Source organism: Pseudomonas sp. 5.2 (assembly GCF_059025405.1).
Genome location: NZ_JBYBHH010000007.1, coordinates 170,491 through 225,912, shown reverse-complemented (window position 1 = coordinate 225,912; position 55,422 = coordinate 170,491). Strand labels below are relative to the sequence as shown.

Here is a 55,422-nt window from a genome sequence, read left to right as displayed (position 1 = left end):
AACAAACGTATTTTTTTGAGCGCTGACCTGCTTTCATCATGACTGATCCGATGCTGACTGCCGCTACCTTGAGGTAGTTTTATTGTTCTGTGTCAGACCGCGGGGCGTACCCCTGAAAAGCGTGTCTACTCCAAAAAAATCTGCTTGCTACGCCTCTGCCGTGTTGTTCTTGTTATGTCAGAGCCGTTACCTGTTGTTTTTATTGGGTGTCACATTTTTTTTGTTCTTGTACCAAAGATATAGCATGGCCCGTGCCAACTTTTTCAAATCCTTTAAAATCAAGCACTTAGGTGTTTTGGTGAAAAACGCTCGACCTGAAATTTTGTCGATTTGTTTCCCTGTTACCCGATTTTTTGCTGCGAAACGTGGGGGAGGTAACACTCCACCCACATTCATGTGACACCCGTGTGACTAGTGCGCGCTGCGTGCGCGTGCCACTCGCGACCCGTTGGCGCGGCCCAGCACCGTGCTGATGCGTTGCCCTGCGGCGATCAGGCGGCCCAGGTCGATGCCGGTCTCGATGCCCAGCCCCTGTAGCAGGTACACCACGTCTTCGGTTGCGATATTGCCGGTGGCACCCTTGGCATAGGGGCAGCCCCCCAGCCCGGCCACCGAGCTGTCGAACACATTGATACCTTCAAGCAGGCTGGCGTAGACGTTGGCCAAGGCCTGGCCATAGGTGTCGTGGAAGTGCCCGGCCAACTGCTGGCGGGGCACCTGGGCCGACACCACGTCGAACAGCCGGCGGGTATCGCCTGCAGTGCCGGTACCGATGGTGTCGCCCAGCGATACCTCGTAGCAGCCCATGTCATGCAGGGCGCGGGCGACCGGGGCGACCTGTTCGGCGCTGACCTTGCCTTCATAAGGGCAGCCCAAGACGCACGACACATAGCCACGCACGCGCACGCCGTGGCTGCGCGCGGCCTCCATGATCGGCTCGAAGCGCTTGAGGCTGTCGCTGATCGAGCAGTTGATGTTGCGCTGCGAGAACGCCTCGGATGCTGCGGCAAACACCGCCACCTCTTTCACCCCGGCAGCCAGGGCATCCTCGAAGCCGCGCAGGTTCGGCGCCAGGGCGGCATAGGTAACACCTGGCCGCTGCACGATGCCTGCGAACACCTCTGCGGAACCGGCCATCTGCGGTACCCACTTGGGCGAGACAAAGCTGCCGACTTCGATGTAGGCAAGGCCTGCTTCGGTGAGGTCGTCAACCAGGCGCACCTTGTCGGCGACGCTGATGGGCTGGGCTTCGTTCTGCAGACCGTCGCGGGGGCCTACTTCGACCAGACGGACTTCTTTAGGCAAGGGCATGGCGGGTTTCCTGTGGCGGGTCAACGGTTGTCTTTGTTGTTCAAGGTCGCGGCAAGGGCCTGCTCGCAGCGCTCCTGGGCGGTGTCGAGCTCCAGTTGCATCTGATGAATGTCGAGCATCTGCTGCTCCAACTGGGCACGTCGTTCGGCGATTTTCACCAGCATGCTGTTGAGCTGTTTCAGGTTGCCGCTGGTGGGGTCGTACAGCTCGATCAGTTCACGGCATTCGGCGAGGGAAAAACCAATGCGCTTGCCGCGCAGGATGAGCTTCAGGCTGACTTTGTCACGTGCCGAGTAGATGCGTTCCAGGCCACGTCGCTCGGGGCTCAGCAAGCCCTGTTCCTCGTAGAAGCGGATGGCACGGGTGGTGATGTCCAGCTCGCGGGACAGGTCGGAGATGCTGTAGGTCTGGAGGCTCATGCGGGGGCTCGGCGTGGGGTATGGGGCTATCCTGAATGCAGGTTGACGTTTACGTCAAGCAGGGGCGCTATTCAGGCACCCCCACCCGGCGATAGCCATTGGGCGTCTGCCCGCTCAGCCGCTTGAAAAACCGCGCGAAGTAGGTGGGGTCGGTAAACCCCAGGCTATCTGACAATTGCCCAATGCTCATGCGCGTATAAAGAAGGTTGCGCCGCGCCTCCAGCAGCAGCCGCTGATGCACCACCTGCAAAGCCGTTTGCCCGCTCAGTGCCCGGCACAGCTGGTTGAGCTGCAGGCTCGAGACGTTCAGGCGCGCGGCAAAGTCCTCCACGGACAAATGCTCGCGGTAATGCGCCTCGACCAGGCGCAGGTATTGCCCGAGCAACAGCCGGTCCCGTTCGTCACGGTTACGGGGCGCCTGGCCCAGTTGCTGCCGGCGGCTGATCCAGACCATCAATGCGGTCACCAGCGCCTGCAGCATCGTCGCCCGTGCCGGGGCATTGCCCTGGTATTCCTGCTGCAGCGTGTCGATCAGGCTGCGTAAACGCTGGCGGTCCTTGCCCAACGCATAGCACGCCGGCGTGGCCAGCATGCCCAGCGGCGCGCCCAGTTGCTGTTCCAGTTCGGCCACCAGCGCGGTGCCGAAGGTCAGTACATGCCCCTGGATGTCGGCACTGAAGCGAAAGCCGTGCACGGTCAGTGGCGGTACCACCTGGATGGCGGCCTGGCTGATCGAGCTGCGGACACCTTCGATCTCCACCTCGGCCTGGCCACGCTGCACATACAGCAACTGGAACAGCTCGGCATGCTGGTGCGGCTTGATCTCCCAGTGGTGCAAGCGGCTGCGTGCCGGGATCGACTCGCAGTGCAACAGGTCGGTGCCGGGCCACGCCTGGTTTTCGCCGTACAGCTGGAACAACGGAATACCGGGGAGGGTGGATTTCATGCGGTTTTGCCTGTCCGTTAATCGAACGTTTTTTGTAAAAGTGCAGGTTTTGCATGGAATAGCACACTTAACCGGCAGCCTTTGCCAGTAAAAATGCAGGTGTAAACCCTAACAGCAGATGCCATGCCACTGCCAGTCCAGGGCCGGCATCGCCCGACTAGAGACAACAACAATGAAAACTCAGGTTGCAATCATCGGTGCAGGTCCGTCCGGCCTGCTGCTCGGCCAGTTGCTGCACAAGGCCGGCATCGAGACCGTCATCGTCGAACGCCAGACCCCCGAATACGTGCTCGGCCGCATCCGTGCCGGCGTGCTGGAGCAGGGCACAGTCGACCTGTTGCGTGAGGCCGGCGTGGCTGCGCGCATGGACCGGGAAGGGCTGGTGCATGAAGGCGTCGAGCTGCTGGTCGGCGGGCGTCGCCAGCGCCTCGACCTCAAGGCCCTGACCGGTGGCAAGACGGTGATGGTCTACGGCCAGACCGAGGTCACCCGTGACTTGATGCAAGCGCGTGAAGCCAGTGGTGCACCGATCATCTACGCGGCGAGCAATGTGCAGCCGCATGAGCTCAAAGGCGAGCGTCCGTACCTCACGTTCGAGAAGGACGGGCAGGTTCATCGCCTGGACTGTGACTACATCGCCGGGTGCGATGGCTTCCATGGCGTTTCCCGGCAGAGCATCCCTGAGGGTGTGCTCAAGCAGTACGAGCGAGTGTATCCGTTTGGCTGGCTGGGCTTGTTGTCGGACACCCCACCGGTCAATCACGAGCTGATCTACGCCCATCACGAGCGGGGCTTCGCGCTGTGCAGCCAACGCTCGCAGACCCGCAGCCGCTACTACCTGCAAGTGCCGTTGGACGACCAGGTCGAAGCTTGGTCCGACGAGCGTTTCTGGGACGAGCTCAAGGCCCGCTTGCCCGAGGACGTGGCGGCCAACCTGGTGACCGGCCCTGCGCTGGAAAAAAGCATTGCCCCGCTGCGCAGCCTGGTGGTCGAACCGATGCAGTACGGGCATCTGTTCCTGGTCGGCGATGCCGCCCACATCGTCCCGCCTACCGGTGCCAAGGGCCTCAACCTGGCGGCATCGGACGTCAATTACCTGTACCGGATCCTGGTCAAGGTCTACCACGAAGGGCGTACCGACCTGTTGCAGCAGTACTCGCCGCTGGCCTTGCGCCGGGTCTGGAAAGGCGAGCGATTCAGCTGGTTCATGACCCAATTGCTGCATGACTTTGGCACGCACAAGGACGCTTGGGACCAGAAGATGCAGGAGGCTGACCGCGAGTACTTCCTGTCGTCGCCTGCGGGGTTGGTGAACATTGCCGAGAACTATGTGGGCTTGCCGTTTGAGGAGGTGGCGTAGGGGTAGGGCTGGAGAATTTCAGCGCCTGCAAAATCGAGCGCCGCCCGCGCGGCGCATCGCGAGCAACGCTCGCTCCTACGTGTGTTTCGGGCCAGTGAGTCCTATGGCACGGGCGCGCGCGCCTCTTGGTGCCCGCCTCGATATCGAGTTGGAAAAACAAGGCGGTCGCGCGCCGCCATCACAGGCATAATTGGCCCGAAACAAACGTAGGAGCGAGCGTTGCTCGCGATGCGCCGCGCGGGCGGCGCTCGATCTCAAAAGCGAAATCAATCCATCGCCATGCACTCAAGCCTCTCATCACTCCCCCGGCAACTGATTGCCGCCCTAAGCCTGGCCGCCACCGCTGGCCCAGCCTGGGCCGACCAGGTACTACCCCCACCCCCAGAATTGCAGTCCGGCTACCGCAGCGCCTTGCAACCCGTCCACGCCAGCCGGCACATGGCCGCAGCTGCCAACCCGCTGGCCAGCGAGGCGGGGCGTGCGATGCTGCGCGCCGGTGGCAGTGCCATCGATGCGGCGATCGCCATGCAGATGGTGCTCACCCTGGTCGAGCCACAATCCAGTGGCATTGGTGGTGGGGCCTTCATCCTCTATTGGGACGGCAAGCGTGTGCAGGCGTTCGACGGCCGTGAGGCGGCGCCTGCAACGGCCACGGAATCACTCTTCCTGCAAGCCGACGGATCGCCGATGCCATTCAGGGCGGCGCAAATCGGTGGGCGTGCGGTCGGCGTTCCTGGCGTGCTACGGGCGCTTAAACTGGCCCATGAACAGCATGGCAAGCTGCCGTGGCAGGATTTGTTCGCGCCTGCGATAGCGCTGGCGCAAAAGGGCTTTCCAGTCTCTGAGCGTCTACACACCTTGCTGGCAGCTGACCCTTATGTCGCCCGCTCACCCAGCATGGCCCGCTACTTCCTTGGCGAAAACGGCAAGCCACTTCCGGTCGGCACGATGCTGCGCAACCCCGAGCTTGCGCAGACCCTGGCGCGCATCGCCGCGCAGGGGCCTGATGCGTTCTACACCGGTGAGGTGGCCGAAGCGATCGTTGCCCAGGTGCGTGGGCATGCCAATGCGGGGCAACTGTCATTGCAGGACCTGAGCCAGTACCGGGCGCGCGAGCGGGAGCCGGTCTGTGGCCCGTACAAACTGTGGCGTATCTGTGGCATGCCGCCGCCTTCTTCGGGCGGCGTCGCTGTACTGCAGACACTGGGCATCCTTGAAGCGCTGCAGCGCGCGTCGCCGCACTATGACCTGGCGAAACGTGCGCCACGCGCCACGTCATCGCCCGCCGGCCTGGAGCCCACGCCGCTGGCGGTTCACGTGATCGCCGAAGCCGAACGCCTGGCCTATGCCGACCGCGCCCAATACCTGGCCGACAGCGACTACGTGCCGGTGCCGGTCAAAGCCCTCATCGACCCTGCCTACCTCGCTGGGCGTGCCGCCCAGATCGGCACCTACAGCATGAAGCGCGCCCGCCCCGGTACCCCGCAGGGCGCCGACCTGGCCATGGCCCCCGACCGTTCGCCGCTGCGTATTTCCACGTCGCACCTCTCTGCCGTGGACGACAGTGGCCAGGCCTTGGCCATGACCACGTCAGTGGAGGCGGCGTTCGGAGCGCATTTGATGGTCAAAGGTTTTTTGCTGAACAACCACCTGACCGATTTCTCGTTTTTGCCACAGGAGCAAGGTAAGCCCGTGGCGAACCGGGTCGAGCCGGGCAAGCGCCCCTTGTCGGCCATGGCGCCGACCTTGGTGTTTTCGCGGTCATCAGGTGAACTGGTGGCCAGCCTCGGTTCACCCGGCGGCTCGCAGATCATCGGCTATGTGAACAAAGCGCTGGTCGGCCTGCTGGACTGGCAACTAAACCCGCAACAAGCCAGCAACCTGCCCAATTTCGGCAGCCGTAATGCCGGCACCGAGGTGGAAGCGGGGCTGACCAGCCCGGCGCTGATCCGGCAACTGGCGGCCTGGGGGCACGAGGTCACGCCCATGACCATGACCAGCGGCATGCAGATTATCCAGCGCACTGGCGCTGGCTGGTCCGGGGGCGCCGACCCGCGACGCGAAGGCGCGGCACTCGGCGATTGAGCAAGCGCGTTGCGGGGTGTGAGGTGGCGTGATAGAACGCTACCTTGCCATTCAGAAGTTGAATACCCAGATGTCTATCAGCGTGAAATCGAATAGAGCACTGTTCGACCTCGACTTGCTGCGCGCGATCGTCGTGGTGGCCGATTGCGGCAGTTTCACCACCGCCGCCGCGCGCCTGCACTCGACCCAGTCCACCATCAGCCAGAAGGTGCGCCGACTCGAAGAAATGGTCGGCCACCGTTTGCTGGTGCGCGGCAACCGTGACGTGCTGCCCACCGATGCCGGGCAGACCTTGCTCGGCTATGCCCGCCATATGCTGGCCTTGAACGACCAGATGCTCGAAGCGCTGGCAGGGGCGATGGTCGGTGTCACCGTGCGCCTTGGCGTGCCCGAGGATTTCGTCGGTGGGCGCACCACCAACGCCCTGTCGGCGTTCAGCCGGCTGCACCCGCAGGTCAAACTGGAAGTGACCAGCGGGCTGTGCCGCGACCTCAGCCAAGCCTACGACAATGGCGAGCTCGACCTGGTGCTGCTGAAGCAGCGGCGCAACAGCCGCGAAGGGGTGGCCTGCTGGCCTGAGCGTCTGCAGTGGATCGACAGTGCGCGCACGCCGGCTTTTGAACTCGACCCGATCCCGTTGGTGACCTTTCCGCCACGCGGGCTGTACCGCGATGACATGATCACCGCCATCGAAGGCATGGGCCGGCGCTGGCGCATCAGTTTTACCAGTTCCAGCCTCAGCGGCATCCAGGCTGCAGTCGCCGATGGCATGGGCATCAGCCTGCTACCGCCGCGGGCGGCAACGCGCGAGCACCGGGTGCTGGGGGGCGAGCAGGGGTTGCCCGAGGTCGACAGTTACGAAATCGTCATCGTCCACCGGCCCACGGCAGACGTGATGGTCAAGGCACTGGCCGAGGTGATGACGCAATTGTTGGCTGGAGGTGGGATCTAAAAGCAATTAGAATCAGTCGCATTCATACCTTTAGCCCGCTAGCGTGCCCTTGAATGACCGACTCCACCCCGGCAGACGAAACCTCCTTCGGCACGCTTTACCGCGACCATCGCAGTTGGCTGGAAGGCTGGCTCTCGCGCCGCCTGGGCGATGCCTGGGAGGCCGCCGACCTGGCCCAGGACACCTTCTTGCGGGTGCTCGCCGCGCACCCCGGGCAGACTCTACCCGGTCTGCGTGAGCCCAGGGCCTATCTACTGACCGTGGGCAAGCGGCTGCTGATCAACCATTACAAGCGGCGCAGCCTGGAGCGCGCTTACCTGGAAGCCCTGGCCAACCTGCCCGAAGCGCTGGCGCCCTCGCCGGAGCAACGCTGGATACTGCTTGAAGCCTTGCAGGCCCTGGACGAACTGCTCGACGGCCTGCCACGCGCCGTGCGCCGGGCTTTTTTGTGGGCGCAGTTGGAAGGGGTCGACTACGCAACCATTGCCGAGCGTTTGCAGGTTTCTGAGCGTACGGTCAAACGCTATATGGTCAAGGCGTACGCGCATTGCCTGTTGGTGGCGTTGTGAGCGCGCCCGTCGACGCTCGCGCTCGTCAACTGGCCCGCGAGGCCGCGCAGTGGCTGGCCTTGCAGGACGCTGGCCCACTGGATGATGGCCAGGTCGACGCGCTACAGCGCTGGCGTGCACGCAGCGCGGCCCATGAAGCGCTGTGGCAAAAGGCCGAGGCCCTGCGCACGCAGTTTTCCGCCGTGCCATCGTCGCTTGCGGTGGCCTGCCTGGACCGCCCGAACCCCGACCGCCGCCGGTTGCTGGGCCAGGCCTTGGCGATCGGCACCCTGGCGCCGCTGGCCTGGTATGGCTACCGTCAGCTACCCGTGAACAGCTGGCGCGCCGACCTGCACACCGCCACCGGAGAACGGCGTGGCCACGTGCTGGCAGGGGGAGGGCGCGTGCATTTGAACACTGCCAGTGCGGTGAACCTGTCTGTACAGGGCGGCCAGCACGTTGTGCAACTGGTACGGGGTGAGATTGCCGTGGACTGCGTCGGCCCGTTGCAGGTGCAGACCGCCCAAGGCGCTGTCTTTGCTACCCAGGCGAGTTTTTGCGTGCGTCAGCAAGGGCAGCACTACCGCGTGTCGGTCAGCGATGGCGCCGTGCGCCTGCAAACGGCCCAGGGCGGCGCGCTGTCATTGCAGGCTGGGCAGAGGGTAACCCTTGCTGCAAGCGGGGCAGGGCCTATAGAGGCGTTCGACGCGCAGTTACCGGGTTGGCAGCAAGGCCTGTTGATGGTCGACAACCAGCCCTTGGGCGATGTATTGCGCGAACTCGACCGCTATCGCCCCGGGCTGCTGCGTTGGGACCCGGCCCTGGAGCGCCTGAGCGTGACCGGCACCTTCCAGCTCGACGACAACGACCGCATCCTTGCCTTGTTGGCTGCCAGCCTGCCGCTGCAGGTGCATTACCGGACCCGCTACTGGGTGTCGCTGACACCGCGCAAGCAACCTGCCTGAGGGTACACCGCACACGTGTAAGTGTTTCAGTCTGTGGCCAAATGGAATACCTGGCGGGCTGCGCAGTCCCAACTGTTATCTGGGTACGACACCCGTCATCCCACGCCATGGAGAACCAACATGAAAGCAGCGCTTTTCGTTGCATTGCTGGCCAGCACCGGCCTTGCGCAGGCCGCCCAGACGGTGGAACTCAAGCTGGCAGGCCCCGACGGCCCAGGCAAGTCGATCGGGACCATCAGCATCGAGCAAAACCAATACGGCACCCTTCTGACCCCTGATCTCAAGGACCTGTCACCCGGCGTGCATGGCTTCCACCTGCATCAGAATGCGTCGTGTGCTCCCACGGAGGAGAACGGCAAGCCGGTGCCTGCTGGCGGGGCGGGTGGCCACTGGGACCCGGATTCGACCCAGGCGCATAAAGGCCCCTACGATGACAGCGGCCACCGGGGTGACTTGCCGGCGCTGTACGTGGGTGCCGATGGCAAGGCCAGCTATCCGGTGCTCGCGCCACGCCTCAAGGCTGCGGACTTCAAAGGCCATGCGTTGATGGTGCATGCCGGTGGCGACAACCACAGTGACCACCCGGAAAAACTGGGCGGTGGTGGTGCGCGGATGGCATGCGGGGTTGTGCAGTAACGGCGGGTAGGAGCAGCCTTGCGCTGCGAAGAGGCCATTGCAGGCACATCATCTGCAACAGCTGTACCGGCCTCTTCGCAGCACAAGGCTGCTCCTACAGGTGGCTTTCAATCAATTGATCGAAAGCGGGCGTGAGCTTCTCGGTGACAAGTGAATCCCGGCGATCATGCAGCGCACCGAGCCCCCGGCCATCTCGATGGTCGGCACATCCAAAGGTACCAGCCGCGCCGAACGCTCGATGCGCTGACGCTGCTCCCCCGTAAGGCTGTCGAACGCTTTGCGCGAAAGCGCAAGGATTCGACCATCACGCCCAGAAAGCTCGATGGCGTTGCCGGCAAACTGGCTGATCTGCTGGTTGCTCAGGTCGATCACATCACGGCCTGACTCGATCAGGCGCATGCGCACCTCCTGCGCACGGCTCGGGTTGGTGAACGTGTCAAACCCCACCAGTGCAAACTCAGTCGCCACGCACATCAGGACGTTGGTGTGGTAAATCGGCGTGCCTTGTTCGTCGGCCGTGTCGAACACCATGGGCTCGAAGTTGAAGTGCGTGCTGAAACGCTCGAGGGCGATCGGGTCGGCGCGGTTGGAGCGGGCGGTATAGGCGACCCTGGACAAATGGTCGAACACCATTGCCCCGGTGCCTTCGAGAAACAGCTCGTCCTGTTCCAGCCCGGAATAGTCGATCACATCCTGCACCCGGTACTCATGCTTGAGCATCTCGATGACATCCGCCCGCCGTTCGCGGCGGCGGTTGCGCGAGTACATCGAGTAGATCGCGATGTGGCCGCCCGGGTGGGTGGAAAACCAGTTGTTCGGGAACACCGAGTCCGGCGTGTTCTGCTCGCCAAAGTCGTCGAACAGGTGCACGCGCACGCCCTCGGCTTCAAGCCGCCCCGCGGCCTGGGTGACTTCGTCGCGCGCCACATCGGCCACGGCGTGCGCGGCGACATCAGGGTGGGTGCTCTGAAACGAATTGTCTGCCGCTGTTTCCGGGTTGGGGGTGAAGGCGTGCGGCCTGACCATGACCACTGCCGCAGGTGCTTGAATCGAACGCGTTGGAAATGCCATCTGGATTACCGAAATTAAGAGCTGACCGTAGGGTTATGCAACGCGTCGGATGCGGCTTTTGGCAGCGCGGCCGCGGGTGTGGCTGAACAGGTCTTTCGGGTCTTCGTCCACCCAGGGCACCAGGTCGATTTTTGAACCCAGGCCGCGTTTTTCGGCTTCCTGTAGTACATACCGTAGTACGGTGTAGTCTTCGAGCGCGAAGCCCACCGAGTCGAATACGGTTACCTGGCTGTCGCTTTGGCGGCCTTCGGTTTCACCCCGCAGTACACGCCAGAGGTCGACCACCGGGAAGTCGCCTGGCAATTGCTGGATGTCACCTTCGATACGGGTCTGCGGTTCATACTCGACGAACACCCGGGCTTTACGCAGTACATCGGCATGCAGTTCGGTCTTGCCTGGGCAGTCGCCGCCCACTGCGTTCAAGTGCATGCCGGGTTCGAGCATATCGGGGGTGATGATGGTCGCGTAGGCCTTGTCGGCGGTCACCGTGGTGATGATGTCGACGCCTTTGACCGCCTCGGCAACAGAGCGGGCCTTGCGAATGGTAAGGCCGCTGTACTCCTTGAGGTTGGCGATCAGCTTGGCGGTGGCCAGCGGGTCGGTGTCGAAGGCGACGATTTCTTCGATACCCAGGTGTTTGTGGAAGGCCAGTGCCTGGAATTCGCTTTGCGCGCCGTTGCCGATCAGCGCCATTTTTTTCGCGTTCGGCCGGGCCAGTGCCTGGGCGGCCATCAACGATGTGGCGGCAGTGCGCAGGGCGGTGGCGATGGTCAGTTCAGACAACAGCACCGGGTAACCGGTCGCCACGTCGGCCAACACGCCAAAGGCCATGACGGTATGAAGGTCTTTTGCTGTATTGGCAGGGTGCCCGTTGACGTATTTGAACGCATAGCGATGCGTGTCGGCGACTGGCATCAATTCGATCACACCCACTTCCGAATGGCTGGCAACACGGGCGGACTTATCAAAGTCCTGCCAACGTTTAAAGTCTTCGCGCAGGGCCGCGGCCAGTTCGCCAATGAAGGGCGCTACGCCAATGTCATGGACCAAATCGGACATGGTTGGAACATCAATGAAATACGTCATGCTCTTGCACCTTTTATGCGCGCGCTCTCACCTCAAGGCCTGCAGGGTGAACGCTTAAGATTGTTGAGGGGTTGCCAGCACGAAGAGTTTGATGAAAGGTTGCGTCAAATTGAAGAGAGCAGGTTGCCAGTTTCGTCATCTTTCTAGACAATCTGCGACCCCCGAATAACAATCTGATTAATGGGCAGGCACCATGGACACTGTAGACCGGGAACTGATCGCGCTGTTGCGTGATAATGCACGCACGCCGATCCTCACCCTTGCCAAGAAACTCAAGGTTGCCAGGGCAACGGTGCAGAACCGCATCACCAAGCTTGAGGAACAAGGGGTGATCATGGGCTACACGATTCGCCTCAGGTCAGATGCCCTGGAGCAAGGCGTACGGGCAATTACCAGCATCGGCATCAGCGGCCACCATGCTGCGGAGGTCAAGCACGCGCTGCGCGGGCACCCCAACGTGGTGGCCATCCACACCACCAATGGCCGCTGGGACCTGATGGCCGAGCTGCGGGCGGACACCCTCGAGGCCTTCGACCGAGCGTTGAACACCATTCGCTCGATACAGCACATCGAGAACACCGAGACCAGCATTTTGCTCTCCACCTTCAAGATGTGATCACTGCGATAGCCGGAATGGGCAGGCGCCTGGCGCAAACTGTCACCCCGGCCTTTCACAGTGCAACAAATCCCATTTCGTGTGTGCAGTCTGTAGCGTTCCGATTGACCACAACGGCTGGCAAAATGAAACAGCGTCAGCACGCTGTGTTTCACGTTTAAACGTCTTGCCGGGCATGTTCAGATTAATCGGCGTGTACGTGTGATGGGCTTTCATAATTAATTAAGCCTGATGAGAAGTTTCATCGGGGCGTGTATCTCCGTCTGCGTTAATACCCATGCCTGCCGCACTTGTCATTACAAAAAGTGTGCACGTGCGTGCCAATTAAAGTGCGCAGTGAAGGGCATGTGGTTTCACAGAAAAAGAATAAGAGGTCAACTATGCAGCAAACGTGCAACTCGCAAGACGCGACTGGGCAGCCTGGCCGTACGCTGAAGCGACGGCTGGAAAATAGGCACATTCAGCTCATTTCGATCAGTGGTGCGATCGGCACCGGGCTGTTCATGGGCTCGGGCAAGATCATCGCGCTTTCCGGCACATCGATCATTCTGGTGTACGCCATCATCGGCTTTTTCGTGTTCTGCATCATGCGTGCGATGGGCGAGATGCTGCTGGCCAACCTGCACATGGAGTCGTTCGCAGACCTGGTACACAACTACCTGGGGCCGCGCGCCGGTTTCATCCTCAGCTGGTCCTACTGGCTCAGTTGGGTGGTCGCGGCGGTGGGTGATGTGGTCGTGGTGGCAGGCTTCTTCCAGTACTGGTACCCCGATGTGCCCACCTGGCTACCGGCATTTGCCACGATGTTCCTGCTGCTGGGCCTGAACATGCTGGCGGTAAAGGCGTTTGGCGAGGTCGAGTTCTGGTTCGGGCTGATCAAGATTGTCGCGATTGTGCTGCTGGTGGTCACGGGGCTGGTGATGGTGGCCACGTCCTACACGTCGCCAGCCGGGGTCACGGCGTCCTTCAGCCATCTGGTGGCACCCGGCGTGGTCATGCCCCATGGCATTCTCGGCTTCCTCGCCGGCTTCCAGATCGCGATTTTCTCGTTCGTGGGCACCGAACTGATCGGTACCGCGGCCGCAGAGGCCAAGGACCCGGAAAAGACCCTGCCCAAAGCGATCAACACCATTCCCGTGCGCATCCTGCTGTTCTACATCTGCTCGCTGGTGTGCATCATCAGCGTGGTCTCGTGGGCGAATGTGCCGGCAAACCGCAGCCCGTTCGTCGAGCTGTTCCTGCTGGGCGGCCTGCCGGCTGCGGCCGGCATCATCAATTTCGTGGTGCTGACGTCTGCCGCCTCGTCGGCCAACAGCGGTGTGTATTCGGGGTCGCGGATGCTTTATGGCCTGTCCCACCAGCAACAGGCGCCGACCGCGTTCGGGCGGCTGTCCGGGTCGGGTACGCCGGTCAGGGCGCTGGTGTTTTCGGGGGTGTGCATGGCGATTGCGCTGACGCTGTTGTTCGTGATCCCGGAGGTGATGACGGTCTTCACGTTGGTGTCGACCATTTCGGCGGTGATGATCATCGTCACCTGGTCGCTGATCCTGATGTCCTATTTTGCCTACCGCCGCCAGAACCCCAAGGCGCATGAGCAGTCCAGGTTCAAGCTGCCAGGGGGCAAAGTGACGGCGGCATCGGCGCAGCTGTTCCTGATCTTCGTGTTGTGCCTGTTGGCGCTCGAGCCTGACACACGCACCGCGCTGTATGTGATGCCGCTGTGGTACATCGGTTTGCTGCTCGCCTACCGGCACCGGGTTAAGGTGTGCGCGCGGCAAGTAGCGGCTACGGCTTCCTGAAACGCAGTGCAGTTGGCCGTGGGGTAACGCCCACGGCCATTGCCGCTTTCAGCTGTCGCGCAGCCAGTCCACCAAGCCCAGAGTGGTCGGGGTAGTGCTGCGGCCATGGGGCACTACCAAGTAGTAGGCCTCGCGGGGTTTGACCACCAGGTCGGTCAGGCGCACCAGCTCACCGGACGCCAACAGGTGATCGACCATTCGACCCCACCCCAGCGCCACACCATGCCCATGCAGCGCTGCCTGGACGGTGTCGGCGTACAAGTGGCAACGCAGGCTGTAGCGAAGTTTGGGCGGGTGCCCACCCGCTTCGCGGAACCAGGTAGGCCAGGTCATCCAGCCCTCGGTTGTGGCATCGGCATCGAGCAAGTCGGCGCCGTACAACCCTTCTAGTGACTCCGGCAGGCTGTTGCGGGTGAGCCAGTCGGGTGAACACACCGGAAATATTTCTTCCTCGAACAGCTGCACCGCGGTGCCGTCTTCCCAGCGCCCGTTGCCATAGCGCACCAGCAGATCGACATCGTGATTGCGCAGGTCGCCCATGAACATCTGTGTGGCCAGGCGCAGGCGCACGTGGGGCAGGGCGGTGCGCAAGGTGCCCAGGCGCGGCATGACCCGCAGCTGGGAAAACGTCGCGGTGCAGCTCAGCACCAGTTCTTGCTCGTTGCCACCCTCGCTGAGGCGGTCGAAGACCGAGGCGATCTTTTGCAGCGAATCGGAAATGACCGCATACAGGGCCTGGCCCTCGCTGGTCAGGCGCACGCCCCGGTGCAGGCGCTGAAACAGCTGGCTGCCGAGGGTTTCTTCGAGCTGCTTGACCTGTTTGCTCACCGCTGCCTGGGTCACGCCCAACTCCTGCGCGGCCAGGGTGAAGCTGTTGTGCCGGGCCACGGCTTCGAATTCGAGCAGTGCCGTCATCGACGGGATGATGCGCCGGTAGCCTTTGTGTTTGTTGCCGTATTCTTGTGTTTTCATGCGACGTCCTGGCAAGGCGCGACGCGCTGGTCCGCGTCGCGCCCAGACAGTGGCAGAAAAACCGCCAGGGCGGTAGTCGCCAGCATGCCTTCAGTGCTGGCGCTCGGCCACCGCCCGGAGCGTGCGCAACGTCACCACCGGTGCATCCACCACAAAGCGGTTGGCCAGCCACCCCGGCACATCCCCGGCCGGGTCTGCCTTGAGCTGGTACGTGACTTCGGTCTGCTTGTCACCCAGCGGTTTCATCACCCACTGGCCACTAAGGCGCTGCACGCGGATCAGCCCCTCCACTTCGGGGATCTTGCCAGGGTCGGCGCTCAGGTGGCGCAGCAGGGTGCCGTCGTCGCGCTGTTCGGTGGTCACCTTGACCACGATGTCCCGCGGCAGGGTCGGCCACGGCAGGTTGGTGGTCAGGTAGACCCAGGTACTGTCGCCGTCGACCTCTAGCAAGCGCATCTCGGCGCAGGCATACAGCCATTTGCAGGCCACGCGCAGGTTTTCCTGCAGGTCTGTCAACGTGCGTACGCTGGCCTTCATGGTGCTGACACCGCGAAACTGCTGGTAGGGGGAATCGCCGTCGCCGCTGAGGTAGACACGGATGCCTTCCCTGTCGTAGGCCAGGTTCCAGTCGTCGGTCGCCTGAACGGTACTGGACAGCGCCAGCAACAAGGCGGCAAGCAGGCGGTAGCGGTTCATGGTGAGCACCGCGCAGGGCAGGATTGTTCAGTATGAGCGGCAAACAGAAAGCCCGCCAGGGAGGCGGGCTTCGGTCCAACAGGCTGGGCTTAACTAAACGCTTAGCGCTGTGGGTTGAGCGTCAGGTGCACGTGGCGGTTGACGTCCTTGTACAGCAGGTAGCTGAAGTTGCCTGGGCCACCGGCGTAGCAGGCTTGCGGGCAGAAGGCGCGCAGCCACATGAAGTCACCGGCTTCGACTTCGACCCAGTCCTGGTTCAGGCGGTATACCGCCTTGCCTTCCAGCACGTACAGGCCATGTTCCATGACGTGGGTTTCAGCGAACGGAATCACGCCGCCTGGCTGGAAGGTCACGATATTGACGTGCATGTCGTGGCGCATGTCGGCCATGTCGACGAAGCGGGTGGTTTTCCAGCGGCCTTCGGTGCCTGGCATCTCGATGACGGTGGCGTTGTCACGGTGGGTGACGAAGGACTCTGGCAGGTCCAGGCCTTCAACCTTCTGGTAGTGCTTGCGCAGCCAGTGGAAGGTGACGTTGGCCTTGCTGTGGTTGCGCAGGCTCCATTCGGCGCCTGGGGCGATGAAGGCGTAGCCGCCTTGCTTCAGGGTGTGGTGCTTGCCTTCCAGGGTGATGTCGAGCTCACCCTCGACCACGAACACCACGGCTTCGGCGTTTACGTCCAACTCTGGGCGCTCGCTGCCGCCTTCCGGGGCCACTTCGACGATGTATTGCGAGAAGGTCTCGGCAAAGCCGGTCAATGGGCGGGCGATGACCCACATGCGCATTTTGTCCCAGAACGGCAGGTGGCTGGTGACGATGTCACGCATCACGCCCTTGGGGATGACGGCATAGGCTTCGGTGAACATGGCACGGTCAGTCAGCAGCTCGGTTTGAGCTGGGTGCCCACCGTGGGGGGCGAAGTAGGAATGATTCGACATGGACGATCTCGACTTGTTGTTCTCTCCCCGTGCCGTGAACCGCACCGGCCGGTGCGGCGCAGGGGATGTGCCGACAGAATAGGGTCGAGCGCGTGCCATCTACAAATTAAATGTTGGAATACCCGGTATTTGCTTGCTGAATGCTAACTTGGCGCCCTGCATGTTGCTCCGGCAAGCGGTCGCCCTGGCCGAACAGCTTGTGGCGCAGGGTGCCGTCCTGGTAGTGCAAGGGGTAGCGGCCGCGGCGTTGCAGCTCGGGCACCAGCAGCTCGACGACGTTGGCCAGGTCATCCGGTTGCACCGCGTACGTGAGGTTGAAACCGTCGATGCCGGTCTCGTCCAGCCACGTTTCCAACTGGTCGGCGATGTCAGTGGTAGCGCCGACCAGGACCGGACCACGGCCCCCCAGGCCGACGAATTCGGCCGCTTCGCGCACGGTCCAGCGGCGGTTAGGGTCAGCGGCGGTGAAGGCGGCCAGGGCGGCGCGGCCGGCATCGTTCTCGACATACTCGATCGGTGCGTCGGGGTCGAGGCCGGCGAAGTCGATGCCAGTCCAGCCCGACAGCAGGGCCAACGCGGCGTCCAGGTCGACATAGCCCCGGTATTCGGCAAAGCGGGCTTCGGCCTCTTCACGCGTGGGGGCGACGATCAACAGTGCCTGGGCGTAGATCAACACCTCGTCGCGGCCACGCCCGGCCACTTCGCTGGCCTGGCGAATGCCATCGGCATAGCGGCGCAGTACCGTAGTCGTCGGCCCGCTGATGAACACGCACTCGGCATGCTGCGCAGCAAACTGCTGGCCGCGTGCCGAGGCGCCAGCCTGGAACAACACCGGCGTGCGTTGCGGCGAGGGCTGGCACAGGTGCATGCCGGGCACCTGGAAGTGCTGGCCGACGTGGCCGATCGGGTGGACCCGGGAAGGGTCGATATAACGGCCGCTGTCACGCTCCAGCACCACCGCGTCGTCGTCCCAGCTTTTTTCCCACAGTTTGTACAGCACCTGCAGGTATTCCTCGGCCAGGTCGTAACGCTGGTCGTGGCCCAGTTGGCGGGCCAGGCCCAAATTACGCGCGGCGCTGTCCAGGTAACCGGTGACGATGTTCCAGCCGACGCGGCCATTGCTCAGGTGGTCGAGCGTGGACATGCGCCGGGCAAAGGGGTAGGGGTGTTCGTAGGTCAGTGAAAAAGTCACACCAAAGCCCAGGTGCTCGGTTACGCCGGCCATGGCCGGGACCAGCAGCAGCGGGTCGTTGACCGGCACCTGCACACCCCCGCGCAAGGCCGCTTCAGGGCCGCCCTGGTAGACGTCGTAGATGCCCAGTACGTCGGCAATGAACAGCGCGTCGAACAGGCCGCGCTCCAGCAGGCGGGCCAGGTCGGTCCAGTAGCCCAGGCGATTGAAGGCCACACTGGTGTTACGCGGGTGGCGCCACAGGCCGGGGGACTGGTGGCTGGCGGCGTTCATGCTGAACGCGTTGAAGCGGATCGGGCGGGGCATGGCGGTCAGTCTCCGGTCACGGCAGCACGGAAGCCGGGTAGACCGCATCGGCTACCTGCAACTTACGCGGGATCAGGCCCAGGCCCTGGAAGGTGTCGGCCAGCTTTTGCTGTTCGGCGACGATCTGTGGGGTGATGGCGACGGCGTTGTAGTTACGGCGCTCGCTGGCCACTTCCAGCACATCGGCCTTGATCCCCAGCTGCGGCGCCAGCAGCGCGGCGACGTCGGCGGGCTTGGCGTTGGCCCATTGGCTGACCTTGCCCAGTTCGGCGAAGAAGGTCTTCAGCAGGGCGCGGTGCTGGTCGGCGAATGCCGCGGTGGACAGGTAGAAGGTGCGGTTATTGGACAAGCCACTGCCGTCACGCAGGTTCTTCAGGCCCGGCTGGCTTTCTGCCGCGGCGAGGAACGGGTCCCACAGGGTCACGGCCTGCACGCTGCCCGATTGCAGGGCGGCCACGGCATCAGCCGCGTTATTGACGTAGGCGGGGGTGATGTCCTGGTAGCTCAGGCCAGCTTGCTCCAGTGCGACGGCCAACAGGTATTGCGCGTTCCAGCCACGGCCGGTGGCTACCCGCTTGCCTTTAAGGTCCTGCACGCCTGTGAGGTGGTCCTGTTCGCGCACCACCAGGCCGATACCGCGGGGGTAAGGTTGCTCGGCGGCCAGGTAAACCACTGGCTTGCCGGCGGCCTGGGCAAAGACCGAGGGGGCGTCGGCGGCGTGGCCGAGGTCGATGGCGCCGGTGCTCAGCGCTTCGAGCAGTTGCGGGCCCGCGGCGAATTCGTGCCAGCTGACGGTCACCCCCTGCGGGGCGAGGGCCTTCTCCAGGGCACCACTGCCCTTGAGAATATTGATGCTGTTGAATTTCTGGTAGCCGATGCGCAGGGTTTTGGCGTCTTCGGCGAGGGCGCTGGACCAGGGCAGCAAAGCGCTGGCGACACTGGCCAACAGGCCGCCGATCAGCAGGCGGCGCAAGGGGGAAAAGGCACGGGTGGGCATGAGGGGGCTCCTGGAATGGGGTGATAATCCGTGCGCCCAGACTAAGGAGGTGGCGTTTGGCTTTCAATTTTTTAATTCCATTTGGTTAGAATGTTTAGTTATTTTTATATCCTTTTTGTAGTTTAGAGGCATGCGCTTGCACATAAGGGCACTGTGCCATCACTTTTTTTTCACATCTCTTTGTTAGGATCCCGATCACGTTTGAGGAGCCTTTTTCATGCCGCACACCCTGCGCAAGCGCAGCACCCGCATCGCCCTGACCGCTACTGCCAGCCTGCTCGCGGCCACGCTTGGCTTCTTTGCCTGGCAGAGTTTCTACCCCGTCCAGGCTGCCAGCGGCTGGGACGTCGAGGTGTTGCACCGCGACGTGGCCAAAGCAGCCTCGTTGCTGCCGCAAGCCGACGGCAGCCTGCTGGTCAGCCGCGAACTGGACGACGGTAAAGGGAGCATCCTCAAGATCACCGCCCAGGGCGACCGGGTCGTGGTGATCGACAACCTGTCCAAACCTGATGGCATGGTCGCCGTCGACGGCGGCTGGGTGTTCAGCCAGGAAGGGGGCTTCGCGCCGGTCAGCCTGTCGCGTGATGGCCAGGTGACCCGGCTGTTCGACGGCGAGAGCGTGCAAGGGCTGTGGAACGAGGGCGATCACCTTTATGCCATCGAGGACCGCAAGGGTAATGGCCGCTTGATGCGCTATGACTGGCGCACTGGCCAGCTTGACGTGCTGCGTTCCGGGCTTACCGAAACCGAAGGCCTGACCCGCTGCAGCGATGGCCGCCTGCTGTATACCGAGAAAGCCAACGGCAAGGTCCGCGCCTTGTCCGAAGATGGCCAGGACCCGGTGGTGGTCGATGGCCTGCGTAACCCAACCTTCCTGTTCTGCGACCAGCGCGGTTTGTGGATCAGCGAAGACAACACGCACCGCGCCCGCTTGCTGCGTATCGACGCCGATGGCTCGCGCCAGACTGTGCTGTCGTTCCTCAAGGCGCCCCAGTCAATCGTCGCCGATGGCAAGGGCGGCTACCTGCTGGCTGAGGGCGGGCGCAACCGCGTGCTGCACCTGACCCCACCGGTGGAGCGCAGCACCGCGCAGCGTGACTGACCAATCGTTCAGCTCGGCAGGCGTTGCTTGCGCCCGGGCAGCAAGCCCAGCACCAGCATGCAGCCGAGCAGGATCACCCCGCCGCCGGCGACCTGCAGCAGGCTCAAGGTTTCATCGAGGAACAACGCCCCCACCAGCACCGCCACCAGGGTGACCACGAACTCTACGCTGATGGCGCGGGTAGCACCGATACGGGCGACCAGGCCGAAAAACAGCACATACGTGGTAGCGCTCATGACCCCGCCGCTGATCAGCAGGTAAAGCCAGTCGCTGGCCTGGGGCACGCTAGGCACGGGCACCACCAGCAACAGCGGCAAGGTCATCAGGCCGCCGGCCAGGAACGCGCCGCCGGTCACCGTCCATGGGTCCTGGCCACGCACGTGCAGGCTGGCGTAGTTGCTGCCGAACGCAGCGCTCAAGGCCCCGAACAGCGACGCGATACAGCCGTGGATGAAGACATCGTTGACCGGTGGGGCCGGAAAGCCCACCAGCATGGCGATGCCGACAAAGCCCAGCAGCAGGCCGATGAGGCCTTGCAGGGTGATTTTCTCCAGCCCCCAGACACGGCCGATGATCATCGAAAACAGCGGGATGGTGGCCACGAAGATCGCTGCCATGGCGGTGCCGATCCGTGGCGTGGCATAAGACATCCCGATCAACTGCCCGGCCACGGTAGTGGCGCCGATCACTAGCAGCGGTTTCAGCAATGGTCGCAGGCGCAAGGCACGGCCGCACACCGCGCCCAGAATGGCCAAGGTACTGCCGGCAATCAGCGAGCGCAGGCTGACCGCGCCGACCCAGCCAAAGGCGTGCACCGTCTTGAGCACCACCAGAAAAGAAAAGCCCCAGGCAATGGCCAGAAACAGGTAAGCGGCAAGGTCACGCGGTTGCATGGGGCAGGGTCCGTCCGGGGCAGAGAAACGCAGGCTAGCGGGTTGAAGGGCGTGACTACAAGCGCCGCCAGTGGTTTGCCTGTAATGCCCTTTGATGGCTACCCGACCAACAGCGTGCTTCCCTGCATGGCCGCGCTCACGGATAATCCCCTCATTCCAATAAACAGCCTGTGAGTGGGTATGAGTGATTCCGTAGTCAGCCTCGGCCAGCCTGAGATCGAAGGGGTGCGCAAGTCGCGCAAGAACAACCCCGAGAAAACGCGCGAGGACATCCTTCAGGCCGCCATCAACGAGTTCGTCCAGCAGGGTCTGGCCGGCGCGCGCGTCGATGCCATCGCCGAGCGCACCGCCACCTCCAAACGCATGATCTACTACTACTTCGGCAGCAAGGAGCAGTTGTACGTCGAGTGCCTGGTCAAGCTCTACGGTGATATCCGCAAGACCGAACAAAGCCTGGACCTGGAGTCGCTGCCGGCCGAGCAGGCGATCCGTCGCCTGGTGGAGTTCACCTTCGATCACCACGACCGCAATGTCGATTTCGTGCGCATCATCTGCACCGAAAACATTCACTATGGCGAGTACGTCAAGCAGTCGCCGGTCATCCGTGAGATGAGCAGCCTGGTGCTCGAGGCCCTTGGCAGCACCTTGCGTCGGGGCGAGCAGGAAGGTGTGTTCCGTTCCGGGATCGAGGTCATCGACCTGCACATGCTGATGAGTTCGTTCTGCTTCTACCGGGTGTCGAACCGCCACACCTTCGGCGAGATCTTCCAGATAGACCTCGCCGACGACGAGATCAAGCAGCGCCACAAGAACATGATCTGTGACGCAGTCATCCGCTACATCCGCGCCTGAGCGGGGTCATTCGCCCAGCCGTTGCTCGCGTGACGGCGGGTAGCCGAAGTACGCCGCATAGCACTTGCTGAAGTGCGACACCGACACGAATCCGCAGGCCACTGCCACTTCCATCACCGACAGGTCGGAATACTGCAGCAGCCGGCGGCTTTTGGTGATGCGCAATTCCATGTAGTAGCGCCGCGGCGAGGTGCCCAGCTGGGCCTGGAACAGGCGGTCGATCTGCCGGCGTGAGCGCCCACTGTAGGCGGCCAGTTGATCGAGGCTGAGGGTTTCTTCGAGGTTGTTTTCCATCAGCTCGACGATGGTGCGCATGTGCAGGCTCATGGACTTTTTCGCCCCGGGCCCGACCTGGCGATAGCGCGCGCCGGAGAACGACAATATTTCTTCGACGCCTTCGGCCAGGCCATCGCCGTACAGCCTGCGGACCAGGCCGAGCATCAGCTCCATCGCGCCATTGGGGCTGGCGGCGCTGAGGCGGTCGCGGTCGAGGGTGAAGCTGGCCGGGGTGATGCGGGTTTGCGGGCTGCGTTCGGAGAGGCTGGCGCGTTGCTCGGGGTGGATGCTGCACCCGTAGTCGTCCAGCACGCCTGCGCGGCCCAGGAACCAGGCGCCGTTCCACAGGCCGCCCAGGGCCATGCCATGGGCGGCGCAGTCGTCCAGCATGCGGTCGAGTTCAGGGTACTTGAGCGGGGTGCGCAGGCCACCGCAGATGATCAGCAGGTCGAGCTCCTTGAGCGCTTCGGCGGACAGTTCGCTGGCGACCAGCTCCAGCCCCAGGTCGCTCAGCACCCGGTCGCCGTCCAGCGACAGTGGGGTGAACTGGAAGCTGTCGGCGCGCAGCAGATTGGCGGTGACCAGCACATCCATGGCCACGGTGAAGCTGGCCATGGAGAAGTGTTCGAGCAATACGAAGTCGACCCGATAGGGCGCTTGGGCATTTCCGGTGGTGGACTTTAGCCTCAGCATGTTGCTGGTGCTGGTCTTCTTGCTGAACTGGCGTGGGGTGGGCACTCTGGACTCCGCTTCCTGGCTGGCCAGGCGGAGTGTGGCGGGTGGCCGTGGGAAAGACAATCTCTCGGGTGGGCCTGTCGTATTTCAGGTCGTGTTCAGGCAATGGGTTGAAGGGTGGTTGTGAGGTGCAGGCGCTGCAAGCCTAAAAACACGCTCCCCGGGAAATCAATCTGAACCCTCAGCGCCCAAGGCAACCCAACCCATTACATGCCAAATGGGAGAGCGCTCATGGAAATCGGAACGATCTGGATCATCATCGCGGCCTTTGTGATCCTGCTGGAAATCTGGGCCATCTGGCACATCATCGGCAGTGACCGCCGCGCCGAGCGCAAGATGCTGTGGGTCGTCTTCGTGGTCTATGCGCCGTTCCCCGGCCTGTTGTTCTGGGCGTGGCGCGGGCCGCGAGCGGTGAAGGGCAGGGCAGTGCTGCAAGAAAAGTGATGGCCATGGCACCAGGCGCGGGGGCGCCTGGTGCGGTCACTGCTCGCGGCTCAGGGCACGATGCTGAAGTAAATGGCCTGGCCCAGGCCGTCGACCATCAGGCTGCCGTGAAACTTCACCCGCGACACCACACGCAGGCTTTTGAGCTCTTCGTGTATGCGGTCGCGAATCTGCTTTTCGGCTTCATCGACACGGGCTGCCGTGGTGCTTTGGTAAAGCTGGACCACGCCTAGCAGGGTGGTTTCGATGTGGTCCACGGTGTCCCAGCCGATTTTGCGCAAGTGCAGCCGGGCGCGGGCGGCCTCGTCGTCATCGCCGTCATGCCGTGGGTTAATGGTGTAGGCAAGTTGAAAGTGGTGCTTGGTCATTGTTGCTTTCCTTGTTGCGGGCAGGCCTCCGTGCCGGGTTTTGCACTCTAGCGGCAGGCAGACGCCGCTGAAAACACACACGTGGTTCAACACGCTGACCGCGTCATGTGAAAAGTCCTACAGCACGCTTGACCTCAAGCTAACTCGAGGTCTGATACTCGGCGGCACTTTTCCCCGTGCGAGTATTCACCGTGTCCCGTTCAGCACCTTTCCAGCTGTCCAACCCTGCAGGGCTGTATGACCCCAGTGGCAATGCCTATTCCCATGTCGCAGAAGTGCCTGCCGGCAGCCGTTTGCTGTATATCGCCGGCCAGGGCGGCGAGGACGCCAACGGGCACCTGTCGCCGGCATTCGCCGACCAGGCCCGACAGGCCCTGGCCAACCTCGAGACGGCCCTGGCCTCCAAAGGCGCCAGCCTGGCACAGGTGTTCAAGCTGACCTTGCTGATCGTCGATCACAGCGAGGCGCGTCTGCAGCAATGGGTGGCCGAGGCTGACAGGGCGTGGGGCCCGCTCATGAAACCGACCTGCACACTGATACCCGTGCCTCGGCTAGCGCTGGGCGGCATGCTGGTGGAGATCGACGCGGTGGCAGCGCTGTAGCGGCTGCCACTCGGGGGTGGCGCCAGGGAAACACTCTGTTGTATATCGGTAGCTGCAGGGCCGATATAACAACAATAACCCTCTCAGAGGTGACCCCACCATGAGCACCGGCACCACCACGCTTACCGACCGCAAGGCCAGGGCCTGGCTCTGGCCCGCACTGTTCAGCCTGGTGGCCTTCGCTGCCAATTCGGTGTTTTGCCGGTTGGCACTGCGCGACGGGGCCATCGACCCCGCATCGTTCACGGTGGTGCGGCTGGCCAGTGGTGCGCTGTTCCTCATGCTGCTGATACGGTTGCGCAAGCCCGCACTTACCCTGGGCGGCAGCTGGAGAGGCGGCCTGGCGCTGTTCCTTTATGCATTCCTGTTTTCTGCGGCGTACCTGCAACTGGGCGCTGGCCCAGGTGCGTTGCTGTTGTTCGGCGCCGTGCAGATCACCATGTTTGGTTTTGCCGCGTACAAAGGCGAACGCATCACTCCGCGGATGCTGCTGGGCATGCTGATCGCCTTCGCTGGCCTGTTGGTGCTGTTGTTGCCCGGTGCCGAGGCGCCACCCTTGACCAGCGCCTTGCTGATGGCCGCCTCGGGCGTGGCGTGGGGCGTGTATTCGCTGTTGGGCAAAGGCTCACCCAGGCCGTTGGCGGATACCGCCGGCAACTTTGCCCGCAGCCTGCCATGCCTGGTGCTGCTGGCACCCGTGCTGTGGGTCGGTGGCGGCACGCAGTTGACCGCCCCCGGTTTACTGTATGCGCTTGCCTCGGGCGTGCTGGCCTCGGGGGCGGGTTATGCCGTGTGGTACGGCGTGGTCAGGCAGGTCAGCGCACAACAGGCGGCAACGATGCAGCTCAGTGTGCCGGTGATTGCCGCAGTGGGCGGGGTTTGCCTGATTGGTGAACCGCTGTCGATTCGCTTGCTGGTGGCGTGTGCCGTGGTGCTGGGCGGTATCGCGCTGGCCCTGGCACCGCGCCGTTAAAAGAAGCTGCGCTGCGCCTTGAGCGTGACTACGCTTTCGCAATACGTGTTGATCCCCGAATACGCATCACAACCGCCGCCACTGAGGTTGGAGTTGCTGTAGATCAGGTTCAGGTCGATGCCCAGCCAAGGCCGCGACAGTTCCAGCGACCAGTCGGAAAAGGCACTCACCTGGCTGCCATCGCCAATGGTGAACGGCGTGCCCAAACGGTGATGGGCGAGTTTGACGGTGAGGTCGACGTCGAACAGCGGCAATTGGCCGAAGTCGGCGAAGAGGGTGCCGGTGCGGTTGTCGGGGTTGTCGCGTAGCGCCCCGCCAAAGCGGCTGCCCAGCACCGACACGCCGCCGTACAGCGCGTAGCTGTCGGGCCCTGCGACAGTGGGCTGGCTGTAATGAATCAAACCCACCTCGTAACCCAGGCTGCTGTCGAAGTGGTGCTTGTAGCCCAGGTAGCTGTCCAACCGCAGGGTGGAGTTTGGGGTGACGCCCATGCTCGGGGCGTATTGGCCCAGGTACCAGCCACTGCGGTGGCTGAGGTCGAGGCCACCATGGAATGCGCCGATGGCGCTGGGCGAAATCAGCCCTTGGGCCATGCTGCGGGAGGGTGTGGTGCCTAGCGTGAAGTCGATGTCGCCCAGTTCGCGTTTCATTTGCTGGGCCAGCAGCAGGGGGCTGAAGAGCAGTGCAGCACTCAGCAACAGAAGGGGCCTGGTCATGGTCTCCGTCCTGGAAGGCTTGCGGTTGAGCGGTAAAGGATACCTGCGCAGGCGGGAGGAGGGAACCGTTGGCTATGGCCTTCAGCCTTTGGTCGAAGGGTCACCGTCGGCGGCTTCAGTGACTACAGGCAGGTCGTTGGCACGCTGGATCACCCGCCGTTGCTGTTCATAGTCGTCCAGCGACAGGCCACGGCGCTGCAAGGCTTCCAGTTGCAGTTGGCGGGTTTCTTCGGCGCTGTACGGGCGCAGTTCGGGGTGGCTGGCACAGCCGGCCAACAGGGCGATGGCGGTAGCGGCCAGGGCAGTGAGCGAGAGGCGGGCCAGGGTATTCATCGGGTAGCTCCGGGGTGCGGGGATTCGCCAAGTTCGAATCAATGGCGCTAGGTTATTGGGCCGGGCCGATCAGTAGAAATTGCCTCGTTCGATAGTCACTATCGATACAACCATCAGTGCGAAAAGTTAGCGCCCTCTCTGCTGGTCAAACGGATTGCCATTGCTACCCTTAACCCACGCGGTCTGACCTCATGGGGATTAGCGATGCGCATGCCATTGATTGCCGTCCTTTCGGCGCTGCTGTGCCTGAGCGCTGCACCTGGCCGGGTGCTGGCACAAGATGTACCCGCGCCGGCCCCGGCCCCACAAGCCGACACGCTCGCGGCCAAGGAGGCGGTGTTCACCCAGGAGCAACTGGACCAGATGCTCGCACCCATCGCGCTGTACCCCGACGCGTTGCTGGCCCAGGTGCTGATGGCCGCCACCTACCCGGGGCAGGTGAGTGAAGCCGTGACCTGGTCCAAGGCCAACCCCAAGGCCTCTGGCGACGATGCGGTCAAGCAAGTGGCGAAACAGCCGTGGGACCCGAGCGTGCAGGCGCTGGTGGCCTTCCCGCAGTTGCTGGCGACCCTGGGCCAGGACCCCGTGTGGGTACAACGCCTGGGCGACGCCTTTCTCGCGCAACCCGACGATGTCATGGCCGGCGTGCAGCGCTTGCGTCATCAAGCGCAGGCGGCCGGCAACCTGCAGAGCAACCAGTACCAGAACGTGACCGTGCAGGCGGCTCCGGCGGCAGCGCCGGCTTCCAGCGGTGGTAGCAGCAAGCAGGCTGCGCCGGCCAGCAGCCCGCCCACCACCATCATTATCGAGCCGGCCGACCCGCAAGTGGTGTACGTGCCCAGCTACAACCCCACCACCACCTACGGCACCTGGGCTTACCCGGCCTCGCCGCCGGTGTACTACCCGCCACCGCCGATGTACTACGCCGGTTCCGCGCTGGTGGCGGGCCTGGCCTTCGGTACGGGCGTGGCGATTGTCAGTTCGCTGTGGGGCGACTGTGACTGGGGCAACAATGACATCGACATCGACGTCAACCGCTACAACAACATCAACGGCAACAACCGCATCACCAACAACCAGAACAAATGGCAGCACAACGCCGCGAACCGCGAGGGTGTGCCTTACCGCGATGCCCGCAGCCGCCAGCAATATGGTCGCCAGCTGGACGGTGCTACCCAGCGTACCGCGTTCCGTGGCGACGACGCCCAGCGTGCCCAGGCACGCAACAACGCCAGGGCTTCAATGGACCGGGCTGGCATCGAGCGGCCGGCCACCAGCAACCGCCAGGCCCGCCAGCAGGTGCGCGAGGCGCAGGCGGGCAATTCGGTCGGCAATCGTATGCAATCGCGTAACGACGCGGCACGGCCAGCCGACCGCCGACAGGACACACGTAATACCCAAGGCCGGCAGCAGAACAACCAGGTGAGCCCACGCAGGCAAGGCGAAGGCCAGGCGCGGCAAGGGGCGCAGAACCGCCCCGCCAATACCGCAGGCCGGGCGCGTAACAATGCCTTCGATGGCGTGCGCTCGCCGTCGCGCACCAGCGCGCAGGCCAGCCGCGGCCGTACCAGCCAGTCGTTCGCCCAGCGGCCGAACGCATCGCGTGCCGCCGGGCACCAGATCTCCCGGCCCAGTGCGCCTGCACGCCGCGGGGGAGGTGGCCGTCGATGAACCGTCCATTACTCGGGGCATTGCTGCTCACTGCAGGCCTGGCCTGGTCATCCCTGGCCGCTGCGCAAGACGCTTTTCCGACACCGGAGAAGGCCGTGGAGGCCTTCGTCGCGGCGCTGGGCCAAGAGAAAGCGGATGAAGCGCGCTTGGGCCAACTGCTGGGCGATGATTGGCGTACCTACATCCCGCGTGGGGGTGTGCAACGCAGTGATGTGGACACGTTCCTGGAGCAGTATCGCGCGCAGCACAGCATCGACATGACGGCCCAGGGCAAGGCCATACTGGCGGTGGGCAGTGATCACTGGACGTTGCCTATACCCCTGAGCAAAAGCAGCCAGGGCTGGCGTTTCGACCTCAAGGCCGGCAGTGCCGAGATCCGCGCCCGGCGCATTGGCCGCAACGAACTGGGCGCCCTGCAGTCGATGCTGGCGTACCACGACGCGCAGATGGACTACGCCTCACAAGACCGCAACGGCAATGGTGCGCTGGAATACGCGCAGAAAATTTTCAGCGAGCCTGGCAAGCATGACGGCCTGTACTGGGACGATGAAGGTGATGGGCAGGTCAGCCCGCTGGGGCCGCTGTTCGGCCAGGATGTGGTGGGTGACGACTGGTATGGCTACCACTTCCGCATCCTCGATGCGCAAGGCCCTTCGGCCCCCGGTGGCGCCTACAGCTACTTGATCGGCAACCAGATGAGCCGCGGCTTTGCCCTGATCGCCTGGCCAGCGAAGTATGACGACACAGGGGTGATGAGCTTCATGATCAGCCATGACGGCCAGGTCTTCGAGAAAGACCTCGGGCCACACGGGGACAGGCTGGCCAAGGAGATGAAACGCTTCGACCCGGATGACAGCTGGAAAGAGGTCGATACCACGGCGATCGAGTGAGCACGGCGCATCCCTGCGCCGCCGCCTTCAGTGCGCGCGCGCCGCGCGCACCTCGCGGGCGGTACACCCGAAGCGCTGGCGAAAGGCCCGGGTGAACTGCGCCTGGTCGGCAAAACCCCAGCGAAACGCCAGTTGGCCGATAGACAGATGGCAGTGCGGGTCGCACAGCTGGCGATGCACTGCCTCCAGGCGCTGTTGGCGCACCCATTCGCCCAGGGTATAGGGCGTGATCGAGAACAGCTTGTGCAGGTAGCGCAATGACAGGCCGCAGGCCGTGGCGACGGCTTGCGGTGACAGGTCGGGGTCGCCGAGGTTTTGCAGCACATAGTGCTCGACACGGGTCAGGTGCAACGTGCTGAGGTTGGAGCCTTCACTGCCCAGCACCCGTTCGTCCTGCTGCAAGGCCAGCAGCAGGGTCGCACTGGCCTGCTCCAGCAACAGGTGGCGGGCGGCTGCGGGGCTGGCGTCGAAGTGGCGCGCGCAGAGGTCCAGTTGCTCGACAAAGATGCGCCCAAGGCCTTGGCTGGCGTCGAAGCAGTGGCGGGTGTAGCGCTTGTGCCCGAGCAAGTTGGCCTTGAGCGCGCGTTCAGGCAGTTTCAGCACCCACAGGTCGTTCTCGGCCCGGTAGTGGAAGCGGTAAGGCGCATCGCCGCGCTCGACGATGAAACCGCCCGGGCGGCAGCTCACTGGGTGGCCATCCTGCTCGAAGTGCACCTCGCTGCGGCTGGGCACGGTGACCAGGTAGAACGCGTCAGTGTCCTGGCCGATGTGCGCCTTGCTGCGGGAATAGCCAAGCTGGCTGGAGCGCAGGCGTGACAGGCTCAGCGGCGTGCTGGGGGTGCTCCAGCGCTGCAGGTGGCCATCGAAGGGTTGCTCGGCGGCAAATTCCAGGCTCAAGGGGAAGTAGGTGTCGTTGATGGCTTCGGCCCATCGCGCCTGGCGTTCGGGTTGCGGCCAGCCGTGGGTCGACAGTTCTGTGGGCATGGGTTGTCCTTTTTCAAAGAGGGCAGCATTGAAAAAAGGAACTGCAGGCAAGCTACTCAAGCAGCTCTTGTTATTGTGCAAAAACGCCCGGCAGCGCAACGCTGCCGGGCGGGTGTCACGCCCATGATCGGCGCGTGCCGACCCTTTGATCAAGCCCCGCGTGTCACCCGGTACGTGGCCGAAGGTTCCAGGCAGGCCTGCCAGCCTGGCGGCACGACGATGTTGGTGGTGTCCTCCTCGATCACACAGGGGCCTTGCACCGTCTGCCCGGGCAGCAGGTGGTTACCGTTGAACACCGGGGTGTGCTGCCACTCGCCGTCGGCACTGAACAGCATCGGGCGCTCGCCCGCCGGGACTGCAGCAGGTGGCTGGGCCGGCCCCTGCAGTTCTGGCTGCGGTGGACGCGGCAGGTGACCGATCACCGAGCACTCCAGGTTGACCAGTTCTACCGGGCTGCCGGGCTCACTGTACGAGTACAGCGTCTGGTGGCGAGCGTGGAAGGACTCGATCAACGCTGCCAGCCCGTCGCTGTCCAGGCTGTGACGCTCCAGCTCCACGCTGCACTCATGGATCTGCCCGCTGTAGCGCATTTCCAGGGTGTAGTGGCAGCTGCTGGCCTGGTCGCCGAAGCCGTCTTCACGCAGGTTCGCCAAGCCTTGCTGGCGCAGTTCGGCCAGGGCCTGGTTGAGCTGCGCGAGGTCGGCGTGTTCGGCGTCCAGGCGCATCGACAGGCTGGTGAGCTGGTCGTAGCGCACATCCGAAAGGATCTGGCCGAAGGCGCACAAGCCAGAGGCCACCTTGGGGATCAACACGGTGTGCATGCCAATTTCTTCGGCCAGGCGCACCACGTGCATACCCGCTGCGCCACCCGCGCCAATCAGGGCGAAGTCGCGCGGGTCGTGGCCGCGTTCGATGGAGACACGGCGGATGCCGTTGACCATGTTCAGGTTGACCAGGGTGGTAACGCCAAACGCGGCGCGCTCAACACTGATGCCCAGCGGTTCGGCGATCTTGCTGCGGATGGCCTCCAGCGCAGCCTGGCGATTCAGCGTAATACTGCCGCCCAGCAACGCACGGTCTGGCAGGTAGCCCAGGGCCAGGTTGGCGTCGGTCACGGTGGGTTCACTGCCGCCTTTGCCGTAGCACACCGGGCCAGGCTTGGCGCCCGCACTACGGGGCCCGACCTGCAGCATGCCGAACTCGTCGAGGTGCGCGATGGAGCCACCGCCGGCACCCAGTGTCTCCACCTGGATCATCGGCACGCCGATGCGCTGGCGCAGGAAGTCCACATCCTTGCTGAAGTTGGTGCGCCCGGCATTGGTCAGGGTGATGTCGAACGAGGTGCCCCCCATGTCCACGGTGATGACGTTGTCGATGCCAAACGGGCGGGCGACCGAGAGCCCCGCCTGGGGCGCCGAAGCCGGGCCGGAGTTGATGGCATTGACCGCGCGCTCACGCATCAGGTGGCCGGGCGCCAGGCCACCGTTGGACTGGAAGTAGCGCACCGGTTGCTGGGCGCCCAACTCCTCGAACAGGCTGTCGATACGCGCCACGTAGCGCGCCATCACCGGGCTCAGGTAGGCGTTGACCACGGTGGTGGAGGTGCGGGTGTATTCGCGGATTTGCGGGAACACTTCAACGCCTGTGCAAACGAACACCCCGGGCAGCGCTGCCCTGACCAGCTCGGCGGCACGCTGCTCATGGCTGGGGTTGCGCACCGACCAGAGGAAGGAAATGGCCACCGCTTCCACGCCTTCGGCGCGGAAGTAGTCGATAGCCTCACGCACCGCGCGCTCGTCCAGCGGGCTGTGCTCGCGGCCATCGCCGAGGATCCGGCCACCGATCGGGCGCCGCAGGTGACGCGGGGCGAGCATGTGCGCCGGCGGGTAGTGGGCGTCATAGCGGTGGCCCTCTTCCTTGTGGCCCAGGCGGATTTCCAGGCTGTCTTCGTGGCCCTCGGTGCACAGCAGGCCGACCTTGACCCCGGTGCGCTCGATCAGGGCGTTGAGGGCGACCGTGGTGCCGTTGATGCACAGGTCGCAGTTGGCGATGATCTCGGCCGGCGTGCGGCCGGTGGCGTCGGCGATTTGCGCCAGGCCCGCGCGGATGGCCAAGGTGCCGTCCTGCGGCGTGGAAGGGGCTTTGAACAGCTGCACGCCGCCATCGCGGTCAGCCAGGATGAAATCGGTGAAGGTGCCGCCGGCGTCGATGCCCAGGCGATATTGATTGCGCATGATGGGTCTCCGGTCAGTGCAGGTCGCGGGCAAGGCGGGTGGCGGTTTCGTCGAGGTGGCCGTCAGCATCGACGACCACGCCGTATTCCAGGGCGGCGCCGTGGGGCGAGACCAGGTCGTTGCGCAGGTCTTGCAGCACGGCGGCTACCGGGCGGCGCAGGGGGTCGCCATAACCGCCGCCCCCCGGGTTGATGTTGATGATCCGCTCGCCGGGCTGGAGGGTGAGCATGGGGTTCTGGGTGTAGTGGTCTTCCGAGCCATCGGCGTGCCGGTGGATCAGGCGGCCGAGTTTGGGCTCCAGCAGGGCATTGCGGGCCCCGGCGGCGCCTGCGGTGGGCAGTTGGCGGCCCTCGCCGAAGCCGACCACGGTCATCGCGTGTTGCAGGGGCTCGATCTCCAGGCGGGTGCCGGAGCCGCCGCGAAATTCACCGGCGCCGCCACTGTCGGCCATCAGGCTGTAGCGGTGGATGAGTATCGGGTAGGCGTGCTCCAGCAGTTCGATGTCACCGCTCATCAAGGCGCCGAAGCAGCACAGCGGCCCACAGGCATGCCAGCCATCCATGACTTTATTGGCCCCCGCGCCGGCAATGATCGAGGCCAGGACCATGGTCACGTACTCGCTGTTGCCGTTGCGTGGGTCGTGGCCGGCGATGTTGATGCCGCTGGTATGGCCCCAGGAGGCCGTGACCCGCTGCGGCGAGGCTTGCTCCAGTGCCGTGCGCACGGCATCGGCCAAGGTTTCCATCGGAGTCGTGGTGCAGTTGACGTGGGGGGCTGGTTCCTGGGCGTTGCACAGCGTGCCCTTGGCGCCGACATCGACCGTGACGCAGCGATACAGGCCTTCGTTGTAGGGCGGTGCGACCTGGGCGAACATCATCAGGCCAAGGTACACACCCGACACCGAGTTGCCCTCGTAGGAGTTGATGAAGTAGGGCACCTGCGGCGGGCTTTCGATACGCACATGGGCTTGCTCGCCGCGTATCTCGACATGCGCGGTGATGGCCAGTTCGCCCAGGCCGTGGCCGGCGTCTTCGAGCACGGCGGTGCCGCGGTAGTGGCCGTCCGGCACGTCACGCAGCAAGGCGCGCATGTGGCGGTCGGCCATGTTCTTCAGCTCGGCGATGCAGGCACGCACTTGCTCCACACCGTACTTGTCGAGCAAGTCGAGCAGGTGCCGCTCACCGACTTTGCAGGCGCCGTACTGGGCGTTGAGGTCGCCCTCCTGATAGGGGCGGGCGCGCATGTTGGTGAGCATGAAGTTGATCACGTCTTCGCGGCGTTTGCCCTTTTCCCACAGCTTCACGGGCGGGATGCGCAGGCCTTCGGCATAGATTTCCTTGGCGTCCGGGTTGTAGCCGGCCGGTACCGGGCCGCCGATGTCGGTGAGGTGGCCTTTGCATACAGTCCAGAACACCAGCTCGCCCTGGTAGTACACGGGCTTGTACATGCAGCAGTCGAGGATATGGCTGCCCTTGTACGCCGGGTCGTTGTGGTAGATCACGTCACCTTCGGCGATATCGTCACCGAAAAACTCGGCCACGCACTTCATGGCGGGGATCAGTGAACCCAGGTGGATGGGGATGTCCTGGCCTTGCAGGATCATTTCGGGGAGGTGGTCGAACAACGAGTTCGAGTAATCATGGGCCAGGTTGAACACACTGGAGCGGCCGGTCTTTTCCAACGTCAAGGTCATTTCGCGCTGCGCTGTTTCCAGCGCACCCCGGACCACCGCAAGGGTGATCGGATCTACTGTTTTCATAGGTCACCAACGTTTGTTCTTGTGCTTTTGGGTGCGTGCCGCAGTGATCGGCGCGTGGTGACAGGCTACGGGGCGAGCGGGGTGGCTGACTTGTCGGTGGGTGTACTGCTTGTTGCGCTTGGGTGCACTGTTTGGGCGGCTTTAGCCCATCATCCTGTGGGAGCAACTGTCTTGCGCCATTTCTAAAAATTGACGCATTAAGTGGGAGCGGGCTTGCCCCGCGAACACCGGCGAAGCCGGTGCCATGCTCCGCGTAGCCCCATTCGCGGGACAAGCCCGCTCCCACAATGTTCACTATTGTCTGGTCGATTTCCTACACGCCCAGCAACCGCTGCACCAGCCATTGCCCGGCTGGGCCGAGGGCGCGGCGGCGGGACCAGGCGATGTCCATGTCGACGCGGCGCGGATAACCGGCCACCTGCAATTCCACCAGGCCGCTGCCAAAGCGCGTGACCAGGGCCTTGGGCAGTTCTGCCCAGCCAAAGCCACGGGCGGCGAACTCCAGCAAGGTCAGGTAGTCCGGCGCCGACCAGGCCTGGCCGCGGTCGTGGTGCAGGCTGGGGGCGTAGGTCTTGATGTACAGCTGGCGTACGGTCTCCAGGTGTTGGCGCTGCACTATGCGCAGCGCCGCCAGCGGGTGCTCGGCGCTCACGTACACACAAAACTCCGCCTGCTCAGGCAGGCGCGCCACGGCGACATCGGCGGGGTACTGGCGCTGCGCGGCAAGAATGCCGATCTGGGCCATGTCCTGCTGCACCAACTCGATCACGTCAGCGTCTTCCGAGGGCCCACAGCGCAGCTCGGTATGCGGGTAGCTGTGTGCGAAGCCGGTCATGACCGCGCTTTGGAAGGTGACGCTGTAGCTGTCCGACATCACCACCGAGACCAACGCCTCAACGTGCTCAGCCAGCCTCAGTGACAGGGCGTCGAGCCCGGCACTGGCGTCGAGGATCGCTTCGACATGGGGCAATACCTGGCGCCCGGCAGCATTGAGCGTAGGGTGGCGCCCGCCGCGGTCGAACAGGGGGCAGCCGATATCCGCCTCGAAATTGGCTATCGCAATGCTGACGGTGGACTGGCTTTTCTTCAGTTTGCGGGCCGCCGCAGAGAACGAGCCCAGCGAGGCGGCTTCGACAAAGGCAAGCAAGGCTTCAGGTGAGTAGCGCATAGGTATTGATAAAACCGATAGGAGCTATGTCGCGAGTATCTGTTCCATCAAAGAAAATAGGAAGCACGTCTCAAGCAAATGATGGAATTCAAGATGAAAAAGGTCTCTTTCACCGAACGCATGGTCCATGCCGTAGGTTATGAAGTATTCGCTGTGCTGTTGTGCGCACCGCTGTTGTCCTGGGTGCTGGGCAAGTCGTTGGCAACGGCCGGGGGGCTGGCGGTGACCCTGTCGGTCATCGCCATGGCCTGGAACGTGGCCTATAACGCACTGATCGACTGCGTCGTGCAAACCGAACGGGTTGCCTGGAAGCCTTGGACGCGTGTCGCCCATGGCCTGGGCTTCGAGGCAGGCCTGGTGGTGTGGTGCCTGCCCGTGGCGGCCTGGATGCTGGATATTTCGCTGCTTCAGGCGTTCATGGTCGAGCTGGGCTTCTTCGTGATCATCCTGCCCTACACCGTGGTGTACAACTGGGCGTTCGACAAAGCCCGGCACTATGTGGTCCAGCGCCAGGCTGCCGCCTAACGGCCTACTCCCCGCGCCCGATGCCCTCGGCATGCATGATCTGCGCGATGATCGGCACGGGGGTCATCAGGTGCGAGTGCATCATGGCGCTGGCGCGCTTGGCGTCGCGGGCCAGAATCGCCTCCACCAACGCCGCGTGCTCCTGGCGCTTGAGTTCAAGGGCCTGCTCGGAAAACACCGTCTGCGTCAGCCACAGATGCCGATAACGCTCGGCCTGGTCGAACAGGTAGGTGCGTGCCTGCAGCAAGTGCTTGGAGCCGCACCCGGAGGCGATGGCGGTGTGAAACGCCTTGTGCCGCTCGTCCCAGACGTCCAGGCGTTGCTCGCGGGTTTTCACTTCCACCACTTTGGCCAAGGTATGCGAACAGGCCAGCACCGAGGCCTCCCAGGCGTCGTCGCCGCGTTCGATGGCCAGGCTGATGATCATGGCTTCCAGGTTGGCGCGGGCATCGTAGATGTCGTTCATCTCCGCCAGTGACATGGGGGCGACACGGTAGCCCTTTTGGCTGATGGCATTCACCAGGTGCTCGGCCACCAACTGCGAGAGCGCCTCGCGCAGGGGCCCTACACCCAGTTCGTAGCGGTCTTTGAGGGTGCTCATCAAGAGCTTTTCCCCCGGCTTGAACACACCACGGATGATGTCCTTCTTGAGCCTCTCATACCCGCTGAATGCTGAATTTTGTCGGGGCGCGAGCGCTTCCAAGGTCCTGTTCCTCAAAACGTTTTGCCGATCATACCGAAACCACTGGCGGACGAAAAACAATGGACATACGCGCTCTTTATCTTCGTTTTATAAAAATGTAGACATTTTTGTTTAGTGGCGATATTTTTGCTTCGCCTGCACTGATCCAGATCACACACTGGGCGGCGCCACTCACTTTTTCTGCCAGGACCTAGCCATGAACGCTTTTACGCAGATCGACGAACTTGTCATGCCGTTGCCACTCGAACCGCGGGGTTACACCATCGCCCCTTCGAAGCAGTCGCCGCGTCTGCTAGAACTGACCTTTGCCCGCGAGACCGTGGAGGCGTTCGTGAAGGCCGTGGCCGAATGGCCGGTGCAGGCGTTGGAGTACAAGTCGTTCTTGCGTTTCCGGGTGGGTGAAATCCTGGATGAACTGTGCGAAGGCACGCTGCGCCCGGTATTGCTCAACACCATCCTCGACCGCGCCAGCGGCGGCATGCTGATCACCCCGGTCGGGCTGGATGACGTGAGCCAGGCCGAGGACATGGTCAAGTTCACCACCGCCTGCGCCCACCTGATCGGTCGCTCCAACTACGACGCCATGAGCGGCCAGTACTACGCCCGCTTCGTGGTCGTGAACAGCGACAACTCCGACAGCTACCTGCGCCAGCCACACCGCGTCATGGAGCTGCACAACGACGGCACCTTCGTGAACCAGATCACTGACTATGTGCTGATGCTGAAGATCGACGAAAAGAACATGGAAGGCGGTAATTCGCTGCTGCTGCACCTGGACGACTGGGAAGACTGCGACGCGTTCTTCCGCCACCCGATGGCGCGCCGCGAGATGCGCTGGACCGCGCCACCGAGCAAGAAAGTGGCCGAGGACGTGTTCCATTCGGTGTTCGATACCGATACCGAAGGCCGGCCGACCATGCGCTACATCGACCAGTTCGTGCAGCCGGAAAACTTCGAGGAAGGTATCTGGCTGAACGCCTTGTCCGAATCGCTGGAGGGCAGCGACAAGAAACTTTCCGTTCCGGTGGCGGTGGGCAGCTTCGTCTTGATCAATAATCTGTTCTGGCTCCACGGCCGCGACCGCTTCACCCCGCACGATGGCTTGCGCCGCGAGCTGATGCGCCAACGCGGCTATGTCGCCTTCCCCAAGCCGCTGTACCAGCGCGGCCAGTAAACACGGCGCGGGAGGTAACACTGTGTACGACTTCATCATCATCGGCGGTGGCATTGTGGGCATGTCCACTGCCATGCACCTGATCAAGGTGTACCCGGACGCCAAGATTCTCCTGTTGGAGAAAGAGTCCGGCCCGGCCCGCCACCAGACCGGGCACAACAGCGGCGTGATCCATGCCGGGGTGTACTACACCCCTGGCAGCCTCAAGGCGCGCTTCTGCCTGGAAGGCAACAAGGCGACCAAGGCCTTTTGCACCGAGCACGGCATCGCCTTCGATGAGTGTGGCAAGCTGCTGGTGGCCACCAACGACCTGGAAATGCAACGCATGAAGGCGTTGTGGGAGCGCACCGCGGCCAATGGCCTGGAGCGTGAATGGCTGTCTGCTGCCGAGCTGCATGAGCGCGAGCCCAACATCGTCGGCCTGGGCGGGATCTTTGTCCCCTCCAGCGGCATCGTCAATTACGCCGAGGTCACGGCGGCCATGGGCCGTCAGTTCCAGCGTGCCGGTGGCGAGATCCGCTACAGCGCCGAGGTGATTGGCCTGGAAGAGCGCGCCAGTGAAGTGATCGTGCGTACCTGCAGCGATGAGTTCCACAGCCGCTTCCTGGTCACCTGCTCGGGGCTGATGGCCGACCGCGTGGTGAGCATGCTGGGCATCCAGACCAATTTCGTGATTTGCCCGTTCCGCGGCGAGTACTACTTGCTGCCCAAGCAGCACAACCAGATCGTCAACCACCTGATCTACCCGATTCCGGACCCGTCCATGCCGTTTCTGGGCGTGCACCTGACGCGGATGATCGACGGTACCGTGACCGTCGGGCCAAACGCGGTACTGGCGATGAAGCGCGAAGGTTATCGCAAGTCCGACGTCAGCCTTGGCGACATGTTCCAGACCCTGACCACACCCGGCATCCTCAAGGTGCTGGCCAAGAACCTGCGGCCGGGCCTGATCGAGATGAAAAACTCGCTGTTCAAGGGCGGCTACCTCAAGCAGGTGCAGAAGTACTGCCCGAGCATCACCAAGGACGACCTCACGCCATACCCGGCGGGTGTGCGGGCACAGGCGGTTTCACGCGATGGCAAGCTCATCGACGACTTCCTCTTCGTCAACTCCGCGCGCAGCGTGAACGTGTGCAATGCGCCGTCGCCTGCCGCCACCTCTGCCATTCCGATCGGCGCCTACATCGTCGAGAAGGTCTGCGAACAAGTCAGCCGCCAAGGGGGCGGCTCGCTCAAGCCTGACTTGGTGGGCAAGCAGCGCGCTGCCGGCTGAGGCGGCAGCTAACCCCGGCGGATCTGCGTTTCGTTTTACTCAACCCGTCCTTGCCCTACTCACCATTTAGGGCAGGGCGGGCTTTTTCGCGCCCGCGTTCGCTAGCCATGCGCGCCCGCGTTCGCTAGCCATGCGTGCTGACGGCTTAGCGCGGGCATGACAAGAATAAGAAGGTAAGACCATGCAAACAGACAAGAACAATTTGAGTCATGGATTGAAATCGCGGCATGTCACCATGCTGTCCATTGCCGGGGTGATCGGCGCCGGCCTGTTCGTTGGCTCTGGGCGGGCCATCGCCGAAGCCGGGCCTGCAACCATCCTGGCCTATATCCTGGCCGGCGGGTTGGTGGTGCTGGTGATGCGCATGCTGGCGGAAATGGCAGTCGCTTCGCCCGACACCGGCTCGTTCTCCACCTATGCCGACCTTGCCATCGGCAAGTGGGCCGGCTACACCATCGGTTGGCTGTACTGGTGGTTCTGGGTGCTGATCATCCCCATCGAAGCCAACATTGCCGCCACCATCATCAACACCTACGTGCCGCAGATGGAGATCTGGGTATTGTCGTTGGTGATCACGCTGCTGCTGACCGCCACCAACCTGTTCAGCGTGAAAAACTACGGTGAATTCGAGTTCTGGCTGGCGCTGGTGAAGGTCATTGCCATCGTCGCCTTCATCATTCTGGGTGCCTGTGCCATTTTCGGCCTGCTGCCCAGCTCCGGTGTCAGCGGTGTTTCGCGCCTGTGGGATACCGGTGGGTTCATGCCCAACGGCTTTGGCGCGGTGCTCAGCGCCATGCTGATCACCATGTTCTCGTTCCTTGGGGCCGAGGTGGTGACCATTGCCGCTGCAGAGTCCGACGAGGCGGGCAAGCACATCTCCAAGGCTACCAACTCGGTGATCTGGCGGATCACGCTGTTCTACATCCTGTCGATCTTCATCGTCATCGCGCTGGTGCCCTGGACCGACCCACGGCTGGCCACTGAAGGCTCGTATGTCACGGTGCTGGATACGCTCGGCGTGCCGCATGCCAAGGCCATCATCGACTTCGTCGTGCTGACTTCGGTGACCAGCTGCCTGAACTCGTCGTTGTACACCGCCTCACGCATGGTCTATTCGTTGAGCCGCCGGGGTGACGCGCCGGCCTGTGCCCAGGTGACCAGCCGCAGCGGTACGCCGATTGTCGCGGTGCTGTTGTCCACCGGGGCGGCGTTCCTGGCGGTAATCGCCAACTACCTGGTGCCGGCCAAGGTGTTCGGCTTCCTAATGGCCAGCTCCGGCGCCATTGCCTTGCTGGTTTATCTGGTTATCGCCATTTCCCAGCTGCGCCTGCGCAAGCGCCTGACCGCCCAGGGCAAGACGCTGAGCTACCGCATGTGGCTGTTCCCGTGGCTGACCTGGGGCGTGATCCTGTTCATCAGCAGCGTGCTGGTGCTGATGCTGTTCCGCCCGGATCATCGCCTTGAAGTGGTTTCGACAATGGTGCTGGCGGTGTTCGTGGTGTGCTCGGGGTTGTTGATCACCCGCCGACGGGCGCGGGTGGCGCAAGGCAGTGCTGTGGGGCAGGGCGCCTAGGCGCCCGAAACACCCTGAACAGACGAACGTTGCATCACAGACGAGCAAGATCCATCAGGCTGTGAGAGGATGACCGCCACCTCCACGGCTCGGCCACAGGACCCCAGAACTCAAGCCTGATGAAGACTCCAAAAAGAATCGAACCCCTGATCGAAGACGGCCTGGTCGACGAAGTACTGCGACCTTTGATGAGCGGCAAGGAAGCAGCCGTCTACGTGGTGCGTTGCGGTACCCAAGTGCGCTGCGCCAAGGTCTACAAAGAAGCCAACAAACGTAGCTTCCGCCAGGCCGCCGAGTACCAGGAAGGCCGCAAGGTCCGCAACAGCCGCCAGGCCCGGGCCATGGCCAAAGGCTCCAAGTACGGCCGCAAAGAGGCCGAGGATGCCTGGCAGAACGCCGAAGTGGCGGCCCTGTTCCGCCTGGCCAGTGCCGGTGTCCGGGTGCCCAAGCCTTATGATTTCCAGGATGGCGTACTGTTGATGGAGCTGGTGACGGACGCCGATGGCGATGCCGCGCCACGCCTGAACGACGTGCACCTGGAAGCCGACGAGGCCCGCGAGTTCCATGCATTCGTCGTCCGCCAGATCGTGTTGATGCTGTGCGCGGGGCTGGTGCATGGTGACTTGTCCGAGTTCAATGTGCTGCTTGGCCCGGAAGGCCCGGTGATCATCGACTTGCCGCAGGCGGTGGATGCGGCCGGTAACAACCATGCGTTCAGCATGTTGCAACGTGATGTGGGCAACATGGCGCTGTACTTCGGCCGCTTCGCCCCCGAGCTCAAGAGCACCCGTTACGCGCAGGAAATGTGGGCGTTGTACGAGGCCGGCGAGTTGAAACCGGACAGCCCGCTGACCGGCGAGTACGAGGAGGATGACGAGGCTGCCGATGTGGATGGCGTGTTGCGTGAAATCGACGCCGCACGGCTCGACGACGCCCGCCGCCGGGCGGCGCTGGCCGATGCCGAGCGCGGCCCGGTCAAGGGCGAAGAACCGCCACCGCCCTGGTTGCAGTAAACAGTCACCCACAGGTACAGCGCCGCTTTTACCCAAAGCGCTGTACCTGATGGGCGCCCCCACCCCTGTGGGAGCGGGTTTACCCGCGAAGGGGCCGGCACACGCGCTGCAAACTCCCGCTATTACCCCCACCGCAAGACACAATCTCGTCATTCAGCCTTTTCACTGAAGCTCAACAGGCATATGGTGTACGCCGTCCATATTCCCTGGAGCTGTCATGTCCAACCGTTTCCCCTCCGTTCGTCCGCGCCGTCTGCGCCAGAACGAATCCCTGCGCTCGATCTTCCAGGAAACCGAGTTTCGCCTTGAAGACCTGATCCTGCCGATCTTCGTCGAAGAAGGCATTGACGATTTCGTGCCGATCACCAGCATGCCTGGCGTCAACCGCATCCCTGAAAAGCTGTTGGCGCAGGAAATCGAGCGCTACGCCCGCGCCGGCATCAAGTCGGTGATGACCTTTGGTGTCTCGCACCATCTGGACGAGGTTGGCAGTGACACCTGGAACGAAAACGGCCTGGTGGCGCGCATGGCGCGGATCTGCAAGGACACCGTGCCGGAAATGATCGTGATGTCCGACACCTGCTTCTGCGAATACACCAGCCATGGCCATTGCGGCGTGGTGCACGACCACGGCGTGGACAACGACGCCACCCTGGCCAACCTGGGCAAGCAGGCCGTGGTCGCGGCCGCAGCCGGTGCCGACTTCATCGCGCCATCGGCGGCGATGGACGGCCAGGTCCAGGCAATTCGCGGCGCTCTGGATGCCGCAGGCTTCCATGACACCGCCATCATGGCCTACTCGACCAAGTTCGCCTCGTCGCTCTATGGCCCCTTCCGCGAAGCGGGCGGCACTGCGCTCAAAGGCGACCGCAAGAGCTACCAGATGAACCCGATGAACCGCCGCGAAGCCGTGCGCGAATCGTTGCTCGACGAGCAGGAAGGGGCCGATGTGCTGATGGTCAAGCCGGCCGGTGCCTACCTGGACGTGATCGCCGACATCCGCGCGGCCTCGCGCCTGCCGCTGGCGGCGTATCAGGTCAGTGGCGAGTACGCGATGATCAAGTTCGGCGGCCTCGCCGGTGCCATCGACGAAGGGCGTGTGGTGCGTGAGAGCATCGGTGCCATCAAGCGCGCCGGTGCCGACCTGATCCTGACCTACTTCGCCATGGACCTGGCCCGCGAAGGCATCTGATCAGTAAAAGGTATTCGCGGCCCTCCAAGAGCCGCGAATACCCGCAGATGGCCTCTAGCCACAAAAAATTTACTAAGCGCTGAATTATTTTGTGTCCCTTTGTCTCTGATGCCATAGAGCATTCAGTGACAAGGAAATGGGCATGAAATCTCGCAAGAAAAGCGTCAAGCCAATTGGCTTGAAAGATATCACCATCGTCGACGACGCCAAGATGCGCAAAGCGATCACCGCTGCCGCACTGGGCAACGCCATGGAGTGGTTCGACTTCGGCGTTTATGGCTTCGTCGCTTACGCGCTCGGCAAGGTGTTCTTCCCCAACGCCGACCCCAGTGTGCAAATGATCGCCGCCCTGGCGACGTTCTCGGTACCGTTTCTGATTCGCCCGCTGGGTGGGTTGTTCTTCGGCGCCCTGGGCGACAAGTTCGGCCGGCAGAAAATTCTCGCCGCGACCATCGTGATCATGTCGTTGAGCACCTTTGCCATCGGCTTGATACCGTCCTATGCCACCATCGGCATCTGGGCGCCCATCTTGCTGTTGCTGGCCAAGATGGCCCAGGGCTTTTCGGTGGGCGGTGAATACACCGGGGCGTCGATTTTCGTCGCCGAGTACGCACCCGACCGCAAACGCGGCTTCCTCGGCAGCTGGCTGGATTTCGGCTCGATCGCAGGCTTTGTGCTCGGCGCAGGTGTGGTGGTGTTGATTTCCACCGTGCTGGGCGAGGAGAAGTTCCTTGAGTGGGGCTGGCGCCTGCCGTTCTTCCTGGCCCTGCCGCTGGGCATCATTGGTCTCTACCTGCGCCATGCGCTGGAAGAAACACCGGCGTTCCAGCAACACGTCGAGAAGCTCGAACAAGGCGACCGCGAAGGCCTGGCCTCCGGCCCCAAGGTGTCGTTCAAGGAAGTCGCCACCCAACACTGGCGCAGCCTGGTGACTTGCATTGGCGTGGTGATCGCCACCAACGTCACGTACTACATGCTGCTCACCTACATGCCCAGCTACCTGTCGCACAACCTGCATTACAGCGAAGACCACGGGGTGCTGATCATCATCGCGATCATGGTCGGCATGCTGTTCGTGCAACCGATCATCGGCCTGCTCAGCGACAAGTTCGGCCGCCGGCCTTTCATCATGGTCGGCAGTGTCGGTCTGTTCGCGCTGGCCATCCCGGCCTTCATGCTGATCAACAGCGGCGCGCTCGGGCTGATCTTTGCCGGGCTGTTGATCATTGCGGTGCTGCTGAACTTCTTCATCGGCGTGATGGCGTCGACGTTGCCGGCGATGTTCCCCACGCATATCCGCTACAGCGCGTTGGCCAGTGCCTTCAACATCTCGGTGCTGATCGCGGGGCTTACCCCGACCTTGGCGGCCTGGCTGGTGGAAAGCACCGGCAACCTGTACATGCCGGCGTACTACCTGATGGTGATCGCGGCCATCGGCCTGATCACTGGCCTGACCATGAAAGAGACCGCCAACAAGCCGCTGCGCGGCGCAGCGCCTGCCGCGTCGGACATCGATGAAGCGCGCGAGCTGTTGCAGGAGCACCACGACAATATCGAGCAGAAGATCGAGGACATCGACACGCAGATCGCCGAGCTTGAGGCCAAGCGCAAATTGCTGGTGCAGCAACACCCGCGCATCGATTAAGGGACGGGCCGAGGGTTTTTCGGCGCTACCCGCAGCGTTTGATCAACGCGGCATGTAGCCGCGTTGCCAAGAGCGCGGAATGAACCGTGTCACCAAGGCCAGCAGGCACGCCAGCGCGCAACTGCCTGCCAGCGCCTGCAGGCCCAGTTGGTGCTCAAGCCAGGCGCCCAGTGCGGCGCCCAGCAGCATGCCAGCCCAAGGCACCAGCTGTACCCGCCAGCCGTTGCGCCGCTCGCCCAGCAACCAGCGCCCCAAGCCGCGGCCGAAGCGGGACAGGGCGCCGGTGACATAGGTCAGGCCGATCGGCAGGCCATTCACTTGTTCAACCACGGCATTGATCATGCCCATCGCCAGCGTCGCTGCCAGCAGCGCCGGAAAGGTCGCGGGCAGCGGCCAGGCCGCCGCCATGCCAAGCAGAACGGCGACCATCAGCAGCACCGGCCAGGCGCGGCGTCGGCAGGCCCGGGCCAGCATCACCCCCAGCGCGTTGCCTGCGACAAAGCCGAGCACCGCGCCACTCAGGCGCAGCACCATGGCCAGGTCCGCCTCGCTGATGGCCACTGCCAGACGGGTGGTGTTGCCACTCATGAACGACACGAAATCACCCAGCGCCAGCAGGCCGATGGCATCGGTCATGCCGGCCAGTACCGACAGCGCAGCGACCAGCCCCAGGCCCACGCGACCGCGCAGGGCCTGCAGCTTCAGCCGTCGTGCGTTGCGGGCGGGCAGTGCGTTGGGCAGCATGCTCAGCGCAGCAGTGTTTCGCGGGCCAGCGTGCCTTTGAGCGTTCGCTCGACCACATCGACCAGCACCATGGTCTGGTGGTCCACTTCGATGTTGAGCAGCTGGCCAGCCTTGTAGTGGGCGAAGGTGGTCTGGCGCAAGGTCTCGGGGATCAGGTTGATGGTGATGACATTGTCATCGACATCGGCGACGGTCAGGCTGCAACCGTTGACCCCCAGGAAGCCGCGGGGGAATACGTACTTGGCCCATTGCGCTGGCATGCGGAAACGGATGAACGCACCGGTCTCTTCGATCACCTGTTCGACGATCTCGGCGGTGGTGGCGATGTGCCCGGCCATCAGGTGGCCGCCAACCTCCGCGTTCATCTTCGCCGAGCGCTCGATGTTCACGCCTTGGCCGGCCGTCAGGCAGCGCAGGTTGGTGCGTTCGAGGGTGGCATTCATGGCGTCGAACTTCACCTGGGTGCCGTCGATCTCGGTGACGGACAGGCACGTGCCCTCGACACTGACGCTGGCGCCGATCTTGAGGTCGTCGAGCAGTTCAGGGGTGAGGTCGACGGTGAACTGCCGGTGGCCTGGGTAAGGGGTCACAGCAAGCAGCGGGCGAACGGCCTGGACGATGCCGGTGTACATGGAAATTGCTCCTGGGCACGGGAAAATGAAGTCCCCCGGAAACTATGCCTCTGAAGCGGTAAAAGCAAGGCGGCCGCCGCCCTTCAAACATGCCCGCTGCTGCTCACGATGCGCAGGCACAGCGCCTCGTACGGCTCCAGGTTGACCATCAAGCGCCCATCTTCAGTCAAATCCCCCTCGACCGTCTCGTTGATCATGTCCACCACCGTTCCCGGTGTGAAGCCGGTCAAGAGCAGCTCCTCGGCAATGACCGTCTGGCCAAAGTTCAGTGCGCTGATCTGGATGCCGCGCCCCGCTGGCAGCTCGTGCACCATCACCAGCAACCCAGGGCTGCTGACCTCGGGCACCAGCACTTGGCGGCTGGTGGCGATGCCGTAGGCCTGGCGCACGGCCAGCAGTTTTTTCACCTTGCTGGCGAACGAGTCGCTGCTCTCGAGCTGGCTGTCGAGGCTGCCGTAGAGCGCCCGCGCCCGGGGCATGCCGCGCACCGACGCCTCAGCGTCGGGGGCGAGCCCGGCCAGGTCGTAGCCGCCACGGTGGATCCAGCGGGTGTCGCCATCGAGCATCCGTTCGGCCACCGCCTCGGCAGGCAAGGGCAGGGCGCCGACCAGGTCCCAGCCGGACAGTGCGACCACGCCGGGCTGCATGGCGTTGTACATCACCAGCAGCAGGTGGATTTTCTGGATGCGCTCGATATCCGCTGCGTCGATCTGCTCAAGGTCGCGGATACCCAGCGCGGCGGTGATCAGGCTGGCAGTGGTGCAACTGATGCCATTGGTGACGAAGCGCAAGTTGTAGGGGGCATGTTCGCCAGACAGGCGCTCATAGATTTCTTCGCGTATGTGCTCGCGCAAGATACTGCCAGGCAGGGTCTGGCCCTTGAACAGGTACATGTCGTGGGCATGCAGGGTCCAGAAGTGCACCAGTTCGACGGTCAGCTCGTCATGGTTTTGCAGGGCGTGGATCAAGGAAGCCGGGTCGATGCCAAACGCGTGCATTTCCTTGAGCATCAGGCGCAGGAACTCGGTGTCGCCGGTCAGCAGTGCATGCTGATAGGCGGGGCGGGTGATGAAGTCATAGGACAGATCGGCGCCGCCCGTGGACATCTGGGCTATGTCGTCGATTGTCAGGTTAAGCTCCTGAAAGCTGAACCCGCCCGCCTTGCGAATCATGCCGCCAATCAACTGGTTGCCGACGATCGACAGCGGGTGGCTTTCGGACCAGGCGGTGCCCTGGAGCCGCGTTTCCACCCCGAGAAAACCATTGGCATCCAGGCGCAGGCCCCGCGCGCCCAGGCAGTCCAGCGCATGCAGGGCATCCCCGATGATCATCTGCTGGGCGGCGAAGGTTGGGTCGAGCCAGTTGAGCGACGGCTGCCCTTCCTTGAAGTAGTGCAGGTACACCCAGCGCCGGGTCTTGCCATCGACGCCGGTGATGGGCGGGGTGACGCTCCAGTCGGTCTCCTTGACCCCTGGCTCGAAGAAGATCACCCGCTGCAACTGGCCGACGATGTAGTGGCGGGCCTTGAGCTCGTCGCACACAGCCGGCAATAGGTTGACCGCATCACGGCCTGCGGGCACCTCGGGCAGCAGCGGCCAGTCTTCCTCGCGCACTTCGATCATGTGGTAGAGCCCAGGGTAGGCCCCGTGGGCCAGCTCAGCCAGGCGGAAGTCGGCACCTTTGCCGGTGTGCGAAGGGATCAGGTCATCGATGGTCACAGCGTTGTGCGCAGCGGCCATGCGGCTCATCTGGATCAAGTCCTGCTCGCTGCCGTAGAGCGGGTCGATGTCAAAGCTGATGCGGTCGAAGTTACCGTCCACGCTGGGGGTAAACTCGCGGCCACGCACGCCGCCGGACTGTTTGATCGGGCCAGTGTGCACGCCTTGTATGCCAATTTCCGACAAACGCTTCCACAGCGCCTCGTGGGCCAAGGCCGCCAGCACCGAGCAACCCTCGGGGGCAATGATGGCGTCTGGGTAGACCGTCAGCCACACCGAGGCGATTTCAGTGGCGCGGCGGGGCTGGGCTTCGGCGTAGGGGTTCTGCCATAGGCGCGATTGACCCGAATACAGGCGGGCCCGTTCCTGGGAGGCCTTGAGCATGGAACGGTCTTCGAGCCACTTGATGTATGACGGGTCGGGTTGGGTCATCTCGCGTCCTCTCTGCGTGTCGGCACCGGCCACAGTTATGACGGCGTTGCAGGCGGAACGTTCGGCGTGAAACGGAGTGGCTGCAATCTTCAAGCTTGCGTCGCCCCAGTGGGAGCCGGCTTGCCGGCGATTGGGCTGCAAAGCAGCCCCCCGGTTCAACGCCGCGCCGACAGCTGCTGCGGTGCCAGAAATGCACCATGAAAGTAGTTGCGCAACGCCTGCATCGCCGGGCTGAACGCCCGCTCGCGATGCCAGGCCAGGCCCACGCTCATCGGCGTGACCGGGTCGCTAATGGTCACCGTTTCGATCCGCTTGCCTTCCAGCGACCAGGGCCTGTGCACCAAATCAGAGAGGATCGCCACGCCGCTGCCATTGGCAACCATGCTGCGCACGGCCTCCACCGAGCTGGTCCGCACGCGCACGCTGGGCCGCTGCCCGGCCTGCTCCCAGTAACGCATGGCACTTTGTTCGGCTTCGTCCACGGTCAGCAGAATGAACGGTTCGCTGGCCACATCGGCCAGGCTCACCGCCGAGCGCTCGCACAGCGGGTGGTGGCCGGGCAGCCACAGCCGGCGCTCGGAGTTGAACAGGGTTTCCGAGACGATATCCGGGTGGGTGAGGTTGGCGGTGAGCACCACCGCCATGTCGAAGCGCCCCTCCAGCAGCCCTTGCTCGATCGCGCTGCGCTCCTGCTCATGCACTTCCAGGGTCACGTCCGGGTGCCAGTGTTCGAGGCGTTGCAGGTGGTGTGGCAAGAAGTAGCCAATCACCGTATAGCTCGCCGCCAGGCGCAGCAGGCCGCTGGCGCGCACGTCTGGCAGCGGGCTGTTCAGCGCATCGTCGACGCTGCGCAAAATCACGTAGGCGCGGTTCAGAAAGTGCCGGCCCGCCTCGGTCAGGCTCATGCCCTGGGCCGAGCGCTGGAACAGCAGCACGCCGAGCATCGCCTCGAGTTCCTTGATTGCGGTGGTCACCGCCGACTGGGAAATGTTCAGGTGGATCGCCGCCTGTGAAATCTGGCCGATCTCGGCAGTGGCGACGAAGTAGCGGACCTGGCGCAGGGTCAATGACACGGTTGGCTCCCGGTGTATCTGATTTTCAGAAGACACCCTATCTGTTTATAGATCTTCCCAAGGGGGTGTGGAAAATCTAACGTGGCTTGCATGCAGTCACAAGTGCCAGGAGATACGTTCATGCAGGTGGTGGATTTCAATTCGGACATGGGTGAGGGCTTCGGCCCGTGGACCATCGGTGATGGCGTCGACAACGAGCTGATGGCTTTTATCAGCTCGGCCAACATCGCCACCGGCTTCCATGCCGGCGACCCCGGCACCATGCGCCGCACCGTCGAGCGGGCCAAGGCGCTGGGCGTGGGCGTCGGTGCACACCCAGGCTTTCGTGACCTGGTCGGTTTCGGCCGCCGGCACATCAATGCCACCGCCCAGGAGCTGGTCGACGACATCCTGTATCAACTGGGTGCGCTGCGTGAAATCGCCCGTGCGCAAGGTGTGACCTTGCAGCACATCAAGCCCCACGGCGCGTTGTACATGCACCTGGCGCGCGATGAGGTGGCGGCCCGGCTGTTGGTGCAGAACCTGCGCGTGGTCGAGCCGCAATTGTTGTTGTACTGCATGCCAGGCTCGGTGATCTGCCGTATTGCCCAAGAACTTGGCCAGCCGGTGGTGCGCGAGTTCTATGCCGACCGCGAGTACGATATGAGCGGCTCCATCGTGTTCACCCGCAACGTGCGCGGCTACCAACCCGAGGCCGTCGCCGAGCGCGTGCTGCGCGCTTGCCAGCAAGGCCTGGTGCGTACGGTCGAGGGGCAGGACCTGGCCATCACGTTCGATTCCATTTGCCTGCACAGCGATACCCCCGGCGCGCTCGACCTGGTCGAGGCAACGCGCAAGGCGCTGGATCAGGCCGGTATCGAGGTGCGTGCGCCACGCTGAGTTTTACCGGCACCTGGCGCACCTAGGCCGGGGCCGCTGCATCGATTTGATTTCGCCTGCCTTTCTATAAAGATTCCAAGAAAAGGAACAGTCATGGCCGAGCCGGTTGCTTCTACCCCGATCCGCTACAGCTTCGGTGCCGACGAGCACCTGTTTGCCGAAGTCAGTGACAGCATGTCGCTGGAGGCCTTTTTCAAAGGCATGGCCGTCACCCGCGCGGTGGAACGGCTTGGCCTGGAGGGCGTCCTCGACGTGTGCCTGGCCAACGCGTCGTTCCAGATCCGCTTCGACCCTGACCGTATTGCCCCCGAGGCCCTGCTCGAAGCCGTACGCGGCGCCGAGGCAGAGGCGGTGGCCGAGCGCTCGCTGCACACCCGCATCATCGAAATCCCGGTGCTGTACAACGACCCTTGGACCCACGAAACCCTGATGCGTTTTCGCGATCGCCACCAGGACCCGAGCAGCACCGACCTTGAGTATGCGGCGCGGGTCAACGGCCTGGCCGATGTCGAGGCGTTCATCGCTGCCCACAGCGGCGCGCCCTGGTTCGTGTCGATGGTCGGCTTCGTCGCCGGCCTGCCGTTCATGTTCCAGATGGTCGAGCGCGAGCGGCAACTGCAGGTGCCCAAGTACCTGCGCCCACGCACCGACACGCCCAAGCTGACCCTCGGCCATGGCGGTTGCTTCGGTTGCATCTACTCGGTGCGCGGGGCGGGGGGCTACCAGATGTTTGGCGTCACCCCGGCACCGATCTACGACCCGCAGCAGACGCTGGCCTACCTCAAGGCGCACATGGTGTTCTTCCGCCCGGGTGACATCGTGCAGTTCAAGCCGATCGACCGCCGCGCCTATGACCAGGCGGTGGCGGATGTGGAAGACGGTTGCTTCAACCTGCGCATTCGTCCGGTGGCGTTCTCCCTGGATGCCTTCCTCGCCGACCCAGTCGGCTACCCCAAGACGCTGCAGGAGGTGCTGGCATGATCAAGGTACTCAAACCCGGCCTGGCAACCTCGGTACAGGACCTCGGTCGCGAGGGGTATTACCACCTGGGCATTCCGCCTTCCGGGGCGCTTGACCAGTACGCTTTGAGCGCAGCCAACCATCTGGTCGGCAACCCGGCAGGCGCCGCGGGGCTTGAATGCGCGCTGGTGGGCCCAGAACTTGAGTTCCAGCAGGATGCGCTGGTGGCAGTGTGCGGCGCGCAGATGCCGGCATTGCTCGACGGCCGTGAGCAGCGCCCCGACACCGCGTTCGCGGTCAGGGCAGGGCAGGTGTTGCGCTTCGGTTTCCCCACGGCGGGTGCCCGGGCGTACCTGGCCGTCGCCGGGGGTATCGATGTGCCCGAGGTGCTCGGCAGCCGATCGACCTACGCGCTGGGGGCCTTGGGTGGGCACCATGGGCGAAAGTTGCTGGCAGGCGATGTGCTGCCAGTCGGTGTGCCCAGCGGCAAGACCCGCGCCGGCGCAAGCCTGCCGATGGCGTTGCGACAGTCGCTGGGTGGCGAAGTGGTGTTGCGGGTGGTCCCAGGCTTGTATTTCCATCGCCTGACCGACGCAGCAGCGCAGCGCTTCTTTACCGAGGCGTGGACCGTCGGCTCCGAGGCAGACCGAATCGGCTACCGCTACAAAGGCGGCAGCCCATTGAGTTTCCAGCCGCGTGAGCAGCCGTTTGGCGCCGGCTCGGACCCCTCGAACATCGTCGACAGCTGCTACCCGATCGGCTCGATCCAGGTGCCGGCGGGGCTGGAGCCGATCATTCTGCACCGCGATGCGGTGTCCGGAGGCGGGTACGCCATGATCGGCACCGTGATCAGTGCCGACCTGGACCTGGTCGGGCAGATGCAGCCTAATCAGCAGGCGCGTTTTTTGCCGGTGAGCCTGGAGCAGGCGCTGGAGGCGCGGCGGTCGTACAAGAAGAAGCTGGGGTGTGTTGCCAGGCTGTTTGGCTGAGTGCTGGGGCGGGATCTTGCTTGCCCGTTATCGGTCAGAGGATTTCGGTATTCTCTGGCCGTTCTCGTTTATTTGCTTACCGCGCTGCGCAGCCACCTCCAGCGCCTGCCCATCCCGCTGCTTACCCTGGCGCGCCAGGCCTTCGAGCTGGGGTATCAGCATCCCTTCCGGCAAATGCCGCCAGAACCGCCCCGGCATGTGCAGGCGCAGCGCGTCCGGGTTGAGGCGGGCGGGGTTGAAGGTGTGGCGATAGTAGGTGCGCCACAGCTCGGCGCCGGGGTCGTCGGCATTGCGTGCCCATTGCCGCCACTCGTCAGGGCAGGTGCGCCGGTAGTCGAAGGCCTGGCCGTCGAAGCGGATAGCGTCGGCGGGGGTGGCGATCAACCAGCGTTGCCGGCCCAGGCGGTCGGCGAAATGCGCACTGGCACTGTGCAGGATGTCGTGGGCGGGTTCGTAATAGGCGACCAGGTCCAGTTGCAGCTGCTGCGCCAACGCTTCGGGTAGCGGCACGAAGCGTACAAAGGCATGCAGGTGATGGGCTTCACGGCTGACCTGTTTGATGCGCCGGTGCAATTCGCTGCCCAGGCGATCGCCGGCCAGCATCGCGGTGCGGTCACCATGGGCCACGCGCCAGAGCACTTCGTACAGCAGGTTCCAGCGTTGCTCGCCGCGGTAGCAGGCTGCCTGCTCCAGCTGGCTCAGTAGCGCTGCTGGCACTTTGCCGCGAAACGGGCCGGGGCCTTGGGGCAGCGGTGCAGGGATGGCCAGCAGATCATCGATCGGGCCTTGTGACCAGGTGACGTCGGCTGGGTCAATGCCATGGCCCAGCAGCGTTCGGGCTTGGTCACGCCAGGTGGCGAAGCTGTCATCGCAGTTGAGCGCGATCATCCCCATAACCCCATTTGCACCGGTGCCTGGGGTTCGCGCAGGCGTTCGCGCAGCAGGCCGCTGCGCAGCTCGGCCTGGGCCGGGCGGTAGTCACTGGTGACGATGAATGGGCGCGCTTTGTCCAGCACGCAGCGCAGTTGAATCAGGTCGTCGTAGCGGATGCGCCGCTCTCGTCGCAGCGCTACCAAACGCTGCACGCTGCGCAGGCCGATGCCCGGGATGCGTGCCAGCAGGGCTGGCTCGGCGCGGTTCACATCCAGCGGGAAGACCTCACGGTTGGCCAGCGCCCACGCAAGCTTCGGGTCGATGTCCAGTGCCAGGTTGCCGCTTTGCGCCAGCAGTTCGCCGGCCTTGTAGCCATAGCCACGCAGCAGGAAGTCGGCTTGGTACAGGCGGTGTTCCCGCAGCAGCGGCGGCGCTGCCAGGGGCACACTGTCGGGGCTGTCGGGGATCGGGCTGAAAGCCGAGTAGTACACGCGCTTGAGGCCGTAGCCCTGGTACAAGGACTCGGCATTGCGCAGCAGGGTGCTGTCGTCGGTGGCGTCTGCGCCGACGATGACCTGGGTGCTTTGCCCGGCCGGGGTAAAGCGCGGCGCCTTGGGTTCGTTGGCCACCGCTTGCTGGCCGTGGTGAATGACCGCCATGGCCTGGCGGATGGTGTGCGCGTGTTTCTCAGGGGCCAGGCGCTTGAGGCTGGCGTCGGTCGGTAACTCAATGTTGACGCTCAGGCGGTCGGCCAGGCGCCCGGCTTCTTCGATCAGCAGCGGGTCGGCATCGGGGATGGTCTTGAGGTGGATGTAGCCGCGGAAGTTGTGCTCCTCGCGCAGCAGGCGTGCCACGCGGATCAATTGCTCCATGGTGTAGTCGGCCGAGCGGATGATGCCCGAACTGAGAAACAGGCCGCTGATGCAGTTGCGCCGGTAGAAGTCGAGGGTCAGGCGCACCACCTCTTCTGAGGTAAAGCGCGCCCGCGGCACGTTGCTGGAGCGCCGGTTGACGCAGTACTGGCAATCGTAGAGGCAGAAGTTGGTCAGCAACACCTTGAGCAGCGATACGCAGCGCCCGTCCGGGGTATAGCTGTGGCAAATGCCCATGCCATCGGTGGCACCCAGGCCTTCGCTGCCGCGCGAACTACGCTTGGGGGCACCGCTGCTGGCGCAGGAAGCATCGTACTTGGCGGCGTCGGCAAGAATGCCGAGTTTGGCGATGAGTTGCATGGCGGCTGACTCGAAACACTGAATATTCATACAGTATTTTGAGAATGCCCTGATTGCAAGCCCCATCGATGAAGGCCGTGGATCAATGCCCGAGTAAATCCGTCAGCTAAGCTTGTGCTGGACTTACGGACAGCAACGAGGCGCGCGGGAGAGGACATGAAAATCACGATCGAAGCGAAGCGGGCGCTGGCCGGCCTGGCGCTGGCCATGGGGTTGGGCGCAGTCATGCTCAACGCCCAGGCCGCAGAAACCAAAAAGGTCGATGTACTGCTGGTGGGCGGCGGCATCATGAGTTCGACCCTGGCTATCTGGCTCAACGAGCTGGAGCCCGGCTGGTCGATGGAGATGGTCGAGCGCCTGGACAAGGTGGCCGAAGAAAGCTCCAACGGCTGGAACAACGCCGGTACCGGCCACTCGGCCTTGGCAGAGCTGAACTACACGCCAGAAAAAGATGGCAAGATCGACATCAGTAAGGCCGTGGAGATCAACGAGTCATTCCAGATCACCCGCCAATTCCTTGCCTGGCAGGTCAAGCAGGGCGTATTGAAGAACCCCCATTCCTTTATCAACACCACGCCGCACATGAGCTTCGTCTGGGGCGACGACAACATTCGCTTCCTGAAGAAACGTTATGAGGCGTTGCAAGCCAGCCCGCTGTTCAAGCCCATGCAGTATTCCGAAGACCACGAACAGATCCGCAAATGGGTGCCCTTGATGATGGAGGGCCGCGACCCCAATCAGAAACTGGCCGTGACCTGGACGCCGATCGGTACCGACGTCAACTTTGGCGAGATCACTCGGCAGTATGTGGGTTACCTGCAGACTCGGCCTAACTTCGACCTCAAGCTGTCGAGCGAGGTACAGGACATCACCCGCAACGCCGACGGCTCCTGGCATGTCGAGTACAAGAACCTGAAAGATGGCAGCCAGGCGGCCACCGATGCCAAGTTCCTGTTCATCGGCGCCGGCGGCGCGGCGCTGCCCCTGTTGCAGAAGTCGGGCATCGATGAAGCCAAGGACTATGCCGGCTTCCCGGTCGGTGGTTCGTTCCTGGTCACCGATAACCCGGCCATTGCCCAGCGCCACATGGCCAAGGCCTATGGCATTGCGGCAACCGGCGCGCCGCCGATGTCGGTACCGCACCTGGACACCCGTGTCCTCGATGGCAAGCGCATGATCCTGTTCGGGCCGTTTGCTACCTTCTCGACCAAGTTCCTCAAGCAGGGCTCGTTGCTCGACCTGTTCGCCAGCGCCAGTGTGCACAACGCCTGGCCGATGGTGAGGGTAGGGGTACGTGAGTTCGATCTGGTGCAATACCTGGTCGGTCAGGTTTTGCAGTCGGACGATGACCGCTTCGAAGCGCTGCGCACCTACTTCCCCGAGGCCAAGAAGGAAGACTGGCGCCTGTGGCAAGCCGGCCAGCGGGTGCAGATCATCAAGAAGGACGAGGCCCAGGGTGGGGTGCTCAAGTTGGGTACCGAAGTGGTCACGTCCAAGGACGGCAGCATCGCCGGCCTGCTTGGGGCCTCACCGGGTGCCTCGACCGCGCCGCCGATCATGCTGGATGTGTTGAACAAGGTGTTCAAGGACAAGGTGGCCTCGCCGCAGTGGCAAGCGAAGATCAAGCAGATCGTGCCGTCTTACGGCATTCGCCTGAACGAGCACCCGGACAGGGTGCAGCAGGAGTGGACGTATACCAATGAGGTGTTGCAGCTGAATCCACCGTCAGTACCGTAAACAGGCCGAATGCGCTGTAGGAGCAGCCTTGTGCTGCGAAAGGGCCGGTCTGGCTATTGAGGATGTTGTTGCCGCACAGGCCTCTTCGCAGCACAAGGCTGCTCCTACAAAAGCGCGCGCACTCTGCAGGCTGCGCTTGGCTGAATGTTGTCCATCTACA

Annotated in this window: 52 protein-coding genes; 26 read left to right on the top strand and 26 right to left on the bottom strand. The window is 63.4% G+C overall.

Going from position 1 to position 55,422, the window contains the following annotated elements:
• Positions 1-411 precede the first annotated feature (411 nt).
• From AC5PZ0_RS13450 to AC5PZ0_RS13440, 3 genes are all read right to left on the bottom strand, one after another.
• Complete coding sequence (locus AC5PZ0_RS13450; protein ID WP_099429131.1) at positions 412-1,311, bottom strand: hydroxymethylglutaryl-CoA lyase; 900 nt, start codon at positions 1,309-1,311, stop codon at positions 412-414.
• A 20-nt stretch (positions 1,312-1,331) separates the two neighbouring features.
• Entirely contained in the window at positions 1,332-1,730 is a 399-nt protein-coding gene (locus AC5PZ0_RS13445; protein ID WP_027593543.1) for a MerR family transcriptional regulator, read from the bottom strand.
• A 67-nt stretch (positions 1,731-1,797) separates the two neighbouring features.
• Positions 1,798-2,676, bottom strand: a complete 879-nt coding sequence (locus AC5PZ0_RS13440; RefSeq protein ID WP_099429132.1) for a helix-turn-helix domain-containing protein — start codon at positions 2,674-2,676, stop codon at positions 1,798-1,800.
• A 172-nt stretch (positions 2,677-2,848) separates the two neighbouring features.
• On the opposite strand from AC5PZ0_RS13440, the gene pobA reads away from it, so the two are divergent.
• From pobA to sodC, 6 genes are all read left to right on the top strand, one after another.
• Positions 2,849-4,036, top strand: coding sequence for a 4-hydroxybenzoate 3-monooxygenase (pobA, locus tag AC5PZ0_RS13435; RefSeq protein ID WP_493855169.1), 1,188 nt, complete (start codon positions 2,849-2,851; stop codon positions 4,034-4,036).
• Positions 4,037-4,315: 279 nt separating this feature from the next.
• A complete protein-coding gene (gene ggt / locus AC5PZ0_RS13430; RefSeq protein ID WP_493855168.1) occupies positions 4,316-6,121 on the top strand; it encodes a gamma-glutamyltransferase in 1,806 nt (601 codons plus the stop codon).
• A 70-nt stretch (positions 6,122-6,191) separates the two neighbouring features.
• Positions 6,192-7,073, top strand: a complete 882-nt coding sequence (locus AC5PZ0_RS13425; protein WP_085274280.1) for a LysR substrate-binding domain-containing protein — start codon at positions 6,192-6,194, stop codon at positions 7,071-7,073.
• 53 nt (positions 7,074-7,126) lie between these two features.
• The gene (locus tag AC5PZ0_RS13420; protein ID WP_493855167.1) at positions 7,127-7,642 is read left to right on the top strand and encodes a sigma-70 family RNA polymerase sigma factor; all 516 of its coding nucleotides are present in this window, start codon (positions 7,127-7,129) and stop codon (positions 7,640-7,642) included.
• Positions 7,639-8,586 (top strand): FecR domain-containing protein, encoded by a 948-nt coding sequence (locus AC5PZ0_RS13415; RefSeq protein ID WP_493855166.1) that lies wholly within the window; start codon positions 7,639-7,641, stop codon positions 8,584-8,586. The genes AC5PZ0_RS13420 and AC5PZ0_RS13415 overlap by 4 nt, the downstream gene beginning before the upstream one ends.
• A gap of 120 nt (positions 8,587-8,706) precedes the next feature.
• A complete protein-coding gene (gene sodC / locus AC5PZ0_RS13410; RefSeq protein WP_493855165.1) occupies positions 8,707-9,222 on the top strand; it encodes a superoxide dismutase [Cu-Zn] SodC in 516 nt (171 codons plus the stop codon).
• 111 nt (positions 9,223-9,333) lie between these two features.
• On the opposite strand, the gene ctlX is transcribed toward sodC, so the two are convergent.
• Positions 9,334-10,293, bottom strand: coding sequence for a citrulline utilization hydrolase CtlX (gene ctlX / locus AC5PZ0_RS13405; RefSeq protein ID WP_172960355.1), 960 nt, complete (start codon positions 10,291-10,293; stop codon positions 9,334-9,336).
• Positions 10,294-10,326: 33 nt separating this feature from the next.
• The gene (gene ocd / locus AC5PZ0_RS13400) at positions 10,327-11,379 is read right to left on the bottom strand and encodes an ornithine cyclodeaminase (RefSeq protein ID WP_099429136.1); all 1,053 of its coding nucleotides are present in this window, start codon (positions 11,377-11,379) and stop codon (positions 10,327-10,329) included.
• A 193-nt stretch (positions 11,380-11,572) separates the two neighbouring features.
• Between ocd and AC5PZ0_RS13395 the strand changes: the two genes are divergently transcribed.
• Entirely contained in the window at positions 11,573-11,995 is a 423-nt protein-coding gene (locus AC5PZ0_RS13395; protein ID WP_027593533.1) for an Lrp/AsnC family transcriptional regulator, read from the top strand.
• Between the two features lie 380 nt (positions 11,996-12,375).
• Positions 12,376-13,794 (top strand): amino acid permease, encoded by a 1,419-nt coding sequence (locus tag AC5PZ0_RS13390; protein WP_493855164.1) that lies wholly within the window; start codon positions 12,376-12,378, stop codon positions 13,792-13,794.
• A 48-nt stretch (positions 13,795-13,842) separates the two neighbouring features.
• On the opposite strand, the gene AC5PZ0_RS13385 is transcribed toward AC5PZ0_RS13390, so the two are convergent.
• The 5 genes from AC5PZ0_RS13385 to AC5PZ0_RS13365 form a co-directional block, all read right to left on the bottom strand.
• Positions 13,843-14,766: a LysR substrate-binding domain-containing protein gene (locus AC5PZ0_RS13385; RefSeq protein ID WP_099429138.1), complete on the bottom strand. Its 924-nt coding sequence runs from the start codon at positions 14,764-14,766 to the stop codon at positions 13,843-13,845.
• A gap of 90 nt (positions 14,767-14,856) precedes the next feature.
• The gene (locus tag AC5PZ0_RS13380; RefSeq protein ID WP_027593530.1) at positions 14,857-15,462 is read right to left on the bottom strand and encodes an START domain-containing protein; all 606 of its coding nucleotides are present in this window, start codon (positions 15,460-15,462) and stop codon (positions 14,857-14,859) included.
• 101 nt (positions 15,463-15,563) lie between these two features.
• The gene (locus AC5PZ0_RS13375) at positions 15,564-16,400 is read right to left on the bottom strand and encodes a bifunctional allantoicase/(S)-ureidoglycine aminohydrolase (RefSeq protein ID WP_027593529.1); all 837 of its coding nucleotides are present in this window, start codon (positions 16,398-16,400) and stop codon (positions 15,564-15,566) included.
• Positions 16,401-16,506: 106 nt separating this feature from the next.
• Positions 16,507-17,898: an LLM class flavin-dependent oxidoreductase gene (locus tag AC5PZ0_RS13370; RefSeq protein WP_493855163.1), complete on the bottom strand. Its 1,392-nt coding sequence runs from the start codon at positions 17,896-17,898 to the stop codon at positions 16,507-16,509.
• Positions 17,899-17,914: 16 nt separating this feature from the next.
• The gene (locus AC5PZ0_RS13365) at positions 17,915-18,895 is read right to left on the bottom strand and encodes an aliphatic sulfonate ABC transporter substrate-binding protein (RefSeq protein ID WP_274886984.1); all 981 of its coding nucleotides are present in this window, start codon (positions 18,893-18,895) and stop codon (positions 17,915-17,917) included.
• A gap of 217 nt (positions 18,896-19,112) precedes the next feature.
• Between AC5PZ0_RS13365 and AC5PZ0_RS13360 the strand changes: the two genes are divergently transcribed.
• Complete coding sequence (locus AC5PZ0_RS13360) at positions 19,113-19,997, top strand: NHL repeat-containing protein (protein WP_099429141.1); 885 nt, start codon at positions 19,113-19,115, stop codon at positions 19,995-19,997.
• Between the two features lie 8 nt (positions 19,998-20,005).
• Here AC5PZ0_RS13360 and AC5PZ0_RS13355 read toward each other — a convergent pair whose 3' ends face one another.
• Positions 20,006-20,890 carry a DMT family transporter gene (locus AC5PZ0_RS13355; RefSeq protein ID WP_493855162.1) on the bottom strand — a complete coding sequence of 295 codons (885 nt, stop codon included), beginning with the start codon at positions 20,888-20,890 and terminating at the stop codon, positions 20,006-20,008.
• A gap of 180 nt (positions 20,891-21,070) precedes the next feature.
• Between AC5PZ0_RS13355 and AC5PZ0_RS13350 the strand changes: the two genes are divergently transcribed.
• Positions 21,071-21,742 (top strand): TetR/AcrR family transcriptional regulator, encoded by a 672-nt coding sequence (locus AC5PZ0_RS13350; RefSeq protein WP_027593524.1) that lies wholly within the window; start codon positions 21,071-21,073, stop codon positions 21,740-21,742.
• A gap of 6 nt (positions 21,743-21,748) precedes the next feature.
• Here AC5PZ0_RS13350 and AC5PZ0_RS13345 read toward each other — a convergent pair whose 3' ends face one another.
• The gene (locus tag AC5PZ0_RS13345; RefSeq protein WP_027593523.1) at positions 21,749-22,756 is read right to left on the bottom strand and encodes a GlxA family transcriptional regulator; all 1,008 of its coding nucleotides are present in this window, start codon (positions 22,754-22,756) and stop codon (positions 21,749-21,751) included.
• Positions 22,757-22,984: 228 nt separating this feature from the next.
• Here AC5PZ0_RS13345 and AC5PZ0_RS13340 point away from each other — a divergent pair, with 228 nt between their 5' ends.
• Complete coding sequence (locus AC5PZ0_RS13340; protein WP_027593522.1) at positions 22,985-23,197, top strand: PLDc N-terminal domain-containing protein; 213 nt, start codon at positions 22,985-22,987, stop codon at positions 23,195-23,197.
• 50 nt (positions 23,198-23,247) lie between these two features.
• Here the strand turns inward: AC5PZ0_RS13340 and AC5PZ0_RS13335 are convergent, their stop codons facing one another.
• Positions 23,248-23,565: a hypothetical protein gene (locus tag AC5PZ0_RS13335; RefSeq protein WP_238213397.1), complete on the bottom strand. Its 318-nt coding sequence runs from the start codon at positions 23,563-23,565 to the stop codon at positions 23,248-23,250.
• A 191-nt stretch (positions 23,566-23,756) separates the two neighbouring features.
• On the opposite strand from AC5PZ0_RS13335, the gene AC5PZ0_RS13330 reads away from it, so the two are divergent.
• On the top strand, positions 23,757-24,167 hold the full coding sequence (locus AC5PZ0_RS13330) for a Rid family hydrolase (RefSeq protein WP_186680139.1): 411 nt from the start codon (positions 23,757-23,759) through the stop codon (positions 24,165-24,167).
• A 100-nt stretch (positions 24,168-24,267) separates the two neighbouring features.
• Positions 24,268-25,140 carry a DMT family transporter gene (locus AC5PZ0_RS13325; RefSeq protein ID WP_493855161.1) on the top strand — a complete coding sequence of 291 codons (873 nt, stop codon included), beginning with the start codon at positions 24,268-24,270 and terminating at the stop codon, positions 25,138-25,140.
• On the opposite strand, the gene AC5PZ0_RS13320 is transcribed toward AC5PZ0_RS13325, so the two are convergent.
• Both AC5PZ0_RS13320 and AC5PZ0_RS13315 read right to left on the bottom strand, forming a co-directional pair.
• Complete coding sequence (locus AC5PZ0_RS13320; protein ID WP_493855160.1) at positions 25,137-25,856, bottom strand: TorF family putative porin; 720 nt, start codon at positions 25,854-25,856, stop codon at positions 25,137-25,139. The two genes, AC5PZ0_RS13325 and AC5PZ0_RS13320, sit on opposite strands and share 4 nt — an antisense overlap.
• A gap of 81 nt (positions 25,857-25,937) precedes the next feature.
• Positions 25,938-26,189: a hypothetical protein gene (locus AC5PZ0_RS13315; RefSeq protein ID WP_265968897.1), complete on the bottom strand. Its 252-nt coding sequence runs from the start codon at positions 26,187-26,189 to the stop codon at positions 25,938-25,940.
• A gap of 204 nt (positions 26,190-26,393) precedes the next feature.
• Here AC5PZ0_RS13315 and AC5PZ0_RS13310 point away from each other — a divergent pair, with 204 nt between their 5' ends.
• Both AC5PZ0_RS13310 and AC5PZ0_RS13305 read left to right on the top strand, forming a co-directional pair.
• Complete coding sequence (locus AC5PZ0_RS13310) at positions 26,394-27,860, top strand: DUF3300 domain-containing protein (RefSeq protein ID WP_493855159.1); 1,467 nt, start codon at positions 26,394-26,396, stop codon at positions 27,858-27,860.
• Complete coding sequence (locus AC5PZ0_RS13305; RefSeq protein ID WP_454243890.1) at positions 27,857-28,750, top strand: DUF2950 domain-containing protein; 894 nt, start codon at positions 27,857-27,859, stop codon at positions 28,748-28,750. Before AC5PZ0_RS13310 ends, AC5PZ0_RS13305 begins: the two co-directional genes overlap by 4 nt.
• Positions 28,751-28,777: 27 nt before the next feature.
• On the opposite strand, the gene AC5PZ0_RS13300 is transcribed toward AC5PZ0_RS13305, so the two are convergent.
• The 4 genes from AC5PZ0_RS13300 to AC5PZ0_RS13285 form a co-directional block, all read right to left on the bottom strand.
• Positions 28,778-29,734, bottom strand: a complete 957-nt coding sequence (locus AC5PZ0_RS13300; protein WP_493855158.1) for an AraC-like ligand-binding domain-containing protein — start codon at positions 29,732-29,734, stop codon at positions 28,778-28,780.
• A gap of 149 nt (positions 29,735-29,883) precedes the next feature.
• Positions 29,884-31,968 carry a caprolactamase subunit alpha gene (capA, locus tag AC5PZ0_RS13295; RefSeq protein WP_493855157.1) on the bottom strand — a complete coding sequence of 695 codons (2,085 nt, stop codon included), beginning with the start codon at positions 31,966-31,968 and terminating at the stop codon, positions 29,884-29,886.
• A gap of 13 nt (positions 31,969-31,981) precedes the next feature.
• Positions 31,982-33,727, bottom strand: a complete 1,746-nt coding sequence (gene capB / locus AC5PZ0_RS13290; protein WP_493855156.1) for a caprolactamase subunit beta — start codon at positions 33,725-33,727, stop codon at positions 31,982-31,984.
• Positions 33,728-34,040: 313 nt separating this feature from the next.
• A complete protein-coding gene (locus tag AC5PZ0_RS13285; protein WP_493855155.1) occupies positions 34,041-34,895 on the bottom strand; it encodes a LysR family transcriptional regulator in 855 nt (284 codons plus the stop codon).
• A gap of 93 nt (positions 34,896-34,988) precedes the next feature.
• On the opposite strand from AC5PZ0_RS13285, the gene AC5PZ0_RS13280 reads away from it, so the two are divergent.
• Entirely contained in the window at positions 34,989-35,420 is a 432-nt protein-coding gene (locus tag AC5PZ0_RS13280; protein WP_493855154.1) for a multidrug/biocide efflux PACE transporter, read from the top strand.
• Between the two features lie 4 nt (positions 35,421-35,424).
• Here AC5PZ0_RS13280 and csiR read toward each other — a convergent pair whose 3' ends face one another.
• Entirely contained in the window at positions 35,425-36,123 is a 699-nt protein-coding gene (gene csiR, locus AC5PZ0_RS13275) for a DNA-binding transcriptional regulator CsiR (protein WP_027593509.1), read from the bottom strand.
• A gap of 196 nt (positions 36,124-36,319) precedes the next feature.
• On the opposite strand from csiR, the gene glaH reads away from it, so the two are divergent.
• The 6 genes from glaH (at position 36,320) to proP (ending at position 43,993) form a co-directional block, all read left to right on the top strand.
• Positions 36,320-37,297, top strand: a complete 978-nt coding sequence (gene glaH / locus AC5PZ0_RS13270) for a glutarate dioxygenase GlaH (protein ID WP_085272973.1) — start codon at positions 36,320-36,322, stop codon at positions 37,295-37,297.
• Between the two features lie 22 nt (positions 37,298-37,319).
• A complete protein-coding gene (gene lhgO / locus AC5PZ0_RS13265) occupies positions 37,320-38,570 on the top strand; it encodes an L-2-hydroxyglutarate oxidase (protein ID WP_493855153.1) in 1,251 nt (416 codons plus the stop codon).
• A gap of 181 nt (positions 38,571-38,751) precedes the next feature.
• A complete protein-coding gene (gene gabP / locus AC5PZ0_RS13260) occupies positions 38,752-40,143 on the top strand; it encodes a GABA permease (RefSeq protein WP_027593506.1) in 1,392 nt (463 codons plus the stop codon).
• Between the two features lie 119 nt (positions 40,144-40,262).
• Positions 40,263-41,156: a PA4780 family RIO1-like protein kinase gene (locus AC5PZ0_RS13255; RefSeq protein WP_027593505.1), complete on the top strand. Its 894-nt coding sequence runs from the start codon at positions 40,263-40,265 to the stop codon at positions 41,154-41,156.
• A gap of 217 nt (positions 41,157-41,373) precedes the next feature.
• Positions 41,374-42,348: a porphobilinogen synthase gene (gene hemB / locus AC5PZ0_RS13250; RefSeq protein WP_027593504.1), complete on the top strand. Its 975-nt coding sequence runs from the start codon at positions 41,374-41,376 to the stop codon at positions 42,346-42,348.
• A gap of 142 nt (positions 42,349-42,490) precedes the next feature.
• A complete protein-coding gene (proP, locus tag AC5PZ0_RS13245) occupies positions 42,491-43,993 on the top strand; it encodes a glycine betaine/L-proline transporter ProP (protein WP_027593503.1) in 1,503 nt (500 codons plus the stop codon).
• 42 nt (positions 43,994-44,035) lie between these two features.
• On the opposite strand, the gene AC5PZ0_RS13240 is transcribed toward proP, so the two are convergent.
• The 4 genes from AC5PZ0_RS13240 to AC5PZ0_RS13225 all read right to left on the bottom strand — a co-directional run bounded on the left by AC5PZ0_RS13240 (position 44,036) and on the right by AC5PZ0_RS13225 (position 48,592).
• Complete coding sequence (locus AC5PZ0_RS13240; protein WP_493855152.1) at positions 44,036-44,737, bottom strand: YoaK family protein; 702 nt, start codon at positions 44,735-44,737, stop codon at positions 44,036-44,038.
• Positions 44,738-44,739: 2 nt separating this feature from the next.
• Positions 44,740-45,369: a riboflavin synthase subunit alpha gene (locus AC5PZ0_RS13235; RefSeq protein ID WP_493855151.1), complete on the bottom strand. Its 630-nt coding sequence runs from the start codon at positions 45,367-45,369 to the stop codon at positions 44,740-44,742.
• 83 nt (positions 45,370-45,452) lie between these two features.
• Positions 45,453-47,519 carry a maltose alpha-D-glucosyltransferase gene (gene treS, locus AC5PZ0_RS13230; protein ID WP_493855150.1) on the bottom strand — a complete coding sequence of 689 codons (2,067 nt, stop codon included), beginning with the start codon at positions 47,517-47,519 and terminating at the stop codon, positions 45,453-45,455.
• 155 nt (positions 47,520-47,674) lie between these two features.
• Positions 47,675-48,592, bottom strand: a complete 918-nt coding sequence (locus AC5PZ0_RS13225; RefSeq protein WP_027593499.1) for a LysR family transcriptional regulator — start codon at positions 48,590-48,592, stop codon at positions 47,675-47,677.
• Between the two features lie 120 nt (positions 48,593-48,712).
• Between AC5PZ0_RS13225 and AC5PZ0_RS13220 the strand changes: the two genes are divergently transcribed.
• The 3 genes from AC5PZ0_RS13220 (at position 48,713) to AC5PZ0_RS13210 (ending at position 51,420) form a co-directional block, all read left to right on the top strand.
• Entirely contained in the window at positions 48,713-49,471 is a 759-nt protein-coding gene (locus AC5PZ0_RS13220; RefSeq protein ID WP_493855205.1) for a 5-oxoprolinase subunit PxpA, read from the top strand.
• Between the two features lie 93 nt (positions 49,472-49,564).
• Entirely contained in the window at positions 49,565-50,452 is an 888-nt protein-coding gene (locus AC5PZ0_RS13215; protein ID WP_027593497.1) for a 5-oxoprolinase subunit B family protein, read from the top strand.
• Complete coding sequence (locus AC5PZ0_RS13210; RefSeq protein ID WP_027593496.1) at positions 50,449-51,420, top strand: 5-oxoprolinase subunit C family protein; 972 nt, start codon at positions 50,449-50,451, stop codon at positions 51,418-51,420. The genes AC5PZ0_RS13215 and AC5PZ0_RS13210 overlap by 4 nt, the downstream gene beginning before the upstream one ends.
• A 27-nt stretch (positions 51,421-51,447) precedes the next feature.
• Here AC5PZ0_RS13210 and AC5PZ0_RS13205 read toward each other — a convergent pair whose 3' ends face one another.
• Positions 51,448-52,314, bottom strand: a complete 867-nt coding sequence (locus tag AC5PZ0_RS13205; protein WP_186703545.1) for a TIGR03915 family putative DNA repair protein — start codon at positions 52,312-52,314, stop codon at positions 51,448-51,450.
• The gene (locus tag AC5PZ0_RS13200) at positions 52,305-53,525 is read right to left on the bottom strand and encodes a putative DNA modification/repair radical SAM protein (RefSeq protein WP_493855149.1); all 1,221 of its coding nucleotides are present in this window, start codon (positions 53,523-53,525) and stop codon (positions 52,305-52,307) included. The genes AC5PZ0_RS13205 and AC5PZ0_RS13200 overlap by 10 nt, the downstream gene beginning before the upstream one ends.
• A gap of 156 nt (positions 53,526-53,681) precedes the next feature.
• Here AC5PZ0_RS13200 and mqo point away from each other — a divergent pair, with 156 nt between their 5' ends.
• Positions 53,682-55,262: a malate dehydrogenase (quinone) gene (gene mqo, locus AC5PZ0_RS13195; RefSeq protein ID WP_493855148.1), complete on the top strand. Its 1,581-nt coding sequence runs from the start codon at positions 53,682-53,684 to the stop codon at positions 55,260-55,262.
• Positions 55,263-55,422: the final 160 nt, after the last annotated feature.

What these genes read in the sequence shown, in the direction of transcription:
- AC5PZ0_RS13450 (WP_099429131.1), bottom strand. Translation starts at nt 1,311, where the DNA reads ATGCCCTTGCCTAAAGAAGTCCGTCTGGTCGAAGTAGGCCCCCGCGAC.
- AC5PZ0_RS13445 (WP_027593543.1), bottom strand. Translation starts at nt 1,730, where the DNA reads ATGAGCCTCCAGACCTACAGCATCTCCGACCTGTCCCGCGAGCTGGAC.
- AC5PZ0_RS13440 (WP_099429132.1), bottom strand. Translation starts at nt 2,676, where the DNA reads ATGAAATCCACCCTCCCCGGTATTCCGTTGTTCCAGCTGTACGGCGAA.
- pobA (WP_493855169.1), top strand. Translation starts at nt 2,849, where the DNA reads ATGAAAACTCAGGTTGCAATCATCGGTGCAGGTCCGTCCGGCCTGCTG.
- ggt (WP_493855168.1), top strand. Translation starts at nt 4,316, where the DNA reads ATGCACTCAAGCCTCTCATCACTCCCCCGGCAACTGATTGCCGCCCTA.
- AC5PZ0_RS13425 (WP_085274280.1), top strand. Translation starts at nt 6,192, where the DNA reads ATGTCTATCAGCGTGAAATCGAATAGAGCACTGTTCGACCTCGACTTG.
- AC5PZ0_RS13420 (WP_493855167.1), top strand. Translation starts at nt 7,127, where the DNA reads ATGACCGACTCCACCCCGGCAGACGAAACCTCCTTCGGCACGCTTTAC.
- sodC (WP_493855165.1), top strand. Translation starts at nt 8,707, where the DNA reads ATGAAAGCAGCGCTTTTCGTTGCATTGCTGGCCAGCACCGGCCTTGCG.
- ctlX (WP_172960355.1), bottom strand. Translation starts at nt 10,293, where the DNA reads ATGGCATTTCCAACGCGTTCGATTCAAGCACCTGCGGCAGTGGTCATG.
- ocd (WP_099429136.1), bottom strand. Translation starts at nt 11,379, where the DNA reads ATGACGTATTTCATTGATGTTCCAACCATGTCCGATTTGGTCCATGAC.
- AC5PZ0_RS13395 (WP_027593533.1), top strand. Translation starts at nt 11,573, where the DNA reads ATGGACACTGTAGACCGGGAACTGATCGCGCTGTTGCGTGATAATGCA.
- AC5PZ0_RS13390 (WP_493855164.1), top strand. Translation starts at nt 12,376, where the DNA reads ATGCAGCAAACGTGCAACTCGCAAGACGCGACTGGGCAGCCTGGCCGT.
- AC5PZ0_RS13385 (WP_099429138.1), bottom strand. Translation starts at nt 14,766, where the DNA reads ATGAAAACACAAGAATACGGCAACAAACACAAAGGCTACCGGCGCATC.
- AC5PZ0_RS13380 (WP_027593530.1), bottom strand. Translation starts at nt 15,462, where the DNA reads ATGAACCGCTACCGCCTGCTTGCCGCCTTGTTGCTGGCGCTGTCCAGT.
- AC5PZ0_RS13375 (WP_027593529.1), bottom strand. Translation starts at nt 16,400, where the DNA reads ATGTCGAATCATTCCTACTTCGCCCCCCACGGTGGGCACCCAGCTCAA.
- AC5PZ0_RS13370 (WP_493855163.1), bottom strand. Translation starts at nt 17,898, where the DNA reads ATGCCCCGCCCGATCCGCTTCAACGCGTTCAGCATGAACGCCGCCAGC.
- AC5PZ0_RS13365 (WP_274886984.1), bottom strand. Translation starts at nt 18,895, where the DNA reads ATGCCCACCCGTGCCTTTTCCCCCTTGCGCCGCCTGCTGATCGGCGGC.
- AC5PZ0_RS13360 (WP_099429141.1), top strand. Translation starts at nt 19,113, where the DNA reads ATGCCGCACACCCTGCGCAAGCGCAGCACCCGCATCGCCCTGACCGCT.
- AC5PZ0_RS13355 (WP_493855162.1), bottom strand. Translation starts at nt 20,890, where the DNA reads ATGCAACCGCGTGACCTTGCCGCTTACCTGTTTCTGGCCATTGCCTGG.
- AC5PZ0_RS13350 (WP_027593524.1), top strand. Translation starts at nt 21,071, where the DNA reads ATGAGTGATTCCGTAGTCAGCCTCGGCCAGCCTGAGATCGAAGGGGTG.
- AC5PZ0_RS13340 (WP_027593522.1), top strand. Translation starts at nt 22,985, where the DNA reads ATGGAAATCGGAACGATCTGGATCATCATCGCGGCCTTTGTGATCCTG.
- AC5PZ0_RS13335 (WP_238213397.1), bottom strand. Translation starts at nt 23,565, where the DNA reads ATGACCAAGCACCACTTTCAACTTGCCTACACCATTAACCCACGGCAT.
- AC5PZ0_RS13325 (WP_493855161.1), top strand. Translation starts at nt 24,268, where the DNA reads ATGAGCACCGGCACCACCACGCTTACCGACCGCAAGGCCAGGGCCTGG.
- AC5PZ0_RS13320 (WP_493855160.1), bottom strand. Translation starts at nt 25,856, where the DNA reads ATGACCAGGCCCCTTCTGTTGCTGAGTGCTGCACTGCTCTTCAGCCCC.
- AC5PZ0_RS13315 (WP_265968897.1), bottom strand. Translation starts at nt 26,189, where the DNA reads ATGAATACCCTGGCCCGCCTCTCGCTCACTGCCCTGGCCGCTACCGCC.
- AC5PZ0_RS13310 (WP_493855159.1), top strand. Translation starts at nt 26,394, where the DNA reads ATGCGCATGCCATTGATTGCCGTCCTTTCGGCGCTGCTGTGCCTGAGC.
- AC5PZ0_RS13305 (WP_454243890.1), top strand. Translation starts at nt 27,857, where the DNA reads ATGAACCGTCCATTACTCGGGGCATTGCTGCTCACTGCAGGCCTGGCC.
- AC5PZ0_RS13300 (WP_493855158.1), bottom strand. Translation starts at nt 29,734, where the DNA reads ATGCCCACAGAACTGTCGACCCACGGCTGGCCGCAACCCGAACGCCAG.
- capA (WP_493855157.1), bottom strand. Translation starts at nt 31,968, where the DNA reads ATGCGCAATCAATATCGCCTGGGCATCGACGCCGGCGGCACCTTCACC.
- capB (WP_493855156.1), bottom strand. Translation starts at nt 33,727, where the DNA reads ATGAAAACAGTAGATCCGATCACCCTTGCGGTGGTCCGGGGTGCGCTG.
- AC5PZ0_RS13285 (WP_493855155.1), bottom strand. Translation starts at nt 34,895, where the DNA reads ATGCGCTACTCACCTGAAGCCTTGCTTGCCTTTGTCGAAGCCGCCTCG.
- AC5PZ0_RS13280 (WP_493855154.1), top strand. Translation starts at nt 34,989, where the DNA reads ATGAAAAAGGTCTCTTTCACCGAACGCATGGTCCATGCCGTAGGTTAT.
- glaH (WP_085272973.1), top strand. Translation starts at nt 36,320, where the DNA reads ATGAACGCTTTTACGCAGATCGACGAACTTGTCATGCCGTTGCCACTC.
- gabP (WP_027593506.1), top strand. Translation starts at nt 38,752, where the DNA reads ATGCAAACAGACAAGAACAATTTGAGTCATGGATTGAAATCGCGGCAT.
- AC5PZ0_RS13255 (WP_027593505.1), top strand. Translation starts at nt 40,263, where the DNA reads ATGAAGACTCCAAAAAGAATCGAACCCCTGATCGAAGACGGCCTGGTC.
- hemB (WP_027593504.1), top strand. Translation starts at nt 41,374, where the DNA reads ATGTCCAACCGTTTCCCCTCCGTTCGTCCGCGCCGTCTGCGCCAGAAC.
- proP (WP_027593503.1), top strand. Translation starts at nt 42,491, where the DNA reads ATGAAATCTCGCAAGAAAAGCGTCAAGCCAATTGGCTTGAAAGATATC.
- AC5PZ0_RS13240 (WP_493855152.1), bottom strand. Translation starts at nt 44,737, where the DNA reads ATGCTGCCCAACGCACTGCCCGCCCGCAACGCACGACGGCTGAAGCTG.
- AC5PZ0_RS13235 (WP_493855151.1), bottom strand. Translation starts at nt 45,369, where the DNA reads ATGTACACCGGCATCGTCCAGGCCGTTCGCCCGCTGCTTGCTGTGACC.
- treS (WP_493855150.1), bottom strand. Translation starts at nt 47,519, where the DNA reads ATGACCCAACCCGACCCGTCATACATCAAGTGGCTCGAAGACCGTTCC.
- AC5PZ0_RS13220 (WP_493855205.1), top strand. Translation starts at nt 48,713, where the DNA reads ATGCAGGTGGTGGATTTCAATTCGGACATGGGTGAGGGCTTCGGCCCG.
- AC5PZ0_RS13215 (WP_027593497.1), top strand. Translation starts at nt 49,565, where the DNA reads ATGGCCGAGCCGGTTGCTTCTACCCCGATCCGCTACAGCTTCGGTGCC.
- AC5PZ0_RS13210 (WP_027593496.1), top strand. Translation starts at nt 50,449, where the DNA reads ATGATCAAGGTACTCAAACCCGGCCTGGCAACCTCGGTACAGGACCTC.
- AC5PZ0_RS13205 (WP_186703545.1), bottom strand. Translation starts at nt 52,314, where the DNA reads ATGGGGATGATCGCGCTCAACTGCGATGACAGCTTCGCCACCTGGCGT.
- AC5PZ0_RS13200 (WP_493855149.1), bottom strand. Translation starts at nt 53,525, where the DNA reads ATGCAACTCATCGCCAAACTCGGCATTCTTGCCGACGCCGCCAAGTAC.
- mqo (WP_493855148.1), top strand. Translation starts at nt 53,682, where the DNA reads ATGAAAATCACGATCGAAGCGAAGCGGGCGCTGGCCGGCCTGGCGCTG.